At 34.6% G+C, this 57,671-nt stretch carries 56 protein-coding genes (1 of these 56 running past the window's edge); 38 read left to right on the top strand and 18 right to left on the bottom strand.

The genetic code is table 11. The features are described 5' to 3' along the window. From ligA to AA088_RS12910, 5 genes are all read right to left on the bottom strand, one after another. Positions 1-1,044: the 5' portion of an NAD-dependent DNA ligase LigA gene (gene ligA, locus AA088_RS12930; RefSeq protein ID WP_046745442.1), read on the bottom strand. It extends 957 nt beyond the left edge of the window; the window shows 1,044 of its 2,001 coding nt (coding positions 1-1,044); its start codon is at positions 1,042-1,044; its stop codon lies beyond the left edge, outside the window. Positions 1,045-1,118: 74 nt separating this feature from the next. After that, positions 1,119-2,432 (bottom strand): sugar MFS transporter, encoded by a 1,314-nt coding sequence (locus AA088_RS12925; protein WP_046745441.1) that lies wholly within the window; start codon positions 2,430-2,432, stop codon positions 1,119-1,121. Positions 2,433-2,461: 29 nt separating this feature from the next. Further along, positions 2,462-3,469 carry an isoaspartyl peptidase/L-asparaginase family protein gene (locus AA088_RS12920; RefSeq protein WP_046745440.1) on the bottom strand — a complete coding sequence of 336 codons (1,008 nt, stop codon included), beginning with the start codon at positions 3,467-3,469 and terminating at the stop codon, positions 2,462-2,464. Positions 3,470-3,587: 118 nt separating this feature from the next. Continuing rightward, positions 3,588-5,939, bottom strand: a complete 2,352-nt coding sequence (locus AA088_RS12915) for a GH92 family glycosyl hydrolase (protein ID WP_082106741.1) — start codon at positions 5,937-5,939, stop codon at positions 3,588-3,590. Between the two features lie 96 nt (positions 5,940-6,035). After that, the gene (locus AA088_RS12910) at positions 6,036-8,957 is read right to left on the bottom strand and encodes a GH92 family glycosyl hydrolase (protein ID WP_046745439.1); all 2,922 of its coding nucleotides are present in this window, start codon (positions 8,955-8,957) and stop codon (positions 6,036-6,038) included. A 111-nt stretch (positions 8,958-9,068) separates the two neighbouring features. Here AA088_RS12910 and AA088_RS12905 point away from each other — a divergent pair, with 111 nt between their 5' ends. The 15 genes from AA088_RS12905 (at position 9,069) to AA088_RS12830 (ending at position 25,476) form a co-directional block, all read left to right on the top strand. Further along, positions 9,069-11,279 carry a beta-N-acetylhexosaminidase gene (locus AA088_RS12905; protein ID WP_241483412.1) on the top strand — a complete coding sequence of 737 codons (2,211 nt, stop codon included), beginning with the start codon at positions 9,069-9,071 and terminating at the stop codon, positions 11,277-11,279. A 475-nt stretch (positions 11,280-11,754) separates the two neighbouring features. Next, positions 11,755-11,988 (top strand): hypothetical protein, encoded by a 234-nt coding sequence (locus tag AA088_RS12900; RefSeq protein ID WP_046745437.1) that lies wholly within the window; start codon positions 11,755-11,757, stop codon positions 11,986-11,988. A 67-nt stretch (positions 11,989-12,055) separates the two neighbouring features. Continuing rightward, positions 12,056-12,781 carry a hypothetical protein gene (locus AA088_RS12895; RefSeq protein ID WP_046745436.1) on the top strand — a complete coding sequence of 242 codons (726 nt, stop codon included), beginning with the start codon at positions 12,056-12,058 and terminating at the stop codon, positions 12,779-12,781. Position 12,782: 1 nt separating this feature from the next. Next, positions 12,783-13,046 carry a DUF2024 family protein gene (locus AA088_RS12890; RefSeq protein WP_046745435.1) on the top strand — a complete coding sequence of 88 codons (264 nt, stop codon included), beginning with the start codon at positions 12,783-12,785 and terminating at the stop codon, positions 13,044-13,046. 49 nt (positions 13,047-13,095) lie between these two features. Further along, a complete protein-coding gene (locus AA088_RS12885; RefSeq protein WP_046745434.1) occupies positions 13,096-13,707 on the top strand; it encodes a MarR family winged helix-turn-helix transcriptional regulator in 612 nt (203 codons plus the stop codon). A gap of 83 nt (positions 13,708-13,790) precedes the next feature. Further along, on the top strand, positions 13,791-15,221 hold the full coding sequence (locus AA088_RS12880) for an SLC13 family permease (protein WP_046745433.1): 1,431 nt from the start codon (positions 13,791-13,793) through the stop codon (positions 15,219-15,221). Positions 15,222-15,627: 406 nt separating this feature from the next. After that, entirely contained in the window at positions 15,628-16,983 is a 1,356-nt protein-coding gene (locus tag AA088_RS12875) for a DNA cytosine methyltransferase (RefSeq protein WP_046745432.1), read from the top strand. Further along, positions 16,967-18,505 carry an ATP-binding protein gene (locus AA088_RS12870; protein WP_046745431.1) on the top strand — a complete coding sequence of 513 codons (1,539 nt, stop codon included), beginning with the start codon at positions 16,967-16,969 and terminating at the stop codon, positions 18,503-18,505. Before AA088_RS12875 ends, AA088_RS12870 begins: the two co-directional genes overlap by 17 nt. Before the next feature lie 4 nt (positions 18,506-18,509). Further along, a complete protein-coding gene (locus AA088_RS12865; protein ID WP_046745430.1) occupies positions 18,510-20,747 on the top strand; it encodes a Z1 domain-containing protein in 2,238 nt (745 codons plus the stop codon). Then, positions 20,744-21,724 carry a PD-(D/E)XK motif protein gene (locus AA088_RS12860; RefSeq protein WP_046745429.1) on the top strand — a complete coding sequence of 327 codons (981 nt, stop codon included), beginning with the start codon at positions 20,744-20,746 and terminating at the stop codon, positions 21,722-21,724. Before AA088_RS12865 ends, AA088_RS12860 begins: the two co-directional genes overlap by 4 nt. An 882-nt stretch (positions 21,725-22,606) precedes the next feature. Further along, positions 22,607-22,855, top strand: coding sequence for a hypothetical protein (locus AA088_RS12850; protein WP_157547200.1), 249 nt, complete (start codon positions 22,607-22,609; stop codon positions 22,853-22,855). Between the two features lie 166 nt (positions 22,856-23,021). Beyond that, a complete protein-coding gene (locus AA088_RS12845) occupies positions 23,022-23,522 on the top strand; it encodes a hypothetical protein (RefSeq protein WP_046745426.1) in 501 nt (166 codons plus the stop codon). 144 nt (positions 23,523-23,666) lie between these two features. Next, positions 23,667-24,011 (top strand): hypothetical protein, encoded by a 345-nt coding sequence (locus AA088_RS12840; protein ID WP_046745425.1) that lies wholly within the window; start codon positions 23,667-23,669, stop codon positions 24,009-24,011. Next, complete coding sequence (locus tag AA088_RS12835; RefSeq protein ID WP_046745424.1) at positions 23,999-24,688, top strand: hypothetical protein; 690 nt, start codon at positions 23,999-24,001, stop codon at positions 24,686-24,688. The genes AA088_RS12840 and AA088_RS12835 overlap by 13 nt, the downstream gene beginning before the upstream one ends. A 158-nt stretch (positions 24,689-24,846) precedes the next feature. After that, complete coding sequence (locus AA088_RS12830; RefSeq protein ID WP_046745423.1) at positions 24,847-25,476, top strand: hypothetical protein; 630 nt, start codon at positions 24,847-24,849, stop codon at positions 25,474-25,476. A gap of 303 nt (positions 25,477-25,779) precedes the next feature. On the opposite strand, the gene AA088_RS12825 is transcribed toward AA088_RS12830, so the two are convergent. After that, on the bottom strand, positions 25,780-26,445 hold the full coding sequence (locus AA088_RS12825) for a DUF6261 family protein (RefSeq protein ID WP_046745422.1): 666 nt from the start codon (positions 26,443-26,445) through the stop codon (positions 25,780-25,782). Positions 26,446-27,033: 588 nt separating this feature from the next. On the opposite strand from AA088_RS12825, the gene AA088_RS12820 reads away from it, so the two are divergent. The 6 genes from AA088_RS12820 (at position 27,034) to AA088_RS12795 (ending at position 33,210) form a co-directional block, all read left to right on the top strand. Further along, positions 27,034-27,759, top strand: a complete 726-nt coding sequence (locus AA088_RS12820) for a copper homeostasis protein CutC (protein ID WP_046745421.1) — start codon at positions 27,034-27,036, stop codon at positions 27,757-27,759. Beyond that, positions 27,756-28,961 carry a PNGase F N-terminal domain-containing protein gene (locus AA088_RS12815; protein WP_046745420.1) on the top strand — a complete coding sequence of 402 codons (1,206 nt, stop codon included), beginning with the start codon at positions 27,756-27,758 and terminating at the stop codon, positions 28,959-28,961. Before AA088_RS12820 ends, AA088_RS12815 begins: the two co-directional genes overlap by 4 nt. Beyond that, complete coding sequence (locus tag AA088_RS12810; RefSeq protein ID WP_052752892.1) at positions 28,954-31,494, top strand: beta-mannosidase; 2,541 nt, start codon at positions 28,954-28,956, stop codon at positions 31,492-31,494. Before AA088_RS12815 ends, AA088_RS12810 begins: the two co-directional genes overlap by 8 nt. Positions 31,495-31,639: 145 nt before the next feature. Continuing rightward, a complete protein-coding gene (locus AA088_RS12805) occupies positions 31,640-32,134 on the top strand; it encodes a hypothetical protein (RefSeq protein WP_046745418.1) in 495 nt (164 codons plus the stop codon). A gap of 12 nt (positions 32,135-32,146) precedes the next feature. Then, positions 32,147-32,644, top strand: a complete 498-nt coding sequence (locus tag AA088_RS12800) for a hypothetical protein (protein WP_046745417.1) — start codon at positions 32,147-32,149, stop codon at positions 32,642-32,644. Between the two features lie 56 nt (positions 32,645-32,700). Then, on the top strand, positions 32,701-33,210 hold the full coding sequence (locus AA088_RS12795) for a hypothetical protein (protein ID WP_046745416.1): 510 nt from the start codon (positions 32,701-32,703) through the stop codon (positions 33,208-33,210). On the opposite strand, the gene AA088_RS12790 is transcribed toward AA088_RS12795, so the two are convergent. From AA088_RS12790 to AA088_RS12775, 4 genes are all read right to left on the bottom strand, one after another. Beyond that, on the bottom strand, positions 33,211-33,789 hold the full coding sequence (locus AA088_RS12790; protein WP_046745415.1) for an LOG family protein: 579 nt from the start codon (positions 33,787-33,789) through the stop codon (positions 33,211-33,213). It lies immediately after the preceding gene. 48 nt (positions 33,790-33,837) lie between these two features. Next, positions 33,838-34,707, bottom strand: a complete 870-nt coding sequence (gene prmC / locus AA088_RS12785) for a peptide chain release factor N(5)-glutamine methyltransferase (RefSeq protein WP_046745414.1) — start codon at positions 34,705-34,707, stop codon at positions 33,838-33,840. A gap of 47 nt (positions 34,708-34,754) precedes the next feature. Further along, the gene (locus AA088_RS12780; RefSeq protein ID WP_046745413.1) at positions 34,755-35,231 is read right to left on the bottom strand and encodes a GNAT family N-acetyltransferase; all 477 of its coding nucleotides are present in this window, start codon (positions 35,229-35,231) and stop codon (positions 34,755-34,757) included. An 80-nt stretch (positions 35,232-35,311) separates the two neighbouring features. Then, positions 35,312-35,884: a pentapeptide repeat-containing protein gene (locus tag AA088_RS12775; protein WP_046745412.1), complete on the bottom strand. Its 573-nt coding sequence runs from the start codon at positions 35,882-35,884 to the stop codon at positions 35,312-35,314. Positions 35,885-36,074: 190 nt separating this feature from the next. Here AA088_RS12775 and AA088_RS12770 point away from each other — a divergent pair, with 190 nt between their 5' ends. Genes AA088_RS12770 through AA088_RS12745 form a run of 6 tightly spaced genes read left to right on the top strand, consistent with a single transcriptional unit; the run spans position 36,075 to position 40,362 of the window. Next, the gene (locus tag AA088_RS12770) at positions 36,075-36,536 is read left to right on the top strand and encodes an LEA type 2 family protein (protein ID WP_046745411.1); all 462 of its coding nucleotides are present in this window, start codon (positions 36,075-36,077) and stop codon (positions 36,534-36,536) included. Then, on the top strand, positions 36,536-37,582 hold the full coding sequence (gene ribD / locus AA088_RS12765; protein ID WP_046745410.1) for a bifunctional diaminohydroxyphosphoribosylaminopyrimidine deaminase/5-amino-6-(5-phosphoribosylamino)uracil reductase RibD: 1,047 nt from the start codon (positions 36,536-36,538) through the stop codon (positions 37,580-37,582). Before AA088_RS12770 ends, ribD begins: the two co-directional genes overlap by 1 nt. After that, a complete protein-coding gene (locus AA088_RS12760; RefSeq protein ID WP_046745409.1) occupies positions 37,575-38,189 on the top strand; it encodes an HAD family hydrolase in 615 nt (204 codons plus the stop codon). Before ribD ends, AA088_RS12760 begins: the two co-directional genes overlap by 8 nt. Further along, a complete protein-coding gene (locus tag AA088_RS12755; RefSeq protein WP_046745408.1) occupies positions 38,186-39,049 on the top strand; it encodes an EamA family transporter in 864 nt (287 codons plus the stop codon). Before AA088_RS12760 ends, AA088_RS12755 begins: the two co-directional genes overlap by 4 nt. 32 nt (positions 39,050-39,081) lie before the next feature. Next, complete coding sequence (locus AA088_RS12750; RefSeq protein WP_206539844.1) at positions 39,082-39,705, top strand: alpha-ketoglutarate-dependent dioxygenase AlkB; 624 nt, start codon at positions 39,082-39,084, stop codon at positions 39,703-39,705. 39 nt (positions 39,706-39,744) lie between these two features. Next, positions 39,745-40,362, top strand: coding sequence for an IMPACT family protein (locus AA088_RS12745; RefSeq protein ID WP_046745407.1), 618 nt, complete (start codon positions 39,745-39,747; stop codon positions 40,360-40,362). Positions 40,363-40,365: 3 nt separating this feature from the next. Here AA088_RS12745 and AA088_RS12740 read toward each other — a convergent pair whose 3' ends face one another. Both AA088_RS12740 and AA088_RS12735 read right to left on the bottom strand, forming a co-directional pair. Beyond that, positions 40,366-40,698, bottom strand: a complete 333-nt coding sequence (locus tag AA088_RS12740) for a hypothetical protein (RefSeq protein WP_046745406.1) — start codon at positions 40,696-40,698, stop codon at positions 40,366-40,368. Positions 40,699-40,723: 25 nt separating this feature from the next. Continuing rightward, positions 40,724-41,131 carry an acyl-CoA thioesterase gene (locus tag AA088_RS12735; RefSeq protein ID WP_046745405.1) on the bottom strand — a complete coding sequence of 136 codons (408 nt, stop codon included), beginning with the start codon at positions 41,129-41,131 and terminating at the stop codon, positions 40,724-40,726. A 205-nt stretch (positions 41,132-41,336) separates the two neighbouring features. Here AA088_RS12735 and dnaA point away from each other — a divergent pair, with 205 nt between their 5' ends. The 3 genes from dnaA to AA088_RS12720 are packed head-to-tail and all read left to right on the top strand — an operon-like array spanning position 41,337 to position 44,002. Beyond that, entirely contained in the window at positions 41,337-42,764 is a 1,428-nt protein-coding gene (gene dnaA, locus AA088_RS12730; protein WP_046745404.1) for a chromosomal replication initiator protein DnaA, read from the top strand. Positions 42,765-42,773: 9 nt separating this feature from the next. Further along, complete coding sequence (locus tag AA088_RS12725) at positions 42,774-43,238, top strand: low molecular weight protein-tyrosine-phosphatase (RefSeq protein ID WP_046745403.1); 465 nt, start codon at positions 42,774-42,776, stop codon at positions 43,236-43,238. A 50-nt stretch (positions 43,239-43,288) separates the two neighbouring features. Then, entirely contained in the window at positions 43,289-44,002 is a 714-nt protein-coding gene (locus AA088_RS12720) for an SAM-dependent methyltransferase (RefSeq protein ID WP_046745402.1), read from the top strand. Positions 44,003-44,117: 115 nt separating this feature from the next. On the opposite strand, the gene AA088_RS12715 is transcribed toward AA088_RS12720, so the two are convergent. The 5 genes from AA088_RS12715 to dapF form a co-directional block, all read right to left on the bottom strand. Next, entirely contained in the window at positions 44,118-44,756 is a 639-nt protein-coding gene (locus AA088_RS12715; protein WP_046745401.1) for a hypothetical protein, read from the bottom strand. Between the two features lie 109 nt (positions 44,757-44,865). Continuing rightward, positions 44,866-45,774: a DUF2279 domain-containing protein gene (locus AA088_RS12710; RefSeq protein ID WP_046745400.1), complete on the bottom strand. Its 909-nt coding sequence runs from the start codon at positions 45,772-45,774 to the stop codon at positions 44,866-44,868. 9 nt (positions 45,775-45,783) lie between these two features. Continuing rightward, entirely contained in the window at positions 45,784-46,341 is a 558-nt protein-coding gene (locus AA088_RS12705; RefSeq protein ID WP_046745529.1) for an endolytic transglycosylase MltG, read from the bottom strand. Beyond that, a complete protein-coding gene (locus tag AA088_RS12700; protein WP_046745399.1) occupies positions 46,341-46,862 on the bottom strand; it encodes a GNAT family N-acetyltransferase in 522 nt (173 codons plus the stop codon). Before AA088_RS12700 ends, AA088_RS12705 begins: the two co-directional genes overlap by 1 nt. Next, positions 46,856-47,635 (bottom strand): diaminopimelate epimerase, encoded by a 780-nt coding sequence (dapF, locus tag AA088_RS12695; RefSeq protein WP_046745398.1) that lies wholly within the window; start codon positions 47,633-47,635, stop codon positions 46,856-46,858. The genes AA088_RS12700 and dapF overlap by 7 nt, the downstream gene beginning before the upstream one ends. 170 nt (positions 47,636-47,805) lie before the next feature. Between dapF and AA088_RS12690 the strand changes: the two genes are divergently transcribed. From AA088_RS12690 to AA088_RS12655, 8 genes are all read left to right on the top strand, one after another. Further along, entirely contained in the window at positions 47,806-49,221 is a 1,416-nt protein-coding gene (locus AA088_RS12690; protein ID WP_046745397.1) for a trypsin-like peptidase domain-containing protein, read from the top strand. A gap of 185 nt (positions 49,222-49,406) precedes the next feature. Beyond that, positions 49,407-50,855, top strand: a complete 1,449-nt coding sequence (locus tag AA088_RS12685; protein ID WP_046745396.1) for a glyceraldehyde-3-phosphate dehydrogenase — start codon at positions 49,407-49,409, stop codon at positions 50,853-50,855. A 136-nt stretch (positions 50,856-50,991) separates the two neighbouring features. Beyond that, positions 50,992-51,594: a tRNA (guanine-N1)-methyltransferase gene (locus tag AA088_RS12680; RefSeq protein WP_046745395.1), complete on the top strand. Its 603-nt coding sequence runs from the start codon at positions 50,992-50,994 to the stop codon at positions 51,592-51,594. A gap of 8 nt (positions 51,595-51,602) precedes the next feature. Then, positions 51,603-52,280: a tRNA (guanosine(37)-N1)-methyltransferase TrmD gene (gene trmD, locus AA088_RS12675; protein WP_046745394.1), complete on the top strand. Its 678-nt coding sequence runs from the start codon at positions 51,603-51,605 to the stop codon at positions 52,278-52,280. 149 nt (positions 52,281-52,429) lie between these two features. Continuing rightward, the gene (rplS, locus tag AA088_RS12670; protein ID WP_046745393.1) at positions 52,430-52,783 is read left to right on the top strand and encodes a 50S ribosomal protein L19; all 354 of its coding nucleotides are present in this window, start codon (positions 52,430-52,432) and stop codon (positions 52,781-52,783) included. Positions 52,784-53,541: 758 nt separating this feature from the next. Continuing rightward, positions 53,542-55,770 (top strand): NADP-dependent isocitrate dehydrogenase, encoded by a 2,229-nt coding sequence (locus AA088_RS12665; RefSeq protein WP_046745528.1) that lies wholly within the window; start codon positions 53,542-53,544, stop codon positions 55,768-55,770. Positions 55,771-56,050: 280 nt separating this feature from the next. Then, a complete protein-coding gene (gene murQ / locus AA088_RS12660; protein ID WP_046745392.1) occupies positions 56,051-56,872 on the top strand; it encodes an N-acetylmuramic acid 6-phosphate etherase in 822 nt (273 codons plus the stop codon). Continuing rightward, on the top strand, positions 56,853-57,074 hold the full coding sequence (locus tag AA088_RS12655; RefSeq protein ID WP_046745391.1) for a DUF6095 family protein: 222 nt from the start codon (positions 56,853-56,855) through the stop codon (positions 57,072-57,074). Before murQ ends, AA088_RS12655 begins: the two co-directional genes overlap by 20 nt. Here AA088_RS12655 and AA088_RS12650 read toward each other — a convergent pair. Further along, entirely contained in the window at positions 57,071-57,583 is a 513-nt protein-coding gene (locus AA088_RS12650) for a DinB family protein (RefSeq protein ID WP_046745390.1), read from the bottom strand. The genes AA088_RS12655 and AA088_RS12650 overlap by 4 nt on opposite strands. Positions 57,584-57,671: the final 88 nt, after the last annotated feature.

Raw genomic sequence — 57,671 nt, 5'->3', positions numbered from 1 at the left:
AGTAGTTCCTGCCAATAATACAGGTTGTAGATTGGCTACAGGCGTAATAGCGCCAGTACGTCCTACTTGATAGGTAATTTCATTTAAAATGGTTACGGCTTGCTCTGCCTTAAACTTGTATGCCATTGCCCAACGTGGAGCTTTGGATGTATATCCGAGCTCTTCTTGGTACTGTAAACTATTCACTTTGATAACCACACCATCAATTTCGTAAGCAAGTTCGTGGCGATGTTGTTCCCAATGATTTACAAAATCTAGAATTTCATCAACACTTTTGGCAACTTTGGCAACGGTTGGAACTTTAAATCCCCATTCACGTGCTTTTTCCAAACTTTCAAATTGTGTTGTAATAGGTAATTTTTCTCCTTTTAAACTATACAGCAAACACTCTAACGGGCGTTTGGCAACCTCACTACTGTCTTGTAATTTTAAGCTACCTGAAGCAGTATTTCTCGGATTCATATAAGGTTCTTCTCCATTGGCAACACGTTCTTCGTTCATTTTTTTAAATCCGTCTAACGGAAGAATAATTTCTCCTCGAATGTCAAACTTATCAGGGTATTCGCCTTTTAGTTGTAATGGAACCGATTTGATTGTTTTTACATTATTTGTAACCTCATCTCCTTGAAATCCATCGCCACGTGTTACAGCGCGTTTCAAAACACCATTTTCATAAGTCAAACTCATCGACGCACCATCATACTTCAATTCGCATGTATACTCAATCGTATCAACTCCCAAAATTTTATGAATACGCTTTTCCCAATCGAGCAAATCTTCTTTGGAATATGAATTGTCTAGTGAATACATTCGATATTCATGCACAATTGTATCAAAGTTTTTGGTAATTTCTCCTCCAACACGTAATGTAGGCGAATTCGGGTCGTAAAATTCAGGATGGGTTGCTTCCAGTTCTTGCAATTCCTTGAGTTTCATGTCAAACTCATAGTCAGAAATAGTAGCGTTGTCTAATACATAATAATTATAGTTGTGTTCGCGTAATTCATCGCGTAAAGCGTTCAATTTTTCTTGAATATTGCTCATGAAGTTTTAGTGTTATCTAGGTATCCTAACAAAGATAACAAACTATAATTTTGCTGCAATGATATTAGTATAGATTATCCAGTTACAATAGGAGTTTTCCGTTTTATAAATCCATAAAATAAAATATATCCATAACATGCTAAGATTAAGATAAAAGCAAGTTTGAATCCGAAGTTATCTGTTAACAATCCATATAAAGGAGGAATCACTGCACCACCAACAATCATGGTACATAATACTCCTGAAGCCTGAGGTTTCAAATCGTCCAAACCGCCTAGTGCTAAAGTAAAAATTGTTGGGAACATAATTGAATTGAATAGTCCAACAGCCAAAATACTCCACATTGAAATAAATCCTGTAGTATTCATAGAAATAAGCACCATCAACAAAGCGCCCACCGCAAAACCAATTAGCACTTTAGCAGGATCTATAATTTTTGTTAAGTATGCTCCAATAAATCGTCCAATCATTGCGCCAGACCAATAAAAAGTGACAAATGCTCCAACAATCGCCTTTGAGTCTAAGGTAGAAAGATCTGCTCCTACAATCCATTCAGAAATACTTTTCATGGTAGGACTGTTTACAATGGCTTCAGACAGATTCATATCTCTAAAATAATCGGTCAAATAACTTCCTATAGCTACTTCAGCTCCTACATATACAAATATTCCTAAAGCTCCCATGATTAATGAGGGTTTTTGTAAAATGCTCGCATATCCACCTTTCGGAGCTTTGTGCAGTAATTTAGGCAATTGTACAAATACAAAAATCCCTGCCAGCAATAAGGTAAATGCTCCAATAGCAACAAAAGGTAATTGTACATTGGATGCTTCTGCAGCAAAATATACTTCTTTTTCAGCATCGGCTAGTGTAGAGATTTCTTCGCTGGTTTTAATCTTATCACTTAAAATAAACATAGCTCCAATAGCTGGAGCAATAGCTGTTCCTAACGAATTAAATGCTTGCGATAAATTCAATCGACTAGAAGCACCTTCCTCCGAACCTAACGCGGCTACATACGGATTGGCAGCCACTTGTAGTATAGTCATACCACTTGCCAAGATGAATACAGCTAATAAAAAAACAATATATAACCGAGAGGAAGCCGCAGGATAAAATAGTAAACATCCTGTACCCATTATAACCAACCCAAGAATAATTCCTTTTTTGTAACCAATCTTAGAGAGAATAAGTCCCGCAGGAATTGACAATACTAAGTAAGCCCCAAAAAATGCAAATTGAATCAACCCCGACTGAAAGTGTGTAAGTTCAAATACCTCTTTTAGACGTGGAATAAGAGGATCGACCAATACTGTAATGAATCCCCAAAGGAAAAATAAGGTAGTAATGAATATAAAAGCACTTTTGTAGGATTTATTGGTTGCCATATGATATGTGTTTGGTTATTAACTAGTTGTTATTTATTGTAAAAATCTGATTTGTAGTTTTTGTTTTCGTTGTTTTTGTATACAGTATAATTGAACCATTCATGAATGCAATACGCTCCTGTTTCTCCTTTTTTGTTCACAGCAATGTAGCCAACTTGAAAGTCTTTATAGTTAGGACTTTTCTTAACGACGCGTTTTACGGCTTCTTCACAAGCTTCTTGCGGTGATTTCCCTTGTCGCATCAATTCGACAATCAAAAAACTGCCAACTGTTTTTAATACTTCTTCACCCATTCCCGTAGCTGTAGCGCCACCAACTTCATTATCTACAAATAATCCTGAACCAATAATTGCAGAATCTCCCACACGACCTTGCATTTTATATGCCAATCCACTCGTAGTACACGCACCAGAAATATCTCCATTTTTATCAATCGCTAACATCCCAATTGTATCGTGGTTTTCAATATTGATAATCGGTTTGTATTCTGACTTTATTTTCCATTCTTCCCATGCTTTTTTAGAACTTTCTGTCAACAAGTCTTCTGGTGTAAAACCACTTTCTATTGCAAATTGTTTCGCACCATTTCCTGCCAATAGTACATGTGGTGTATTTTCCATTACTTTTCGTGCTACTGCAATAGGATGTTTGATATTTTCTATACAGACAACTGCTCCGTAATTACCATCTTTGTTCATAATACATGCGTCCAACGTTACATTTCCATCTCTATCAGGCAAACCTCCTTTTCCTACAGATTGATTTTTTTCGTCAGCTTCCTCAACCATAACACCTTGTTCAACCGCATCTAACGCAGATTTTCCTTCTTGTAACACTTCCCATGCTTTGGTAGTAGCATTAGGTACATTCCACGTAGCGATTACCATAGGAGTGCTCGGCTCCATATTAGAGTTGGAAGTTGCCGACTTATTTTTTTTCTCTTGCTCTTGTGTATCTGTACAAGCAGCAAAAGCAGTTCCTACCGTAAGTCCCAAACCTGTTAAAGCAGCACTTTGAATAAATTTTCTTCGTTTCATGTTTGTCTGTTTAAAATACTGCTTTTCAAACTTTTCAAAGTAAATGAATAAAATGAAAAACAGTCAATCGTATTTTTACTTCTTTTGATACTTTTTCGTTTTTAGCAAGGAGTTTGAACTAATTTTTTGGTGCTGGTTGATTAGTCATTTCAAAAATAATTTCGCCTCCATTCATCAATTCCTCATGTAAAATATAGTCTCTATCAATTTCTTTTCCATTGATTGTCAGTTTAGAAACATATACATTTTTTTCACTTTGATTGATTGCCTTAATAGTCAACTGTTTTCCGTTTTCTAAATGCAGCGTCGCTTCTTTTACGAGCGGACTTCCCAATGCATATTGATTTGCTCCAGGTGTTACAGGGTAAAATCCTAAACTACTGAATATGTACCATGCGCTCATCTGTCCGGCATCATCATTTCCACACAATCCATCTACTCCAGGGCCATACATTGTACGCATAATCATACGTACACGTTCTTGAGTTTTCTCTGGTTTTCCTGTCCAATTGTATAAATACGGAATGTGATGCCCAGGTTCGTTACCATGTACATAATTCCCTATAATGCCATCTCTAGTAATATCTTCATGCTTCGCGATGTATTTATCGTCCAGTTCCATCGTAAATAATGAATCAAGATGCTGGCTAAATTGCTCTTTTCCTCCCATCATTGAAATCATTTTATCCAAGTCGTGCGGAACATACAAACCATAATTCCATGCATTTCCTTCTATAAAACCTTGTCCGTGCGTATCTAACGGATCAAAATCTTTTCTAAAAGTCCCATCCGCTAGTTTTGGACTCATATAACCAATTTTAGAATTGTATACATTTTCATAATACATGGCACGTTCCATAAACTCGTTTGTCACAGCTTCATTTCTTGCTGCTTTGGCAATTTGTGCAATACACCAATCATCATACGACAGTTCTAACGTTTTTGAAACAGACGAATGACTTTTGTCATCAGGAACATATTTATATTTAATATAATCGCCTAAACCGTCAAAATAAGGAACATTAGCCGTATTTACAGAAGCGGTTAAAGCATGCTCAATATCAAAATCTCCTACATTTTTAACGCTTGCATCTGCAATTACCGACGCCGCATGGTATCCAATCATACACCAGTTTTCGTTGGCGTAATGACTCCAAATAGGCAACATATTATGTACACTTTCATCATGATGCGCCAACATCGATTTAATCATATCATTATTGCGCTCTTGTTGAATTACATTGAATAATGGGTGCAATGCTCTGTACGTATCCCAAAGAGAAAAAATAGTATAGTTTGTAAATCCTTCTGAGGCATGAATATTTTGATCTAACCCTCTATATTTGCCATCTACATCTTCATACAAAATCGGACTCAACATGGTATGATATAAAGCAGTGTAAAATGTCTCCGTGTCCGCATCTGTTAGCAGCGTTGCATCAATTTTAGACAATTCTACATTCCACTTTTTTTTGGTTTCCTCTTTCGTTTTTTTAAAATCCCAATGTGGTATTTCAGTCGTTAAGTTTTTCATAGCTCCTTCTGTACTAACAGCCGATAATGCAAACTTTACGCTGATTTCTTCATTTTCTTGTGTATCAAAGTTAAAATAGGCTCGAATGTTCTCGCCCGCCATTTCTGGAAAGTTTTTTTCTTCTTCAAATCGACGATAAAAACCATTATAGCGTACCGAATCATACTTTTTATGCCCGTAACTTGTAAATGGTTTTGAGAATGTCATCGCAAAAAACACCTTCTTTGTTCGCGCCCAACCACGTGTTTGCCGATATCCTGTAATTAACGTATCATTTTCTACACGGACAAACGTCCATACGTTCTTATCATCATGATGATACACATTATATACAAGATCTAACAAAATATGCGCCTCCTTTGTTTTTGGGAAGGTATACTTATGAAATCCAACACGCTCACTCGCTGTAAGTTCTGCTTTGATATTGTAATCGTCTAACACAACTTTATAATACCCTGGGCTAGCTTCTTCGCTTTTGTGTGAAAATGTGCTATAAAATCCTTTATCTCCTTCCTTAGTTTTTAGCGGATCTAATACGAGTGTTCCCGTAGTGGGCATTACCAAAAAATCTCCTAAATCGGAATGTCCTGTACCGCTAAAATTTGTATGTGCAAATCCTATGATTGTACTGTCTTTATATTGATAACCCGCGCAGTATTCGTATGTTTTAGAGTTGTAACTACCATCTTTTTTAAACATAACTTCCATGTTGGTTTGCGGACTCAGTTGCACCATTCCAAAAGGTGCTGTCGCTCCTGGAAAGGTATGTCCCATTTTGCTCGTTCCGATGAATGGATTTACAAATTGTGTAAAATCCTTCGTAGTTTGAGCAACTGCTTCTTTTTGGGTTTCAATTATTGTTTGATCATTTTTACAGGCATATAAGCTTATAAAAACAATCAGAATCGCACTTGGTATAACGCTTTTTCTTTTCATCTATAGTTTAGATTTCTATTTTTTGAAGTTTTCCTCTCATAAGACAGATTCCTTCTAATTTTAAACATATAAAATAGGGCTGAGTATTAATAAAGCTTACTTTACTTCTATCTCATCCACAAACAACCACGAACGTCCATTATGCTTATATCCCAAATGCCATTCAGGCAATACGCCAAGTTTCTTAGCAACTATTTTTACATAACGTGCGCTATACCCTTTCATGTCAAACTGTACATTTTTAATATGCGAACCTTCTTTGGGTTGCACCACATGAAACGTTTGGGTTGGTAACGATTTATAGAATCGGTTTGGGTTGTCACTTACGTAGCACTCAACTGCTGTTGGCAAAAAGATCCAACTCTTTTGGTCTTCCAAGAAGTTTACTTGAATTGTGTTAATCGGTTTTACCTTACCCAAATCTACCACTGCAATTACATCGGTATCAAAATATCCTTGCCATGTACCTGTACGAAAATCTTCCGTTCCTAAAATTCCATCAATCAACGCATTTTGACCGCCTGCATTGTATTGGTTTGCGTATTCTGTTTGCAAATCAATCTTCACATTCGGATCAATCTTAAAAAATTCTGTAATCATCGTGGTACTTTGTTTGCCATTCTTCTCAGCAAATACATGTAATTTTAAAGGCTCACTGATTGTAAACGGTTGCGTATATTCTATTGTTTCACTACCTAGAGAATAGAAAATTTTTGCCTCCTTGTCAACCGAACCTAGGGTAACTTGAGTTTCTCCTTTAAAGGCAATATCGCCTTTTGCAATAAATGGAGGCGGTACGATTTTGTGTTCTGTAATTTCCGTTACGGGAATGTGTTCATCCTTGGTTCCCCAATCGGTTGGTGTATTGGTCATTTCAAATACTAAACTTCCTCCATTCATGATTGCTTCATGAGTTATATAGCTTTTTGGATGATTTTCACCGTTTAATTTGGCTGATTTGATGTATTTATTTTCTGAAGAAACATTCTCTGCTACAATGGTAAACGTATTTCCATTTTCTAAATGGATTGTTGCTTTGCCAAATAACGGCGTTCCAATAATATATTCATTACTTGCTGGTGTAACCGAGTAAAATCCTAAACTACTCAACACATACCATGCGCTCATTTGCCCACAATCTTCATTCCCCGAAACTCCGTCAGGTTCGTTTTTATATAATGTTGTCAAAATTTCATGCACATATTCCTGTGTTTTCGAAGGCTTATTGATGAAATTGTACAAATACGCCATGTGATGACTCGGTTCGTTTCCGTGCGCATATTGTCCAATTAATCCAGTAATATCCGCTTGGTTACGTCCTGAAGTTTCCTGTTTTGCTGTAAATAGCTTGTCCAATTGTGCTTCTAACTGGTCTTTTCCGCCAAGCAATTCGATAAATCCAGACACATCTTGTGGCACGTAAAAACTATATTGCCAAGAATTAGCTTCTGTATAGTTAAAGTTTACTTCATACGGATCAAACGGAGCAAACCATGTATTGCGAAAACGCCCACGCATGAATTGTGTTTCAGGATCAAATACATTCTTATAAAATTGCGCTCGTTTGGTAAACTGTTCATAATCGTCGGTTTTTCCGAGCGCTTTTGCCATTTGCGCAATTGTCCAATCATCATAGGCATATTCTAAGGTTTTAGACACAGACTCTGATTCTTTTTCTACAGGAATGTACCCTAATTTTTTATAGTAATTCAACCCGAGTTTGTCACGTGTAGCACTGTGTTTCATCGCTTCAAAAGCTTTTTCTATATCATAGTCTCGGATGCCTTTTAAATAGGCATCTGCAATGACAGGAACCGCATGATAACCAATCATACAACCTGTATAATTTGCCGACAAATCCCAGATTGGCATAATACCACCAGATTCATACTTTTTAATGAATGTTTTGATAAAATCGTTTGTGCGTTCTTGTTCAATAATAGTATATAACGGATGCGCTGCTCGATAGGTATCCCACAAAGAGAAAACTGTGTAATGTGTGTGCTCAACAGATTCATGGATCTTTAAATCCATATCTCGATAACGCCCATCTACGTCTTGGTACAAGTTTGGAGCAATCATGGTGTGATATAAAGCTGTGTAAAAATTCGTTTTATAATCTTCATCCTCACTTTCAATAACAATCTTTCCTAGTTGTTGTTCCCATGTATCTTGCACGATCTTCTTCACTTCTTCAAACGACTTCGCTCCTATTTCTTGTTCTAAGTTTTTCTTAGCTCCTGCTACATCTACCGCCGAAATTCCAATCTTTACGTATACAGGCTCGTTGTTCGGGTTCTCAATTTCCAATCCTGCAATGGTTTTTGCTTCATTCTGCGTAAGCATTGTATCTTTCAACGGATGTGACAATTTTATATAGTAAAACAATTGCTGATTTGTTGCCCATGCTTTGGAGTGGCGATGTCCCAAAATTTCTGTAGCAGATTCAACTTTGATTTCCCCTGAAAGTAGTTCGTCTCGATGCTCCAAATCAAGCATAATTACCTGATTGTCTGCGGAAGGAAATGTGTATTTATGTATACCGCTTCGTTCTGAGACCGTTAGCTCTACTTGAATATTTGTACTATCTAACAACACTTTATAAAAACCTGCTTCGGCTACTTCATTATCATGCGAAAAATGTGCACGGTAGCCTTTTTTTCCATCAGCACCATTGTGAAAATTTACTTCAGTTGTCGGCATCAATAAAATATCTCCATAATCGGAAACACCTGTTCCACTTAAATGTGTGTGTGAAAAACCGTATATATACTCGTCTGAATAATGATAGCCCGAACAGCCATCCCATCCATCCAAGCGCGTATCAGGACTCAGTTGCATCATGCCAAAAGGCATCGTAGCGCCTGGATACGTATGTCCATGTCCTCCCGTTCCAATGAAAGGATTTACATAATTAATGAGTGCAGTATCTTTTTGAGCAATGTGTACTTTTTCATCATTCTTACAGCTAAAAAATAGAAAAATGACAATAAAATAGAGGTTGTGTTGAAGTTTCATTAAATAGATTGCTAAATTTATGGCAACTAATATACTAAAATGAGTCGCAATATTTTTTTTAAAGTCGCAATTTTCCTTTGTTTAATTTCTTGTTCAAAACCGCAATCACCAGTGAAGCCACATATCATTCCTATTCCGAGTCAATTAGACATTCATGAAGGTGTTTTTGTATTGCATAAAAATGTGTCATTGTATGCAGATGCAGACTTAATCGCTGTGGCAGAATTCTTCAATGACTATCTAAAAGAAAAACTAGGATATACGTTGCTACTTCAAAACAAACAAGACGTACAAACCATCCAATTTATACAGGACGATGCTATTGAAAATGATGAAGGTTACCAGTTAATTGTTTCCGCAAAAAAGATACAAATCAAAGCCAAAACAGCACAAGGCGCGTTCTACGGAATGCAAACCTTCCGACAATTGCTACCTGCTGTTGTAGAAAGTGACGAACTACAGATACAAAATATACAAATTACCGATGCGCCGCGTTTTGGATATCGTGGAATGCATTTGGACGTATCAAGGCACTTCTTTTCAGTCGATTTCATCAAAAAATACATTGATTTATTGTCACAACTTAAAATGAATACATTTCATTGGCATTTGACAGACGATCAAGGTTGGCGTATTGAAATAAAACGCTATCCAAAATTACAAAAAGTCGCTGCGTATCGTAATGAAACACTCATCGGACACTACAACGACATACCTCAACAATTTGATGGCAAAAAATATGGTGGTTACTATACACAAGAGGAAGTCAAAGATATTGTCAACTATGCTTCGGAACGATTCATTACCGTACTTCCTGAAATTGAAATGCCAGGACATGCGCAAGCGGCGATTGCTGCGTATCCAGAACTCGGTTGTACAGGAGAAGTTATTAATGTGGCCACCAAATGGGGCGTTTTTGAAGATATTTATTGTCCGAAAGAAACAACTTTTACCTTCCTTGAAAATGTATTGGATGAAGTAATGCCATTATTTCCTTCCAAATATATTCATATTGGTGGTGATGAAGCTCCTAAAACACGTTGGAAAGCCTGTGAGCATTGTCAAAAGTTAATCGAAAAAGAAAACTTACACGACGAACACGAGTTGCAAAGTTATTTCATCACCCGAATGGAAAAATACATAAATAGTAAAGGCAAACAGATTATTGGTTGGGACGAAATTCTCGAAGGCGGATTGGCTCCAAATGCTACCGTTATGTCTTGGCGTGGTACTAATGGCGCTGTTGAAGCGGCAAAATCGGGACACAACGTAATCCTAACACCAACTTCACATTGTTACTTTGATTATTACCAATCGGACAACGAAAGCGAACCGTTGGCAATTGGCGGCTACTTACCGTTGGAAAAAGTATATAGCTTTGAACCAATTCCTGCTGAACTATCCAAAGAAGAAGCCAAATACGTGTTAGGTGCGCAAGGAAATCTATGGACAGAATATATCTCCTCATCTGAAAAAGCAGCGTATATGGCATTCCCTAGAGCCATTGCCATGTCAGAAGTTACGTGGTCGAATCCAAGAAAACGTGATTACCAAGACTTTGCCTATCGCTTATCACATTTTCATAAACAGCTGGACGCACAACACGTAAACTATGCCAATCATTTGTATGAAATTGAAGGCAACGTGACGACACGAGACAAACAATTGGTGTTTGATTTACAAACTGTGATTCGTGATAAGACCATTCGCTATACGACTGATGGTACATCTCCCACAGGAAATTCCAAAATTTATGATAACTATCTCCCAATTGAAGGTTCTATCATACTCAACGCAGCCGTATTTGATGACACGCAAAAACTTGGTCGCGATTTTACTTTGGTATACAACGATCACAAAGCGGTTGGTGCTAAAATTAGTTTAGCACCACAACCACATACATCCTATCCAGGTAGCGGCAAAGAAGGGCTCATCAACGGCGTTTCGGGAAATGAAACACGGTATGGCGATAAAGAATGGCTGGGCTTTTGGGGTAAAGATGTGACTATTACGATAGAATTTGACGAACCTACAAAAATCAACACCATTTCCACACGTTTTTACAATGCCAACGGACAATGGATTTATGCGCCAACAGAAATTGGTATCAGTTTTATCAATGATGAAGACGGTAGAACGCTCAATCAAATCAGTCCAATTCAACAAAAAGACGAAACACTGATTCCGCATACCTTTCAACTCAACGGCGTCATGACTAAAAAGATTGAAATTTTTATTCCAAACTACGGTAGCATTCCAGAAGGCAAACAAGGCGCAGGAAATAAAGCATGGACATTTGTGGATGAGATAGTCGTTAAATAGATATTTGAAAATATTTTTTCTGAGTATTGAAAGTTTAATTTCTTAAAAAATAAGAGAAATTCTTCATTCAATTACCTTAATTAATGAATTTAAACTAGTAGATTTTGATACCTCGATATAGTACTAAGTTCTAGTACATACAATATCTCATCATATCGTATTTCATACAATGTGAGTAAGGATAAAAAACGGAATAAAGATTGGCGATAAAGCTAATATTGCTAAAAGAAATCACTCAGTTATTGCTCCTAATAAAGTTTTAAGTGACTTACTAGCTAACAATTTTTACAAAATCTCTTAAAAATAAAATCTCTAAAATAGACTTCAAAATATTAAATATCAACCAATTACAACTCAACATGTTTTTAGAAGTTAAATTTAATTAATAGAAAATTTCAAATTTAATTTTAAAAGTTAGGATTCCTTACTATATTTGCATTGCAATAATGCATAAAACTTTTAAAACTATTTAAAAATGAGTAAATCAATTTTTTATCACGCTGGTTGTCCAGTATGTGTAAGTGCAGAACAAGAAATCATAGCCTTAATCGGAACCAAAAATGTTGAAATTGTACATCTTGGAGAAGACCGTACCAGAATAGCTGAAGCAGAAAAAGCTGGTGTCAATTCTGTCCCTGCTTTAGTAACACCAAATGGAAATGCACTACATATCAATTTTGGAGCATCTTTAGAAGATGTAAAAGGTTAAATTTTTTATTAAATAAAGTTAGGATTCCTAATTTAAAAATAAACTCATGACTTTTAAAATCAAAAAAATGAAATCAATTATCTTTTTCTTAACAACAATTATTATTCTGGGAACAACTGAGTCCTATACACAAGAAAGTTCACACAAAATCGATGACTTTACAATAAAACAAGTCCGAGTCACAACTAAAAAGGATTTAGGTATCACTATTTGGGAAATTGACGTTAATGGAACGGCAGGAAATACAACACCAACAAAAATAGGACAATTGGATGGTGCACCCGTATTGGGATATGTATTTCCTACTACCTTACAACCAACTGATGTGGGGTTTGGACAAACCAACGGCATAGTAGCCCTTGCATTGACCTCACATCCTGATTTTGATGACACTCCGCTTTGGGATGAGAACAACGACCAAATTTTTAACAACGATGGACTTGTTTGGCATCCGCATTGGGTCATATTAATCAAAGATGAAAGAGTTCCTGGAGGGCTATCAGTTAAGCAGTTTAAAAAAGCTGACAAAACTGTGGTATTACCACCAACTAATCCTAATATGCCAATGTATATGGATTCTCCAGGTTATCCTGTTACTACAAGACAAAACACAATCAATGTAGTAGTACCAAATTATAGGATGAATAATCAATCAAATTTCCAATATGATGGCGTTACTGCATTCATGAAAGTAAACACAAGTAATGAAAACTTGCCTATGCTTGGTGTATATGAAATATATAGTATAGCTAGTGGAAACTTATCACTACCATATACCGTAAAAAAAGAATAATATGAAAGTAGCTGTTTGGGACACGTATGTTCAGAGAGAAGATGGTAAAATAATGCATTTTGATATTCTAGTACCAAGTGAAACAACCAATCAATACACTGTATTTGAATTTGGCAAACACTATGTAAAGTCAAAACCGTTTCGCTCCAATCAATTATCCACAAAAGAATGCAAATTCTGTCATATTGAACAAGCAACAGAAGAGGTAATCGCATCTATCAAAAAGGTAGGTTTTCACATAATTGAAATGGAAAATTGCAATTAATTTAATTAGGATTACTAACTTAGTCCCGTTGATTAACGGGACTTTTTTTATGGATAACAGTATATTTAACCCCACACAACAAGAACAAGATATTTCTAGTAAAATAGTTGCTGGTTTAGAACGAATCTCAGAAGTATTCAAAGTGTTGTTATGGGAAAAAGCGAAATTAGTTGGATTGAGCCCAATCCAAATTCAAATATTGATTTTTATTGCTTTTCATAAACGTGAGCTTTGCAATGTAAGTCACCTAGCTAAAGAGTTCAATGTCACAAAACCTACTATTAGCGATGCAATTAGAGCTTTGAATAGAAAAGGAATGATTTCCAAAGACTTTTCATCTTCAGACAATAGGAGTTACACGTTACAATTGACAGAATCAGGCAAAAAAATGGTTACTCAAACTAACGATTTTGCAATGCCACTAAAAAAACAAATCGACAATTTCAATGAGAGCGAATTAACAGGTCTGCTAAATACACTTAGTAATTTAATTTACAAACTCAATTACAACGGAGTTTTAACTGTACAGCGTACTTGCTACGGTTGCAAATATTATCAAAAGAATAAGGAAACGAATTATTGTAACCTACTTCAAAAAATTTTAATGACAACCGAAATTCGATTGGATTGTCCAGAGTATGAAGAAAAAGCAAATGGGTAAGAATCGATAAGAGGAATAGTGGCTTTAAGAAATTTTATTTTTCCTATTTTGCAATCCTAAACATCCTAAAGAATTGTCAACACATGAAGAAAAAAATCATGCTAGTCTTAGGTCCTGCACTGTGTTTACTGTTTTTCTTAGCACCTTTTGAACTCATTAATCCTGCGGCGGACAAAGTAATTGGAGTAGCTTTATGGATGATTGTATGGTGGATTACCGAAACAGTGTCAATCTCTGTAACAGCTTTAATTCCGTTAACGTTCTTTCCGCTATTGGGCATCATGCCTATCAAAGAAGTGGCAGTAAATTATGGGCATCCGATCATCTTTCTATTTTTTGGAGGATTCGTCCTAGCACTCGCCTTAGAAAAAGTAAATCTGCACCGACGTGTGGCGTTGGGCATCATCAAACTCACAGGTACAAGTCCCAATAAAATCATTCTCGGATTTATGCTAGCAACTGCTTTTCTAAGCATGTGGATTAGTAATACCGCTACAACCGTTGTCATGCTGCCTATCGCCTATTCTGTGATTGAATTATTAATTGATGATGCGGACGGTTTTACTAAAAACGATCGAAATTTTGCACTCAGTATCATGTTAGGAATTGCCTATGCCGCCAATGTAGGTGGAATTTCAACATTAATCGGCACGCCTCCTAATATTGTATTGGCAGGATTTATGGAAAACGAATACAATTACAGCATTTCCTTTGTCAAATGGATGATGGTTGGAATTCCGTTTGCCATTATCATGCTGTTTTTTATCTATTATGTTTTAACAAAATTCCTATACCCAAACCATTTGGCTTCCTTTGAAGAATCAAAAACACTCATTGATCGTGAAATGGATAAACTGGGAAAAATTAACAAATCCGAAATCATTGTTATGCTTATATTCATCATAGCGATTGCGTTTTGGATTGGAAAAAATTACCTCAACAGTCTATTCCCAAACCTAAACCTTTCCGATACCACAATTAGTTTGGTGGCAGCATTTGCATGTTTTATAGCGACGCATCAAAATCGTCAAATTCTAGATTGGGAAGATACCAAACGACTTCCGTGGGGAATTTTACTCTTATTTGGTGGTGGACTCGCCCTAGCAAGCAGTCTGTCAGAAGTTGGTATCATTGACTTGATAGGAACTGCTGTGAGCAATCATACCACTTTAAGTATTCTTATCGTTTGCAGCATTCTCATCACTGTAATGCTATTTATGACAGAATTGATGAGCAACGTAGCGTTAATTGCCATTTTTGCGCCGATGGTAGCAGGTGTTGCCATAGGTTTAAACGTAGATTTATTACACATTCTCATTCCAGTAACCATGGCATCTAGTTGTGCCTTTATGTTGCCCATGTCTACACCGCCAAATGCCATTGTATTTGCAAGTGGTTATGTAAAAGTAGCGCAAATGGCACGTGCAGGTTTTGTTCTAAACCTTATCTCTATTGCGCTATTGATTCTGTTCTTTCAATTTGTGATTCCGTTGGTTTTTAGCTTTCCGAATTAGCAATAAAGAAAAACTATCTTCTTAGCTAATACTCTCAAAAACAGTTAGGCTGGATAGTATCATCTAATAATACGCTCCTAAAATATTTTATCCCGCTTTACGGGAAACCTCATTGTGCATATGTAGGTTTTGTGTTACATTTATAAAAAATAATAGGACGTTTATAATAAAATGGTTCCTGTTATTTTCTAAATTTAGTATGATAACAGGAATTCCTGTTATACATATGTTGTGCGTCAGTGTAAAAAGCCGACCCGCAAATGGCACATTTGGTTTTTGCCGACACACGAGCCAACGCTCCAAAAACCAAAAGAGCCATTTTTTGCCAACGCACGGACAAACAGAGAAGATTAAAAACATAAATTGCGAATTTTGAAAAAGCAATATTTAGGACAGAAAATATAGAATGAGATTTATAGATTTATTCGCGGGACTTGGAGGCTTTCATAAGGCGTTACACGAACTTGGCCACGAGTGTGTATTTGCAAGTGAACTCGACCCTGTATTAAGAGATACCTACAAAAAGAATTGGGGTAAAGACATTAACATTCACGGAGACATTAGGAAAATTGTAAAAGACAATATTGACTTAATTCCTGACCACGACATATTATGTGCAGGTTTCCCTTGTCAGCCATTTTCAAAAGCGGGTAAACAACTTGGACGAGAGGACGACAGAGGAACGCTGTTTGACGAAATTGTAAAAATTCTTGAGGCTCGAAAACCCAAATATTTCATTTTAGAGAATGTTCGATTCATTGCCAAGCACAATAACGAAGAAACTTGGAAAGCAATGAAAGTTGAGTTTGAGAGACTAGGATATCAAGTTGACCATAAAGACTATTCCCCTCACGACTTTGGTATTCCGCAGCATAGACAAAGAATATTTATTGTTGGCTCGTTAGGAATAAATGCACTCGACCATTTTAGTTTTGACAAGGTAGACAAATACAAAAAAAATGTTGTTGAACTTGAAAATTTCATTGAGCAGAATCCAGTTAGTGCAAAACAACTACCTAAATCAAATCAAGATTGCATTCGACTTTGGCAAGACTTAATTGATGCTTTACCAAAAGAGGTAAAAATCCCAGGTTTTCCAATTTGGGGAATGGAATTCGGAGCAGACTATCCATTTGAAGAACAATATCCTCATTTACTTTCTGCAAAAGAATTAGGTGAATACAAAGGAAATTTTGGGATTTCATTAAAAGGAATGACCAAGGAAGAACAATTAGCAAATCTACCAAGCTACGCAAGAGTTGAAGATGAGTTTCCCGATTGGAAACAGAGATATATTAGACAGAACAGACAATTTTACAAAGACAACAAAAAGTTCATAAAAGAAGCCGTTAAGCAAATTGCAAAGTTGCCATCTCAAAGTTGGCAGAAATTAGAATGGAATGTTGGCGACAGCAAACGAATAATAAATAATTATCTATTGCAATTTAGACCATCAGGCATAAGAATTAAAAAGCCTGATTTTTTCCCTTCTTTAGTTTGTACGAACACTCAAATTCCAATTATTGGTTGGGAAAACAGATACATTACCAAAAAAGAAGGATTGAAACTTCAGTCTTTAACAGGATTGAAACTTCCTGAAAATGACAATGCAGCTTTCAAAGCATTAGGAAACGCTGTAAATGCCAAAATTGTAAAGCTCATTGCTACTCAGCTTTTGGTTGAAGAAAAGAAACTGAATGGAGTTGCGAAGCAACTCCAAGCGTCTAATTCATTATCCAAATCCTATGAGCCAGCAAAGTAAAGTTAGTATTCGTCCACAAGTTACTATGCTCTCTGTTCTCAAGCACATTGAATATGAGACTTGGTTTGCATTGGCTGAATTCATTGATAATGCAGTTGACAGTTACCTAAAAAACATAAAGGTTTTAAAACAAATTGAAGGTGATGATTTTGTTCTTGAAGTAAGAGTTGAAATAAACGAACCTGAAAATAGAATCACCATAAGAGATAATGCAGGAGGAATTGGAGAAGCTGATTATTCAAGAGCATTTCGAGCTGCGGAAGTTCCTCCTGATAATTCAGGTCTTTCTGAATTTGGAATGGGTATGAAATCAGCAGCTTGTTGGTTTGCTGACAATTGGTGTGTTACATCCACAGCATTGGGAGAAACGCAGGTGAAGAAGGTTTCCTTCGATATGAAAAAGATTTTTGAGGACAAGTTAGAGGAGTTGGATGTTGAAATTAAATCTTGCGAAAAAAACCATCATTTCACAATCGTAGAATTGTTTGATGTAAATAGAATGCCGAGAAGAAAAGGTGTAGGAAAAGTAAAAGACCATTTACGAAGTATTTACAGAGAATTTATCCGTAAAGGCGTTTTAAAGCTAACCTTGAACAATGAAGAATTAAAATTTGAAGACCCAAAAATCCTTAATGTTCCTCAATATGACAAACCAGATGATGACCCTATTCTGTGGCGAAAGGAAATTGATTTTGAATTAGAAGAAGGTTTAAGTGTTCACGGTTTTGTTGCAATCAGAGAAAAGGCATCTACATCAGAAGCAGGTTTTGCATTATTTCGCAGAGGCAGAGTAATTGAAGGCAGTTTTGATAATGGCTTTAGACCTGATTTTATTTTCGGAGCTCCAAACAGTTATCGCTATCAAAGAGTTTTTGGAGAACTTCACTTAGACGGATTTAGTGTAAACTTTACAAAAAAAGGAATCCAATGGGATGAAAACCTAGAGATTTTTCTCAGACTACTTAAAGATGATATTAGCTCTAAAGACTTTCCATTACTGCAACAAGCAGAACAATATCGAGTAAGAGCGACTGAAAAAGAATATAAAGCAGCTGTAAAAGCACTTGATGAAACGGTGAATGACTTTCAGAAGAAAGCACCGCAAGCAGTTGCCGAAGTAGTAAATTCAATTTCTGTAGCAGAACCCGAAGAAAAGGTAGAATTAACCAAAACCGAAAAAACGCTTCATAGAGAATTTGACATTCGCTTTAATAAAGTTGATTGGAAAGTGTCAATTGAACTTTCATATGACCCTTCACTAACAGAGTTAATTGAAGTAGGCGATAGTTTTATTAAAGAAAAAGTTAGCAATTCATCTGTTCGTCAAATTGGGATAAGACTTTCTTTAACACATCCTTTTATGGTTGAATTTGCAGGAGCCGACACTAACAAAATTGAGCCTGTTCTCAGAATTGCGGCAGCTTTAGGACTTTCTGAAATCATTGCAAAGGACAGCTACAAAAATCAAGGAGAAGTTCGGAGAAATTTTAATGAGCTAATATCCAATCTCTCAAAACAATAAAGATATGACAGAAATAATCGAAATACAGAATCAAAACCAAAATGGAGATTGGCAACCATTTGTAGGTGATGAAACTACTGAACTTTTGCGAAGTAAAGGTTTTACTAATTCTAATAGAAGTTTAAATCAAAGTGGCGAAAGAATATTGGATGAAACATACAGAATTATGCAGGTGTGTGGTAATCCTAATGACCAAACCAATAATGAAACAGGAATTGTAATTGGTTATGTCCAAAGTGGAAAAACCCTTTCTTTCACTACTCTGACTGCATTAGCTAGAGATAACAACTATCAGATTGTAATCGTAATTGCAGGTGTTTCAACTAATCTCGTAAATCAGTCAACACAACGATTAGCGGACGATTTAAGGTTAAACACTCGCTTTGACAGAAAGTGGACATTACTCCAAAACCCTAACAGCAACCAAGAAGCTGAAACAATTGAAACAACACTTGCTCAATGGGCTGACCCAACTTTCCCAATAGAAAGGTGTAGAACATTGCTTATAACAGTGATGAAGAACACATCTCACTTGAATAACTTAGTTAATATTCTTGCGGGACAAAACCTTACAGGTGTTCCAACCTTGATAATTGATGATGAAGGAGACCAAGCAAGTCTAAACACTAGAGCAAGATGGGCAGCACGACAAAATATTGATATAGAAAGTTTAACCGAAAATCAAGTTTCTACTATTTACCGTAGAATAAACGCACTTCGCAATGTTTTCCCACATCACACATTTCTACAATACACCGCCACACCACAGGCAAATCTATTCATAAATATAATGGATAGACTTTCTCCTAATTTCATAAAACTATTAACTCCCGGACCTGATTACACAGGAGGAATTGATTTTTTCAGAAATAATCCAAACCTTATCTTGGAGATACCACCAAATGAAATTCCTACTCCAACAAATCCGCTTTTTGAAATTCCAGAGAGTTTGAAAAGTGCTTTACGCATTTTCTTTTTGGGTGTAGTTGCAGGAGAAATGCAAAATAATCACAGGAATAGGACAATGCTTGTCCATCCTTCAAGACTGCAAGGAGACCATAACGAATTTACAAATTGGATAAGAAATACTTGTAATAGTTGGCAGAGGTTACTTTCAGGCAATGATGCTGAAGACAGAAGAGAACTAATTGACGAGTTCAGAACTTCATATAATCAATTACAAATGACTGTTTCTGATTTGCCTAGTTTTGAAACGCTGACAGGAAACGATTTGATTCACGCTCTGCGATACACCCAAATTGTTGAAGTCAATTCTAGAAATGGAGTAACACCGCAAATTCCTTGGAATGATTTCTACTCTTGGATTTTAGTGGGCGGACAATCAATGGATAGAGGCTTTACGGTTGAAGGTTTGACCGTAACTTATATGCCGAGAAATATTGGTACAGGAAACGTTGATACAATTCAACAGAGAGCAAGGTTTTTTGGATATAAAAGAGGTTACTTAGGCTATTGTAGAGTATTCTTAGACCAAGTAACTATTGATGCTTATAATTTTATCGTAGAGCACGAAGAAGATGTAAGAAATAGACTTTTAGAATTCCATTTGAATGATAGACACCTAAACGATTTAGACAGAGTGGCAGTGCTTAATCAAATGTTAAACCTAACTAGACGAAACATCATCTATGACGATTTAGATAGAGATACATTTGGCAATGATTGGTTTAGAATTAACGCACCACACGACACAGATGAATTGATTGAAGCCAATAGAAATGCCCTTTTAACTTTCCTACAATCAAGAGCAGGATTGTTTAACCAAGATGAGGGACATCCAAATAGAACTGAAGAACAAAAACATTTAGTTGCAAGAATTACGATTCAAGAATGTTTGGAGCATTTGCTTAACAATCTTCGTTATACAAGAGAAAGTGATTCAGCAACATACTCAAGCCTTAGAGGAATTTTAAAAGGATATATTGAGGAACATTCAGACGAAGAATGTTTGGTTTACTTGATGAGTACAAATTCTTATGAAAATTGGACACCAAGAACTCGTAGATTAAATCGAAATGATGAAATACAACAGCTATTTCAAGGTCGTAACCCGAGAACAGGAGAAGTAATTTACCCAGGTGATTCAGAAATTAAGGATGAAAATCTTTTGACAATTCAAATTCACCTTTTGAATTTGAGAGATACCGATTTTCAAAACGTGCCAACCATAGCAATTTGGATTCCTGAACATATGGGAGCTGATTTAATAAGGCAAGTATGAATTTAATTGACCTATACGATTCTCTGAGCTTGCCTGAAAATGACAGCAAGGTTTTCAATGCAATTCCAATCCCCGAATACCCAAATTTTCGAGTGGCAATTGACTTTGAAGGGAATGCAGTTTTATTGCTTTCTGTATCTAAGAGAATTAAGGATTTAAGCCTGAAGAATTTTCGCCTCAAATATTTGCAACTTGAACAAAACCTTGAATGTAAAATTTATGAGAATGATTCCTTCAAATTTCAAACATTTACTGTTATTACATTCCGTTGCAGCGACAGAAACTTGCAAGAATACTTTCTTAGAATATCTGAATCTCTCGTAAAAACAGTTGGACAAAATCCAACTCAACCACAAGTAATTGATTCGCTCAAAAAGTTTGTTGAAGTATTTAAAACCTTGACAGATTCTCCAACAAATACAGTAAACGGTCTTTGGGCTGAGTTATTTTTAATTGAAAATTCAACCAATCCAAAAGAACTCATAAATTATTGGCATAACATACCAGAGGAGAAATTTGATTTTAACGCAGGAACAGAAAGAATTGAAGTTAAGAGCAGTTCGAACTTTGAGAGAAAACATATTTTCTCAGCGGAACAGTTAAACCCTCCGTCTGATACACAAGTTTTAATTGCTTCGGTTTTTTTAAAACAACACAATTCAGGGAATAGCATTCAGTATTTAATTGACAGAATTTCTGAGAAGATTGATTACGACTTTGATACAGTTGAAAAGCTAAACACAATTGTTTTTAGAACGCTTGGAAGTTCTTTGGAACATTCCATTGGCGTAAAATTCGATTATGACATTGCTCAACAGTCTTTACGTTTTTACAGACATCAAGACATTGACAAAATAGAGGAAGTTCATATTCCAAACAATGTTTCAGAAGTGAAATATAAATCTGACTTGACAAGTATCAAGGCAATAGAATTAAATAAACTAAAAGAAAGAAAAGGACTATTCAATGCTTTATAACAAAATAGAAATAAAACCAACGCTTCACACCCACACACATTGCCAAGTCGCACCAGCCGACCCGCAAGCCAAAACTTGGCAAAGAGTGTGTCTGCCCTACCGCACGACCAAAACGACCGAAAAACAGACGGACGAAAAAGAACACCGAACGCACAACATCACCTATACGCAAGCAGGGGTTTCGTGCTTCGTAGGAAAGGAAAGTGGTAAATTTGAAGTTCAGTTCTTCGTAGAAAGTTCAGTGGTAAAAATCCCTGCCTGCGTATAGCTGAGAACCGTTATATATAATTCCAAAAGAGAATTGGAGACATCCGTTTGAAAAAGGAAATATTGGAAAGATTTTATCTAGTTTTTCTTTAAAATCAGCAGATTTTAGTCCAAGTTTTTAGCAGTTACACTGTGAAAGAGCGTTCTTTCAAACATTGTCAATGTACTCAAAAACTTGATTTAAGGTAGTGGATTTATTTGATAAAATCAACTCCTAATTAGAAAACGATAAAGTCTAAAGTTACAAATGAAAAAAAAGGCACGCCTTATACAAATATAAAGTGCATCTTTTTTTACAATTTCAAACGGATGTCTATAGGCTATTTTAGCTCTTTTTAGAACTCCTTTTTTATGGCTTGAATTTAAGTTGTACTTTAGTTAAAGTAAGAACGCAAAAAAACATATATATAACAACAGAATACACTTGCATTAAAACGCAGCTTATTCTAATCGTTGTACGCAAGTTGACAACAAATCGCAAAAAATCCAACTGAATTAAAATAGATAGAGTGAAAAATATGCTAATTTTGAAAAAACTGACTAAAAAAATTCTCTAATCGAAGTTCAAATATTAAAAATGTAATGGGTATAATTTTAAAAACCAAAAAACACTATTTGACTAGATTTCCGTTATGGCTAGGTGTAATTATATTTTTAACACTTTCTTCCTTTATAATTGGATTTATTGGAGCCTATTTAACCGAATTAATAACAAATGAACCTTGTCACGAAGGAAACTGCTTTTGGGGAGTAATTCCTTGGTTAGGAATATTTATAACACTACCAATTGGCGGAATCGGACTTATAATTTATTTAGTTATTATAATTATTGATTCTATTAAATTAATGAAAAATGGAAAATAAAACCTGCGTACAACAATGTATAACCGCAATTACGGCGGATTCGACTACGTCCGAATCCACTCGGAATTGCTAAAGCCTGTGCTAAACCGAAAAGTAGTAACTTAAAACCCGTAACTGACGGTTATACGAGACCGTTATTTGCAATTTTAACACTCAAACTTAAACAATGAAGAATATTATCTACTTAATTTTATTAGTCCCAATTTTTATTTTTGGTCAATCTAAATCTGAAAAAATAATTGATGATTTTAAGAAAATGAGCAGAGAAAAAGGGATTTATGTTCAATCTCCTGGAGGAGAACCTGAACCTGTATTTCAATTTTGTGAAAAAGAAAAAAAGAAAATCCTAAAACTTGATAAATTAATTAATGACGAGGAACTTGAGTCTTTAAAATCAAGTGATAACGGAACAATTAAATTTATTGGTTATTTAATAAGCGCCAAAAGAAACAATAATAAAAATTATGTTTTAAACTTATTAAATAGCGTAACTGAGGAAAAGAAGATTTACATGGCTTGGGGCTGTGAAAGGAATGAATCCTCATTTTCATACCAAATGTATTTACTACGAGTTTTATCTGTAAAAAATAGTCTTTTTGAACCAAAATATAATATGACAAATGCTGACCTGAATGGATTATTGGAAAAAATAAAAAACAGCAAATAAAAACGTGTATAATTCATTGCTTCTGATTTTCCTTTCGGAAAATCCTCGCGCTGAATTATTGCCTTTGCTTTTTTATTAAATTAGTTGCTGAAACACGCAACGAAATCATACACAAACCGTTAGGCACAATCTGAACGCAACTTTATGAAATACACATTTTATATCTTATTTCTTGTAATTATCTTGAGTTGTTCTAGAACCAAAGAATTCAATTCAAAAAATTATTTTGAACATATCAATAATGCTGAACTTGCCATTTGTGATGAAAACTATGAAAAAGCTATAAGCGAATATAAAACTGCTTTTGATGCAATAGAAAAACCATTTGGGAAAGATGTTTTTAATTTGGCATTATTGAGTCAACTATTGAATAACTTCGAAAAGAGAGATAAATACCTTCAAGAAATAATAAACAACTCAAATGAATTAGATTTTGTGAAATCCGTTTTTGTAAGTAAATATATGACTGAGCAAGAATGGATAAATTAGTATATAAAAGAGAAATAAAATACAACCAAAAATTAAGAACTGAATTTAATGAAATTCACGCTAGGGACCAGTTGTTTAGACCAATGTATGAGACTCACGATGATACAATCAATTCGATTAGAAAAATAAACTTAAAACGAATATTGGAACTAACCGACTCAGACGGTTTTCCATCTCAAGTAGAATTAGGATATGACAATTATTTAAGACAACAACCTCACTATATTATTTTGCATCATACAGCTCAAAGGAGAAGTTATGACAAAACTGTTATCGATTTGGAACCAATTTTAAAATCAGCTGTAAAAAGTGGAAGATTTGACCCAGAACAAGCGATTTTCTATTTGAACTTTCAAAATGATATGGAGAAAGGTAGTTTTGAAGTTTATTCATCTTGGCAATACAAACATCCAATATTACCTGACAGCTTAAATAATAAAATTTGGTTTCCAAAACTTACTAAAGAACAAATATCAAAAGTAAATGAAAAACGAAAAGAATGGTATGCAAATTCAATATCTGATATTGTTAGAAAAACTGAATTTCTGAATAAAAGTGATTTGCCTTTTGTTTTTACTTCGGTAAGAAAATCAATTGCAAATTTACACGATGATTTTGATAAAGAAACTGCTTTAAAACAATATAACGGAATGACAAGCTATATGATTGAAAAATAAAAGACTGTGCCTAACAACGTGTATAGTTCATTGCGGCTGAATTCCTAATCGGAATTCATTGCAATTTGCTATCTTTCGGTTACGGCGGAAAATCCTTGCGGATTTTCACACAACAAACCATATACAAACGCGTTAGTCAACATTTGAGAAAATCACTAATGAAAAAAAAAATTATAGTCATAATCTTATCAATCCCAGTTTTGACATTTGCACAAAATAAAGTGAAATTGAGAGATTTGACTTTTTCTATCCCAACTGAATTTAATTATTTTACTGAACAAGACAGAAAGCTAGATTATGAGAACTTTCACGAAATAGGAAAAATATTTACTGATTCGACTGATTTGGAGAAGTTCCCTAAAATCCAATATCAGTATTATGAAATGCCTGAATTTGGTCTTGAAAGTTCTGAAAAAGTTCTTACAAGCCTAAATCATATAATGACGAAAGATATAAAAGCCGACACACTAATTATTAAAAAATCGGAAAATTACTCATTAGCCAAATATTCAATAATGGGAAAATCGTTGTATGAAATAAAAAGTTTGGGTAAAGAAGGTTGGATAAATATTCAATATTTCGATTTACCAAATAATGACAGTAAAAGCTTTAAAGCAGCAAAAGAAATGATTAGTTCAATTAAGCATAAACAAAAATATGAATCGGAATATGATAGCCATATGAAAAAATCGGGTGAACTTTCAAAAAGAGCATTGATTTTTTTGGCAATTGGATTATTATTTTTTCTTATCCCTAAACTGATTAAAAAATTAAAAAACGTTGTCTAGCAATGGCTATAAGTAATTGCTTGTTCTCGCCTACTTCTGAAAATCCTCGAGGATTTTCAGCCCTTTTAAGAATATCTTTCTTTTAAGTTTTACTATTGAACTCTAAAATTTAGAGTTCTTACAATCAAGATACATCCTAAATGAAAATATTTGTCGGATGGTTGGTTGTTGTATTTTGATTGACTCTTAGATTTGTCATTACGAGGCGTAGCCGAAACACTCGTATTGAGCACAGTCGAAATACTTGTATTGAGCGCAGTCGAAATACTTGTATTGAGCGCAGTCGAAATAATCTCATAAAAACTACCCTTTCTCTGAACGCTTCTTCCGCCGTGTCTTGACTACTTGATTGTATTGTCGAACCAATTCGTGAATTTCGACATGCAACTTTTGATGATCGTCATGCGTGTTCAGAGTGACGAAAGCTTCCAATCGTTCCACCAATGTGCGATACACAGCCGTGGCACCGTCACGTAAACTCGTAAAAGTCGGTATGTCATTGGTAGCAATTTCGGAAACACGTGCTACATACAATTGGCCAAATTCTCTATTCACGGTTTCCAACGCCTGTACCCAATCTGACAAATGCAGCATGGTAACTGCCTCTTGCAGTTGTGTATCGGTTTGCCACTGCTCCATCATATTGGCAATCAACGCAGTTTCCTGCTGATACGGCATTCTGTGTACATTCTTTCCGTAAGTCTCAAAGTGAAATAGCAAACTTTTAGCAGCTTCTTTCTTAATCGAATCTATATGATACGTATATCCTTTCAACACATACCGAATCCCCTTATACAAATCATCACGTTGAGCATCCAATGCTTGTAAAGCGGCTGTTTGCACTGGTTCTTGCTCCACTTCAAAAGCCAAAACTAAATTTGCTACCTGCGAAGCCATCGCAGCACGTTCGGCTGTCAACCCTAAAGCAGCCACATCGTACTGATTGATTAACTTGACGATATCTTTCATAAATTGTAGAAACTCACTACTGCGATAATCCTTTAAAATTGGTCTTGAAAACGAGCTCATTTACAGTATTGGTAATAATTTTACTAAATATAGCATGTTTATTAGGAATTATCACATAAAACATGTGCGGAATTAAAAATACACTATTGTTATAATAATTCCGCACTTGCGGAATCATGACTTCAAAACTATTTTAACATTTCCGTACTTACGGAATCACAATTTCAAAACTGTTTTTAGCATTCCGCACGTACGGAACCTAAATTACAAAACTGTTTCTAGCGTTCCGCAACGTACAAAAGCACCTCGCAATCGTACAACACGCGTCCGTATATAATCAAAAACAACAAACACAATCACTCGAATGCTAAAAATTAGATTAATAATTGAAAGATTCAGCGCATTCAAAACAATTTAGAAATGATATATTTGGTACTTTGACAAGCTCAGCACCTTTTTTTGGAGTTCCCAATCCTTGTTTGCTACACTCAGTATTCAAAATTTGGAAGTAAATTCAAAAGTGAAATCGAGCTCAAATACGTAGTTTTACATTTAAAATGTAGAATTCAACATTTATAATTTCAAAGAATGATTTTAGAAATCTGTGCCAACTCGTACGAATCTGCTATGAATGCTTCAATAGCAGGGGCGCACCGTATTGAATTGTGTTCCGAACTGGCTGTGGGCGGTGTAACTCCTTCATATGGGGTACTGAAAAAGGTTATGAACGAAGTATCAATTCCTGTTCATGTACTAATTCGTCCGCGAAGTGGCGACTTTACCTATTCAAAGGTAGAATTTGAAATCATGAAGCAAGATATTGAATTGTGTAAGGAATTGGGGTGTGCAGGCATTGTGTCTGGCGTGCTTAAGCAAGATCAAACAATTGATGCCGAACGTACCAAAGAACTGATTGAATTGGCAAAGCCCTTGTCGTTTACCTTTCATCGGGCGTTTGATTGGGTGCCAAATCCGAAAGAAACCATTCTCGAACTAGCCATTTTAGGTGTAAATCGTGTATTGACTTCAGGACAGGCAAAATCTGCTGAAAAAGGAATATTATTATTACAAGAATTAAAAGATTTAGTCGAAAACGAGCTTATTATCATGCCTGGCGGCGGTATCAATCCTAGCAATGTGTATCTTTTTAAAGAAAGTGATTTTACCGAAATTCACGCTTCCGCCACAAGTATTCATCAAACCATCAACGAACCCAAAATTAGCATGCATAGTGCTACGTTGTTCAATGAAACTCGTATTGCAACATCCAATAAAGAAAAAATCAAACAACTGGTAGCACGTATCCTTTCATGAAAAATTTCACGTACATATCTATTTTTTTATATCTCATGTGTACTGCTTGTGCAGATAAAGAATTAAAAACTATTGGAGATACTTCTATCGTAGTATTTGAGGATGAACATCTTCATTTTGACATGGCTTTTAAAGAAAATCCTAGTACCCAAAACGACATTTTACGATTAGATGCGGGACGTGTATTAGTCAAAAAGATAAAAGTCCCTACTTATGAAAAACAAGCAACTGTCACTGTTGACATGACACTCACGTCCAATGGTGACCCTTGGGATAAATCGGGTTCACTATTTGTCATTCCCAAAACTTCCAATCTTAGTTTGATTGACTTTGAAACAGGGAAATTTAATCTGGATAGTCTTAAAGTAATGTATCCAATGGTAACCTACTATGAAAAGGATCGCTTACAATATCAACCTACTGTTGAATTGCTTCGTTTTATGACTCCTTTTGGTGTGGGACATTTTACCAATGACGAACGTGTAAAAAGCAGAAAACCTGTGTACATCCCAAAGTGGGAAACAAACGTTTCTTGGTCACAAAACATCACACATTTGCTGCCGTTGCTAGAAGACGAAATTTATGTAGGTGTTTTTATTGATACATGGACAAAAGAAGGATACAAACTTACAGCGACACTTCACTTTGACGAAAGTGAGATTCCGCTACATGAAAAAAAACAATCAACTGTACTTCCATTACTAAATACAACAAAATATGCTTCTGGTCAAAAGTTGTATGACGAGTTTTCCCGATCTGATTTGCAAGTAGAATTTGAATTACCTAAACAAGCCACCAATGTCCGACTGTATTATATGACCACAGGTCATGGTGGGCATGCTACGGGAGACGAATTTGTTCAGAAAGAAAATATAATTCGTTTAAATGATACCGTTATTAAATCATTTATTCCTTGGCGTGACGATTGTGCTAGTTTTAGACGCTTCAACCCTACTTCGGGCACTTGGAAAGCCAATGAATTTTATGACGATGTAGACGATTGTGAAAAAATTGCCTCTTCTGATCTATCTCGCTCTAATTGGTGTCCAGGAAGCGACGTTGCTCCTATACGTATTCCATTAAAAAATATCTCAACAGGAAAACATACAGTATCTATAAGCATTCCCGAAGCTCAAGAAGCTAAAGAAGGAGAAATGAATTATTGGATGGTTTCCGCATATATTGTTTACGATCATGAATAAATATTTTTATCTAGCTTGTATATGGTTATTCATAAGTTGCTCAAAAGATGACCGACCTACAACGTTACATCTTCACGAGAATTGGCAATTCAAACAAGACACAGATACTACTTGGTTGACAGCTTCGGTGCCAGGAAATGTATATTCAGATTTATTAACTCATAAAAAAATTCCGAACCCGTTTGTAGCTTCCAATGAATTGATTGTACAATGGGTTCCAAAGAAAAACTGGGAATACCAAACTACATTTGCTCTTAAAGAAGAAACACGAAATAAAGACCATATAGAAATTACATTTGAAGGCTTGGATACGTATGCAACTATCTACCTTAACGATTCTTTGCTTGGACAAACAAATAATGCGTTTCGCACTTGGACATTTACTATTAAAAATCGGGTAAAAGAACAAAACACCCTACGCATAGCTTTTGAAAAAACCAGTACACATGAAACTCCCGAAGCAGCAAAACTTGATTATGTATTGCCTCCTGGACCGCGTGTATTTACACGAAAAGCACAATTTCAATACGGTTGGGATTGGGGTCCTACCCTAAACACTTCAGGAATTTGGAAACCTGTAAAAATTACTTCATGGAATACCATGAAACTTGAAGATGTATATTTCTCTCAGAAAAAAATAACCGATTCACTAGCTGTCCTTTCCGTAGCATATACCATTACTGCTGATAGAGCTATTGAAGAAACTACCTTTGAAGTAAAAACCGAAAATACCACTCAGCGTGTTATTGCAGCCGTTCAAGAAGGTACGCATACGTATACTACAGAAGTAGAGATTAAAAATCCGAAACGATGGTGGACGCATAATTTGGGCGAGCCGTATTTATATACGTTTGATATTACACTGAAAGAAGGAAACGACCTCAAGGCACAACAACAAGCTAAAATTGGGTTGCGAACCATTGAATTAATTCGTAAAAAAGATGCGCAAGGAGAAACCTTTTATTTTGAACTAAATGGGGTTCCTGTTTTTATGAAAGGAGCTAATTACATTCCACAACACAGCTTGCAAGATAAAGTAACAAACACGCATTACGAGAACTTGTTAAATGATGTTGTAGATGCTAACATGAACATGCTACGTGTTTGGGGTGGCGGGATTTATGAACGTGATATTTTTTATGAATTGTGTGATGAAAAAGGAATTCTTGTGTGGCAAGATTTTATGTTTGCATGTGCCATGTATCCTGGCGATACAGATTTTCTAAAAAATATACAACACGAAGCTGAACATCAAGTTACACGACTGCGCAACCATGCATCACTAGCGCTTTGGTGTGGGAATAATGAAAACCGTGAAGCGTGGCATCGTTGGGGCTGGCAAACCGATAAAACCGAACCGCAAAAAAAAGAAATATGGGATAGCTATTTAGCTGTATTTGACAGCATTTTACCCAATACAGTCAAAAACTTCGACTCTGAAATTTCCTATTGGGAAAGTTCTCCCGAATATGGACGAGGAAATCCTTTATTTCAATTTGAAGGAGATGCACATGATTGGGGTGTTTGGCACGATGCCTTACCATTTGAACGTTTTGAAGAAAAAGTCCCTCGTTTTATGAGTGAGTTTGGGTTTCAATCGTTCCCTTCGTATGAAGCCATTCGGTACTTTACAGAAGAAGACTCCATCAGCATTAATCATGATAGTTACATCACACATCAAAAACATCCAAGAGGATTCAAGTTGATACGTGAGTATATGGAACGTGATTATCCTGTACCCACTTCAGGTGATGATTATGTATATATGAGTCAGTTAACACAAGCCAAAGGAATGACGATGGGGATGGAAGCACAACGTAGAGCCATGCCGTATTGCATGGGAAGTTTATATTGGCAATTAAACGATTGCTGGCCAGTGGTTTCATGGTCGAGCATTGACTTTTTTGGCAATTGGAAAGCACTACATTACAAAGCAAAACGTTCCTTTGAAGATGTACTAATCTCTTCCGTGGTAGAAAATGATACCATCCAAACGTATATTGTTTCTGATAAATTACAACCAATAGAAGGTGATTTTTTTCTCAACTTTATAGATTTTAACGGAACTAACATTCACAACGTACAACAAAAAGTAACAATACCAGCTAATTCGAGTACGTTAATTGCTCGCACACCTGTTTCTAATAGTAAAGCCCATCCAAGCGAGTACGTGATGAAAGCTGTTTTTACTTCGCCTCAACTCAGTACAGATGCTGCAAGTACTAACTCAAATTGGAGTTTAACGTCATTGTTTTATGTAGCCAAACCTAAAGAGTTGAATTTACCTAAAGAAGATATCTCTACAAAAGTTACTAAAATTGAAGGAGGCTTTTCCATTGAAATTTCCTCTAAAACGCTACAAAAAGACGTGTTTTTCTATACCAAAACCAAAGGCCATTTTTCAGATAATTTCTTTGATGTATTGCCAAATGAAACCATGACCATTACTTTTGAAACTGATGCCGATACTATAGACGATTTGGCATTTAAAACCTTGAATGGAATTCGAGAAAAAACGATACCAACCTTGTAATTTATAACACTAGTAGGTGTTCTCGAAAAAAAGATGAATCACTTTATAGAGGTTTTGTTTATTGCGTGTTTAACGATTTACAAGTGTTTGAAACTTAAGTTCCTAATTAAAGCTGTATTTTAGCAGTTCATTAGACGCCTGATTTATGAAAAAAGCGATTTTTATTTTTATTCTAACTTGTATCATTTCCTGTACTTCTAAAAAGCCTACAACAGTACAATTGGTTGGTAAACATACATTTGAACTGTTACAAAACATGGAGACCATTTCTCAAGAAGAATTTAATAAATACTTTATTTCGTTAGAAGAATTACGTGAGTTTGTAAAAGATACTGTTGTTGCAGAAACCTTTCGAAATGCTATTATGAAGGTTTCACCAGAAACACATAACACACGTTTGGAGTTATCGTACCAAATGATTAAAGAAACTGGAGAAACGTATGCGATTGATTGGAACGCTATTGAGTTCAAAGAGTACATGTATCAAACGAAGCTACATGAAGGTTTTAATTTTCATGATGGGTACGTTGTGTTTACTCATAATAAAAAAGAATATGTAGCAAACATTATTTCTCTTATGTATGATGGCAAACAACGATTGTTTAACTTTTCCAACTTTGAACCTGTTCAAAAACCATAATTTTTTAGCTTAATGAAACAGATTTATAGCTTTATCATTAGTTTAAGCATTTTTAGTATTTGCTGTTCGTGTGACTCCGCATATGTTTCGCATCCCAATGTGGGGAAACATGTTTTTGAAACGATACAGACACTAGATACTTTGCCTGCTGAAAAATTTCGTTCGCTTTTTATATCGTATGAAGAACTTTTAAAAATGATTCAAAATACAAAAGAAGGCGAAAAACTCATTCCGCAACTTGCAGAAATATCCGCAGAGCAATACTATCAAGACATTGATAGCATCTACTCTTTTTTGAAACAAGATGCTAAAGATAATTCCATTGGTTGGAAAAATACAGCGTTTGAAAAGTACGATTACAAAACGACTCGAAACCGAAGTATGACCTTAAATCACGGTACTATACATTTTTTACACAACAAAAAACAATTTGAACTAGAAGTTTACTGGATTACAGACCTTACAGTATCAGGCTTACTAGGTGTAGGAGGATTGCAAGCAACAGAGTAAACTGTTTGTGATAACACCTTTATTCACAAAATAACGAAGCTAAAAACAAACAACTCATGAAAAAACTATTCTTCTTTTATGTATTAGTCATTGTAACATTTACAACATATAGTCAAAATCTAACGCTTAGTGAAAAAGCAGAAGATGTTGGTAAAAATGCGATGCCTATCTTAAAACAGCTAGACCATATTTCTGATAAAGAATTCATCCATAGTTTTATAACCATTGAGAAACTAAAAGAGTTTGTTTCAAAAAAGTTAGATTCTACTAATAATGAAGTGACACAACAAGTACAACAAATGGATATTGAAAAATATCGTAAAAAAGTAGTTGATGAACTTGATGAATTAAAAGAAAAAGGAAAAGAGTACGGAATTATTTGGAACGCAATTGAATATGTTGATTTTTCTTATAATGATCAAACAAGTGGTCCTATAAAAGGGCTAACAGGCAAGCTACTATTTAAGCATAAAGAAATAGTATATCGTTCAAAATTGGAAGCAATTGTTATCGACGAGAAGTACGCTCTTATTATTTTAAGAAACATACAAAAAGAAGAAAAATAATTATTCCTTACTATCTATCCACTTTGGTGTTACTTTTGGAACAAATGCTCGCATACGCTCCAACAAAGTTTCTATATGTTGCTCAATGATTAACATACGATAGTTTTCTTCTTTAAGTAACTGTTTTTGCATCATAGTTTGCATCATCGAAATCAAATCGTCATAATATCCATTGCTATTTAAGATTGCTACGGGATGAGGCATTTTTCCTAATTGCAAAGCCGTAATAACCTCAAAGAGTTCTTCCATGGTGCCAAATCCGCCTGGAAGCGCAATAAATCCTTCTGCGAGTTCAATCATTTTTAGCTTGCGCTCAACCATAGTTTCCGTAGTATATAGTTGAGTTAAATTGGTATGTACCACTTCCTTTCGCTTAAGAAAGTGTGGAATTACACCAATTACGTTTCCTCCATATTCTAAGACTGCGTTGGCTACTGTTCCCATAATTCCAATTTGAGAACCACCATAAATCATTGTAATATTTTCTTTAGCGAGTGCTATTCCTAAGGCATGCGCGTCTGCTACAATCTTTTTGTCATTACCAAGACTACTTCCGCAATAAATAGCGATACTTTTCATTCGTTCTAAAAATTTTAGACGATCAAACTTTTATATGGTCCAATCGCTTTATTTGGTACAGTGCATCATCCGATCAACACCAAAAATATCTTGTCGCAAAACAATATTTCGAAATTGCTTTGCTGCTAACAATTGAGACATTTCGTTTCCTAAATATTGGTTGATTTCAAAGTATAAACTACCATGTAACGTCAAGTGCTTTTGAGCAAGATTAGCAATTTTATCATAAAAAACTAAAGGATTCTCATCTGAAACAAATAATGCAGTATCTGGTTCGTATGCCAAAACATTCTTTCGCATACTAGCTTTTTCAAGATTCCTTACATATGGCGGGTTAGATACAATAATGTCAAATAACATATCTTCCTCAAACACATTCAAATCATTCAATGACAAAACATCTGCTTTCTCAAAATTGATAATTATGGTATTCGTTTTTGCATTGTTTTTGGCTACTTTTAGCGCTTCCGCAGAAATGTCAATAGCATACACAGAAGCATTGGGCAAATGTTTTTTTAATGCGATGGGTATACAACCGCTTCCTGTCCCAATATCGAGAATACGTAGCGTTTCTCGTTGAGGATTTTTAGAAACCTCCTCCAATATCCATTGTACCAGCTCTTCGGTTTCAGGACGTGGAATCAATGTATGTTCATTTACATGGAATTCTAACCCAAAAAAATGTGCTTTTCCTAATATGTGTTGTATTGGTTTTTCAAGTTTGAGTTCGCTCAACGCTGCAAACATAGATGTTTCATGTTCTTTATTAATTACATACTCTGGATCTATCACCAACGCAAAACGATCAACATCAAAATAGGCTTCTGTAAGCATAAAGAAAAAACTATTTACCTCATCTGTACCGTACAGTTTGTCTAACTCTTCGTGAAAAATATCTTGTATATCTTTTAGTCTCAAATATTTTGGGTATTAGCGTGCTATATTATTAATGAACATACACTTATTTACAACGTTTTTAGCATCCAAATATCACAAGAATAGTGTCCTGTATTTCCTAAAGGCTTTTCCAAGTGCTCAAAACCAAACGACTCATATATATGGATTGCCGCTTTAAATTGCGGAGTTGTTTCAATATAACATTGACTATACCCAAATTCTTTTGCAGCATCTAGGCATTTTGCAAATAATTGTTTTCCATACCCTTTTCCTCTGATTTTGGCTAAAAAATACATTTTTTGCAACTCACATACATTATCAGTATTGTTATGAAGCTTTTTGATTCCTGCTCCTCCAACCACTTCTCCATTTTCTTCAATAACATAATAAATTTCTCGTGCTCCCTGGTACGCTTCATACATCGCATCTGTTTCTGGATCTTCGTACGCAGTTCCTGTAGTGGGGACTCCAAACTCTGTAATAGCCTTACGGATACAAGTAGCAACCGCTGCGTTGTCGTCGGGTTGTATTTTCCTAATCGTCATACCTAATTCTTTTTTCTCGTTAATTATCAGTCAAAATTTTGAGTGCAAAGACAGACCATTTTTATACTTTGCTTTGCAAATTAGCTAATTTTTATATCGTATTTAGTCAATAAACCATGTATTTCTTTTCGTGAGAAAGCGGCTTTTTTAATTGAGTTTGTACCAGGATCAATAGTGTAATCAAATGCTGAAGACAAATCTGCTTTTTGAAGATTCGTATGATCAAAAATAGCGCCTTTCAAATCACAATTGTCAAAAATAGATTTCTCTACATTAGCTGCCGTAAAGTCTACATTTCGCATATTACAATTCTTGAATGTTGTTTGCGGCATGGATAGTTCTACAAAAGAAGCCAATTCTAGCTGAGTTTCTACAAATTCAACAGAAAACATAAACGCATTACACAAACTAAAATCAACGCCCAACAATTTACAACTGTCAAAAATGACTTCATTAAAAGAACTGCTTTTTACTTTTGCATTCGTCATATCACAAGTATCAAAAGTACATTCTATAAAAGTGGTTACAGCCATATCTACCTCCGTAAATTTACAATTTACGAAAGTACAGTGATCATATTCTCCTTTTGGAAATGCCTGTTGCGTATAATCAATTTGTGTGAAAGTTTGATCTTGATAGAATTCTTGACTCATTTTATATGCGCTTCAGATAGAAATTATGTAGTTTTGCGATGCCGTGAAGATACTGATTTTGGATGAAATTTGAAGTCTAAATACTATCTTTGAAAAACAGTTCTCTGCAAGAGAAAGATTCGTTTTATATGACTCGCTTAATTTTTAACCGATAACTGCATAATACACTAATTTTTTTCACTAACAACACATGAAAAAACTATTCATAATTCCTCTATTGCTATTGATTATAAGTTGTAGCGTGCGCGAAAAACCATTGTTTGTTAAAGTAGATAACATGCACGTAGTTTCTTCTGACTTAAATCGCGTTGTGCTTACGGCAGATGCTTTTTTCATTAACCCAAATGATGTAGGCGGAAGTTTGGAAAGTAAACATATAGATATCATTATCAACGATATGGTTGTGGCAAAAATGAGCTCAGAAGTGTTTGATGTACCTGCTCGAAAAGAATTTAGCATTCCGTTAAAAGTAGAAATCCCTACTAAAGAAATTTTTAAGAAAAATGCGCAAGATGTTCTTGGTGGATTGCTGACTAGTTTACTTTCTAAAAAGATAAATGTTCAATATAAAGGAATTATTACCTACCATACATTAGGTTTTTCCTATGATTATGAAATAGAAAAATCACAAGAAATAACAATCAAAATTTGATGACAACAACACATGAAACCTATATGAAACGTTGTTTGCAATTGGCTGCCAACGGACTTCCTGCGGCAATGCCCAACCCATCTGTAGGTGCTGTAATTGTACACAATCATGTGATTATTGGTGAAGGTTATACAAGTGCTTATGGAGGACATCATGCGGAAGTCAATGCCATTCGTTCTGTAAAAGACAAATCGTTGCTAAAAGAAGCTACGATATATGTTTCACTTGAACCCTGTAGTCATTTTGGTAAAACACCGCCATGTAGCGACCTCATCATTGAGCATCAAATTCCTAAAGTCGTGATTGGTACTATAGATCCGTTTGCCAAAGTTGCTGGAAAAGGGATTGCTAAGCTTCAAAATTCTGGTTGTGAAGTAACTTTAGGTGTTTTGGAATCTGAATGTATTGCTTCCAATAAGCGTTTTTTTACGTTTCACCAACACAAGCGCCCATACATCATTTTAAAGTGGGCAATGTCACAAGATGGTTTTATTGATAAGATACGTACAAAAAAAGATCCGGTGCAACCCAATTGGATTACCAATACGTATTCGCGCCAACTTGTACACAAATGGCGTAGTGAAGAAGCAGCTATTTTGGTAGGTACGCATACTGCAATTACAGACAATCCTAAATTAAATACACGTGATTGGTATGGCGATAACCCTGTACGAGTTGTACTAGACAAAAGTTTGCGTATTCCACAAAACTATTCCCTTTTTGATGAATCAATAAAAACTATCGTATTGACAGCACAAAAAGTTTCTTCTAAAGAAAACCTTGTATTTGAAACGATTGATTTTTCAAAAAATGTAGCTCAACAAGTTTGCAATGTATTATATCGTCACGAATTACAATCTGTCATTATTGAAGGGGGCAAACAAACCTTACAAACTTTTATTGATGCAAACTTGTGGGATGAAGCGCGTGTTTTTACAGGGAATGTCTGGTTTGAAAATGGCATAAAAGCGCCTGATTTTCACCCAAAAACAAGTACTAAGACCTCCATTATAGAGGACACTTTACAAATTTTTCACAATGATTAAAAATATTATTTTCGATTACGGTGATATTTTCATCAATTTAGATAAAACTGCAACTGCTCGTGAATTGCATAAATTAGGAATCAATGATTTTACGCCAGAAATGATTGTTAAAAATCAAGCATACGAAAAAGGATTAATTTCAACAGATGCTTTTGTCCATTTTTATCATGAACTCTTTCCTAAAACTTCTAAAAACGAATTAATAGATGCTTGGAATGCTATTTTGCTAGATTTTCCCCGACATCGGTTGGAATTCATTCAAAAACTAGCCAACAACAAAAACTATCGGTTGTTTTTGTTAAGTAATACAAATGACTTACATATTTCGTGGATACAACAAGATTGGGGAATAGAATTGTATGAAGAGTTTAAAAAGAATTTTGAACAGTTTTATTTGTCACACGAAATTCAATTACGCAAACCTGATACTGAAATTTATGAGTTTGTACTATCTAAAAATGATTTAAAAGCTACGGAAACTCTATTTATTGACGACACACAAGAAAACACAGATGCTGCCAAAACTCTAGGAATCCATGTGTGGAATTTGAATCCCGAAAAAGAAGATATTGTAGATTTATTTACCCACAAAAAAGTATTGTTTTGATTTATCTTGCGTTAAGTATTGTCATTTCTAGCTCGTTGTTTGTCATTTTTAAACTTTTTGACAAGTACCAAATCCATACATTTCAAGCAATTATTGTTAATTATTTCACTGCTTTTTGCTGTGGTTTTTTCTTTTACAGTAACGGGATAACTCTTGGAGACATTGTACAACGTTCATGGATACCTGGAGCTATTGGTTTAGGATTTTTATTTATCTCAATATTTATGGTCATGGCTACTACCGCACAACGCAACGGACTTTCTGTAGCATCTGTAGCAAGTAAAATGTCGGTAATTATTCCTGTAATTTTTGCCGTAATTGTATATCAAGAACATTTAAGTTTCCTCAAAATCATGGGAATCTTATTAGCTTTATTAGCAGTATACCTTACAACTGTCAAAAAGGATAACGCTTCTTTTGATCGAAAAAAAATAGTGTTTCCCGTACTTCTATTTCTAGGTTCTGGAATTATTGATACAACCATAAAATATATTGAAACCAAATACCTAGCAGAAGGGGAAGTTCCTGTATTTTCTGCCGCAGTTTTTGGTTGTGCATGTATCGTCGGAATTATTGTAGCTACATTTCGAGGAGATATAAAGATTAACGGTAAAACAATTTTAGGAGGTATCGCGTTGGGAATACCTAACTTCTACTCGATTATATTTTTATTAAAGGCTTTACGTCCTGAAAATTTAGGAGACAGTTCTACTGTATTTCCAATCAACAATGTTGCGATCGTTATGTTGTCTACCATAATAGGAATCATTATTTTTAAGGAAAAACTTATAGTAAAGAATTGGATTGGAATAGGCATCGCTATTATTAGTATTATCATGATTTCTGCATCGGTTCAATAATATACCGTATTTTAAAACATTTTGATACCTACATGAAAACACCAATCAAATTACCCTTACATTGTACTGCTGAATATGTTGAAGCATTTGTGAGTAGCGAAAAAGCTAAAAATCTTTATGCGGAACTCATTTCCGTTTATGACATCACTTCTCAAAAAATTCCTTTTCTTTCAGAAGAAGATACAGTACAAAATAATACAGGGAAAATTATGTTCATGGACGAGCATTTATATAAAAAAAATGCATTCCCTGAATTCATTTGGGGAAAAACAGCAGTTTGGTCAACAGCATTAATTGCTATCAAGAAAAAAGTAGAAACATATACAGGTCTTTCTTTTAGTGTGTGCGTATGTATATTTTATCCCGATGGAACTTCTGGAGTAGCCTATCATTCAGACCATGCCGCTTTTGGGGATACTACCGTAATCCCTTCTATAAGTATTGGAGAAGAACGCAATTTTCTTTTAAGAGAAAAAGAAACTATGAAAGTATATGATATACTTTTAAAAGAAGGTAGCATGTTAATTATGGGTAAGCATTGTCAAGAACGCTACGAACATAGTTTGCCAACCAATGTACAATACACTAAAGGAAGAATCAACCTAACATTTAGGCAATATGGCTTTAATGAAAATTCTCTTCCTCATAATAGTTGAGCACATTTTTTGTAAAAACTAATAGAAACACAAAACACTTTGGAGATAAAAGACACATATAAAACTATCGTAAAACCCTCAGAAGAAGTAGTATTTAAAGATAGAAATAGCAAATTTTATGGCTATGCATATCCTGTTACTTCAGAAGAGGAAATCAAAGAACATATTGAAGCATTAAAAAAAAGTCATCATACGGCACGTCATTGGTGTTATGCTTGGCAATTAGGAAAAAGTGAACCTTTTCGTTTTCGTGCCAATGACGATGGCGAACCTTCTAATAGTGCTGGAATGCCTATTTACGGGCAAATTCAATCTTTTGATGTTACAAACATTCTCATTGTTGTGGTTCGTTATTTTGGAGGAACCAAATTGGGTGTTGGTGGACTAATTAACGCATATCGTACTGGTGCGCAGCTTGCTCTAGAAGCTGCTGAAATTGTTGAACAGACAATTAATATTGACTATTTGCTCATCTTTGATTATAAAAACATGAACAAAGTGATGCGTGTCATCAAAGAACGAAACCTCAACATTACAGCACAACAACTGGAAATGGATTGTCGCATTACAATCTCTGTAAGAAAGAACGAAGCTGTACAGATTTTTGAATTGTTTGAGACCATGTATGAAATTAAAATCAAAAAAATCGAAGCATAAACTTTATTCTTCGTCACTACCAATCAAAGCAATTTCATTTTTAAGAGGGAACTGTTGTGTAACACGTTTCATAATAGTGTGTCGATCTTGTGCCCAAGCCGGATACTCATACCAAACATCTTTGGTTCTAAATAAAGGTTCAAAAGTTCCAATGTTAATATGTGCTTCTATTTCTATCTCATTCCACTTCCCATTTATCTTCTCTGCATAAATAATCTTTTTATGACTTTCTTTTCGAACTTTCCACCCTTGCGAATTGTGTTGGAAATAGTTTTTGATTCTTTCCAGAAAAACTAGTACGAGAAAAAGAATAAATAATGTTGTATAGATTAACATACTTTTTTTTGTTTTTTTAATGGCCTTACCAATCTAATTTGTCAAACTTTTTCAATAAATATTCTGGACAGCGAGTTGGACGATTTGTTTCCATATTAATAAATGCCAAAACAGTATTTCCCAAGGTAATTATCTCGTTATTTTCATTGCGAATTTCGTAGTCAAATTCAATCTTTACAGAAGGCATTTTTTTAAGTGTAGTTTTAATGGTCAACACATCGTCATAATATGCCGATTTTCGATAATTAAGTTGCAAAGATATAACAGGAAGCATAATGCCTTCTTCTTCCATTTTTTTGTATGACACACCCAATGCGCGTAACCACTCAACTCGTCCCATTTCTAGGAATTGCACGTAGTTTCCGTGATATACGACTCCCATTTGATCGGTTTCTCCATACCGAATTCGCGTTTGTATTTCGTGACTTTTCAAGCTATTATTTATATATTAAGTAATGTTAATGTATTGTAAAGAAATTGTTTCCAATCATGCGAAAAAAAATTAAGAAATTCAATAGCGTTCTAATTTTTTTTTTACTTTTTTTTTCACATATTTGTTCACGCTTAAAGACAAAAGGAGAAAACCCCGAATTTTCTTTTTTTTCCTAACCTAAAAAATAACAATTTAACAGTAATAAATGAGTGTAACTGCGCAATCAGTATGGGATAACTGTCTGTCTTTTATTAAGGACAACATTCAACCACAAGCTTACAAAACTTGGTTTGAGCCTATAAAGCCAGTAAAGTTAACGAATAAAGCGTTAAGCATTCAAGTTCCTAGCAAATTTTTTTACGAATGGCTAGAAGAACACTACGTAAAATTGTTAAAAGTAGCTTTAGTAAAAGAGTTAGGAAATACAGCTCGATTGGTATACATTATTAAGATGGAAAATACCTATGGAAATAAAAAACCATTTACGGAAAAAATTCCAAGTGCCAATCGCAGTAATGTAAAAGCACAAGAAGTTGATGTTCCTATTAAGAACAAAAGTCCTGAGCTTAAAAATCCTTTTATCATTCCTGGCATTCGAAATGTAAAAATCGAATCGCAACTGAATCCAAATTACAATTTTGACAATTTTTTAGAAGGAGATTCTAACCGTTTGGCTCGTTCTGCAGGAATGGCAGTTGCAAACAAACCTGGTGGCACTTCTTTCAATCCATTATTGATTTTTGGTGGTGTTGGATTAGGAAAAACGCACATCGCACACGCAATTGGTGTTGAAATTAAAGACAAGTATCCTGAAAAAACAGTTTTATATATTTCTGCAGAAAAGTTTACACAACAATATATTGAATCTGTTAAGAAAAATACACGCAATGATTTTATTCACTTTTATCAGTTGATTGATGTGTTGATTATTGACGACGTGCAATTTTTTTCAGGAAAATCGGGAACTCAAGATGTATTTTTCCATATTTTCAACCATTTGCATCAAAACGGAAAACAGGTTATTTTGACTTCTGACAAAGCTCCTGTTGACATGCAAGATATAGAACAACGTTTATTATCTCGCTTTAAATGGGGATTATCCGCAGAATTACAAACTCCAGATTTTGAAACACGCGTTTCTATTTTAAAAAACAAATTGTATCGTGATGGTGTTGAAATGCCTAACGACATTGTAGAATATGTTGCTAAAAACATAAAAACCAATGTTCGCGAATTGGAAGGCGCTATTATTTCTCTAATTGCACAATCTTCTTTCAATAAAAAAGAAGTCACTATTGAGCTTGCAAAACAAGTTGTTGAAAAGTTTGTAAAAAATACCAAGCGAGAAGTTTCCATTGATTATATTCAAAAAGTGGTTTCTGATTACTTCCAAATGGATGTGACTACATTACAGTCAAAAACTCGCAAACGTCATATTGTACAAGCTAGACAATTAGCCATGTTTTTTGCAAAGAAATTTACAAAAGCATCATTAGCAAGTATCGGTTCTCAAATTGGAAAACGTGATCACGCAACAGTTTTACACGCTTGCAAAACTGTTGACAATTTATCTTCTACCGATAAACAGTTTAGAAAATATGTAGAGGATCTTACAAAGAAACTTTCTTTATAAAAATTACTCATGAAGACTAAAATTTTAATGGTTTGCTTAGGAAATATTTGTCGTTCTCCTTTGGCAGAAGGAATTTTAGCTTCTAAGCTTGACCCAAAAAAGTATATTGTAGATTCTGCCGGTACTGCAGGATATCACGTTGGCGAACTTCCTGACAGACGTTCTATTGCTACTGCAAAACTGCATGGTATAGACATTACGTATCAACGTTGTAGAAAGTTTACCAAAGCTGATTTTCATTCCTTTGACTATATTTTTGCAATGGATCAGTCAAACTATGAAAATATTCTTGCTTTAGCGCAAACAAACGAAGATCGCAAAAAAGTTCAATTGATTTTGAATCAAATTTCTCCAAATTCGAATGCAGAAGTTCCAGATCCGTATTATGGAGGCAATCAAGGTTTTGAAAATGTTTATCAAATGCTCGATGAAGCCTGCACTATTTTTGCGAAGCGACTTTCACAAGAATCATAAAGATTTTTTCCTATATTTTTTTTAGTTTTACACGCATAACTCCAACTCTTATGCAAGCTACTTTAGGCACCTTATATTTAATTCCTACTACTTTAGGCGACAACGAACCGCTAGAAGTATTACCCTTATCCGTAAAAAAAATTATAGAAATAACCGATCATTTTATTGTTGAAAATGAAAAAACGGCACGCCGTTTCATAAAAAAAATTACTCCAAAAAAACCACAACCATCTTTGCAATTATTTTTACTAAACAAATACACGAAAGATGAAGAGCTACCCGCATTTTTGGAAGCCATTTTTCAAGGTAAAAATGTAGGTCTTTTATCAGAGGCAGGTTGCCCTGGTGTTGCAGATCCTGGTGCTGCTGTAGTAAAGATTGCACACGAAAAAAACATTAAAGTTGTTCCGCTTGTGGGGCCTTCTTCAATATTAATGGCAATGATGGCTTCTGGAATGAATGGACAAAATTTTGCTTTTAACGGATACCTACCTATTGACAGCCAAGAGCGCAAACGCACCATAAAGCAATTGGAGAAACGCGCATATGATTTTCAACAATCACAAGCCTTTATTGAAACTCCGTATAGAAACGACAAATTACTTTCAGATTTGTTAACTACTCTTTCAGGGCAAACACGTTTATGTATTGCTTCCGACATTACACTTCCTTCAGAGTATATTCGCACTTTAACAATTAATGAATGGAAAAAAGTTTCGATAAATTTACACAAACGTCCTACTATTTTTATTATAGACCGTTAACAAATAACTAAGGTTTACTAAATTTTGAAACTCTTTTATATTTAGAAACAACAATAAAAAAGCCTCAGCATGTAATATACTGAGGCTTTATAATGTTAACCAAACCCAGAGTGATTTATACTCTTGCTTTTTTATTGGCTTTAATTGAAGAAACATCATATCCTGCAAATCGCTTCATATAATATCTCACTGTAGAGCCATATGCGTCAGAGAATCCTTGAGATCCACCACTACGCAAATACTTTTTTACGCTTCCTGGTCCTGCTAAATGTGCAGCTGCCAAAATTCCTGATTCTGTCACAACTACACCATTTATAGTTTTACCAACTGAGCGTTGAATGTCTTTTCTAAGAATCCACTTATTTCTAGAGGCATTAGCTTCAAAGGCTTTTTCTTGTAATTTAGGATTATTTAAGAATTCTTTAGGATTATACACTCCTATTAATTCTAATGTTCCCTTTCCAAATTGGTACTTTCCAAGATAACCTAACGTATTAACCACGAAATAATTCCCTTGAGATTCTTTAAACGCTATCGCTTCTTTAAAGCCCAAATATTTTCTTCCTGTAAAAGGAATTGGCGCTTCTTCGCTTAGCGTTACATCTGCAGGAAGCACTGTAACTAACTGCGATGTTTTGATTGTAAATTTACTCGTATTTTTAAGAACGCTGGCTTCTTTTTTAGAAGTGAAACCCAAACTTACAAATGTTAAAACAGCTATTAAAATTGTACATTTTATTGCTCTTTTTCCCATAAAATTTGTTTTCTTTAAGACTCACAAACTCAATGAGTTCCGCTTAAAATTTCAGCGTGCAAATATACGAACATTTTTTAGAATACCAAACTTAATTGTTAAAGTACTGTTAAAAGTAGATTGGATGAAACCTTAACTTTCCTAAGGTATTGATTTCCAAAGTTGGAGCAGGAATTTTAATAAAATTAATCACTTCAAACACACTTTTTAAGAATTTGGATTTTGTTTGAATTTTTGTTAAATCAACGTCAATACTGAAATAAAACTGCCTATATCGCTGCTGATTTGGCAAAATTTCACGTTGTTTTTGTGATGTTCCAGCTACCATTCCTTCGGCTCCATATCCAAAAGCAATATTGAACCATCTAGGAATTTTTTGTTGTTTAAAGAATGAATGCACGTTTGCACTTAACCAATAAGTTTGTCCATTGTAGTCTTTTAATACTTCTTCCAACAATCCATCTCCTAGTTTATTAGGTCTTAGTTCTGCAAATTGTGTTTGATGAAAAGAATACTTTAATGTCACTCGTTGCTCATTCCATACTAATTCTTGTCCTACATACAAACCTGTTCCTAGTCCATTTGCCAAAACATCTCCCCATGAGGCTCCCCATTCTGCCGAAAAGCCATCCATTACTTCCATCGCCGTTAAGAATCCAAAACCAAGTGTTGCACCATAAATTAATTGATCTCTTTTAGAAACTCCACTCCACCGAAGCACTTTAACTCCTACATGACCAACGTAGTATGAAGTAAACACATGCCCAGCCTTGTCCATTTGCAACCATTCATTATTGTCATTGATAAATTGAAACGACGAGCGGGGAAAATCTGCGTACCATATTCTATCAAGACTAATCAGAGTCGCCGTAGCCAAAGATGCTTCTGTAATAGCAACAAAGTTTCTTCGCGGCTTATGCAAAGTGTCGGAAACCGTCCAAAAACTCGGCGGTGTTAATTGTGCAGTAGCTGTATTTACAATGCAAATAATAAAAAAGAGTCGCAGTATTCTTTTCATAAACCACCATTATTTTTCTCGTACGTGTTCCTCAAACATAAAGTCCCTAAATTCTGTGGCAGACATATTCCAGACCATCGTATATGTTCCTGGTTTGAATAATTGAGGAAAGGTAATCTCTTTTTCTTTTAAGAAAAGCGTATCATTCATTATTTGCGTTAATTCTTCTGCAGAAGCTTGTATTTGTAATGAAACTTGTTGTGACAATAAAGAAATATTTTCAGAATTAGGAATGGTGACTTTTATAGGAGTGCTTTTATCTAGTAATGTGTTGACAATGTCGTTACTATTCATATCTTTTTTTAAAATATACATTCCTCCTTTTACCTGTTTTATATATCCTTTTTTTGTCGCTAAAATCTCAAACGCCTCAATATCATTCACTAAAGGTAACAGTTCTTCTTTTACTCGATTAAAATCTGCATTAGATGGAATATATACATACGCCGTTTCATTTGTAAAACTAGTAACAGGCTTAAATATAGTTTGTGTAATATGATACATCATGTAGAATCCAATCGCAATCCCAACAATTAAAATTCCAATTAATATTTTACGTATATACATTATTTAAATTTTTGATATAGGATTTCATTTTTAAATACTCCATTGACATAATTCCAATCTCGCTTCAGTCCAATTTTTTGAAAGTTCATATTTTCAAACAGCGTGATACTTGCAGTATTATCTTCTCCTACATTGGCAAATATTTGATGTACATCTAAATATTTGAATGCATAATTACATACCAATTGCAAGGCTTCTTTCCCATATCCTTTATTTCGCAAAGCAGGGTTTTGAATTAACAAGCCTACACCCACACGTTTATTTTTAGGATCAAATTCAAATAAATCGATAAGACCGATTTTTTCTTTTTGCTTGTTTACCATTACCAAGCGTACCTGTTTCGCTTCGTATATATCTTGATGTGCATTTTCTAAATATTGCATAATCAAAAACCTAGAATAAGGTGTTTGAGTTGCACTTATTTCCCAAATTGATTCATTGTTTTCGATTTCATAGATAAAATCGAGATCTTCAGGTTCTAATGCTCTCAAATCTAGTTTTTCGCCTGTAAGTGTTAGCATACAATTTCTCCTTTAAATACTTGAGTTGCTTTTCCTTTTAAAAATACATTTGTATACTTTCCTTGATTTTTTATAAAAGAAACTTGCAGCGTTCCGCCTTCAACTAACAATGTAATATCATTAGCATTGGTTTGCTGCAAAGAATGCATTGCTATTGCAACAGCCGTAACTCCAGTTCCACAAGAAAGAGTTTCATCTTCTACTCCTCGTTCATAGGTTCGTACTCTAAATTCAGTATTTGAAAGCTTTTTCACAAAATTCACATTAGCTCCTTCATCATAATATGGAGCTCCATATCGAATAGCTGCTCCTTCTGCTTTTATGTCAAATTGACCTATATTTTCTTTAAATATCACATGGTGAGGCGAACCTGTATCTAAAAATACATGATTGGAATGCTCCTCAACTTGTTCGACATCTTTCATTTGCAAATTGACCACGTCTTCTTTTATGGTAGCATAGTGTTTTCCATCAATCGCACTGAAAGTGGTTTCTCCAACTATTACACCCAGAAAATTCGCAAAAGCAACAATACAACGACCTCCATTTCCACACATGGTACTTTCGTTTCCATCTGCATTGTAATACACCATTTTAAAATCATAAGTAGCATCATGCTCAAGAAGAATCAAGCCGTCAGCTCCTATGCCAAATTTTCTGTCGCACAAATGATGTACAAGTTTGGTATCATTTTTGGGAAATATATGTTGTCGATTGTCAATAAGAACAAAATCATTTCCTGTTCCTTGATATTTATAAAAAGATAAAATCATGTATAGGTTTTATGGCGACAAAAATACAAATAAAGTATTGATTTTTTACGATGTTAAAGTGTCGTTAAAGTTAAAATACCGCTACAATAAATATGTAATTTTAAGTGTTAAATACTGACTAAGACATCGCTAGAGAATCTTCTAACAATTAAAATTAAACAAGATATACAATGAAAAAATTTGCAAGTTTACTATTAGTTTCTATTCTTGGAGGCGTTATTAGTATTGGGGCTTATAAATTTTTCTCAGAATCCCCTGAAAAAGTTGAACAAGCTTCCGTATTACAACAACCGACGTATGTTCCTACTAATTTTGTGAATTCTCCAACCTCTAATGCTGCTAACGCTGGTGTTGATTTTACGTATGCAGCAGAAAAGACTGTACATGCGGTTGTACACGTTAAAAATAAGATTACTACTGTAGCTCCTAGAAGTATTTGGGATTTATATAATGGTACTAGAAGACCACAAACACAAATTGGAACTGGTTCTGGTGTGATTATTACACCAGATGGATATATTGTTACAAACAATCACGTTATTAAAGGATCTAATGAAATTCAAGTTACATTGAATAATAACAAAAATTATACTGCACAAATTATTGGTACAGATCCTAGCATGGATATCGCTTTATTGAAAATTGAAGCTGATGAAGAATTACCTTACATTTCTTTTGGCGACTCTGACAATGCCAAAATTGGAGAATGGGTATTGGCTGTTGGAAATCCTTTTAACTTAACTTCTACAGTTACCGCAGGTATCATCAGTGCCAAAGGTAGAGATTTAAATGAAGGAGACCGATTGAGTCAATCATTTATCCAAACTGACGCAGCCGTAAATCCAGGAAACTCTGGTGGTGCATTAGTTAATACGCAGGGCGAATTAATTGGAATCAATACAGCAATCACCTCTCAAACAGGATCTTATATTGGATATTCTTTTGCCGTTCCAAGCAACATTGCTCAAAAAATTGTAAACGATTTGCTAGAATTTGGAAATGTACAGAAAGGACTTCTTGGAGTTTCTGGAGGATCCTTAAATGCTGTTGCTGCAGAAAAATTAAATATTGATGAAACCGAAGGATTTTATGTTAGCAAAGTCTTCGACAATTCGGGTGCTTTTGATGCTGGTATAGAGTCTGGTGATATCATCAAAAAATTGGATGGTGTAAAAATTTCAAGTTTTTCAGACTTGTCTGGTTACTTAAACTCAAAACGCCCTGGAGATGTTGTCAATGTAACTGTATTACGTGACGGAGATTATGAAACATTGCCTGTAACACTCAAAAAAGAAGAAATTGCTTCTAGTGTACGTTTAATGAATATGCAATTGGAAAACTTAAATAAAGAAGAAACCGATAAGTTTGACATTACATATGGATTAAAAGTAACGAATAACGACAACAAACAATTATATCAAGAACTAGGTATTACGCCAGGTTATATTTTAGTTGAAGTAAATGGAAAAAAAGTGAAATCTGCTCAAGAATTGAAAAACTTTATCAATACATATGGCGAAGATCAAATTAGAGTATTAGGGTTTCTTAATCCTAAGGGACAATACGAGCGTTTTATCTTCCGATAAAATCGCCATCCATATATAGTTGAAAAGCGAGACACAGATAATGTGCCTCGCTTTTTTAATTTGTATACGAGCCAACTACGTTCAAAACCTACTTGAAAAACTTTTTATTTTTTTATTTACGAAAACGTTTGAAATTGTATACTTTTGCGCAAAATTTGTAAACACAACTACACAAATATAACACTATGAGTTTTAATGAAACTTACGAAAAGGAACTCACTTTTCAAGCTGATAGAAGACGAGCGACTGTTGAATTTATCAAGAATGTTAGCGATTTATGGTATGACAAATCTATTGAGTTGGTACTTTTTAGAAATCAACTTATTGATAGAAATGTAAGTGAAATATTGAATCTTCACGAATATGCTGGTCAATTTGTACAAAAGCCGATTTCAATTTTCGATACTGTTGAAATTGCCCAAGCTATCTCTAAAATTGATCTCCCTCCTTCTAAAATTGATATTGGAAAACTAACATACGAATATCATTTAGAAGATAATCAGCATGCCAATGCTACATCATTTGTGGTTGATAAATTAAAAGATGCTAAAAATTCTTCAGAAATTACTCCGAAAGATGTTGTTTTATATGGCTTTGGACGTATTGGTCGTTTGTTAGCTAGAGAATTAATGGTACGTACTGGACGAGGGAATCAGCTGCGTTTGCGTGCTATTGTGACACGTGGAAAAGTTGATCAAACTGTATTGGAGAAAAGAGCCTCTTTATTACGCAATGATTCTGTTCACGGAGACTTTCCAGGAACAGTTGGTGTTGATGCAGAGAACTCGGCATTGATTATCAATGGAACTACTGTACACATTATTTCGGCTAATGGTCCTGAAGAAATTGATTACACAACTTATGGCATTAAAGATGCATTAATCATAGATAATACAGGAGCTTTTCGCGATAAAGAAGCTTTAGAAAGACATTTAGTTCCAAAAGGAGCCGATAAAGTTTTATTAACAGCACCAGGAAAAGGCGTTCCTAATATTGTATATGGCGTTAATCATAAAGACCATCATCCTGATGAAGTAGATGTATGGTCGGCAGCATCTTGTACTACAAATGCTATTACCCCTATCTTAAAAGCAGTTGAAGATTCTTTTGGACTGGTTCATGGACATTTAGAAACCATTCATGCTTACACAAACGATCAGAATTTGGTAGATAACATGCACAATAAATACCGTCGTGGTAGAGCTGCTGCTCTAAACATGGTTATCACTGAGACTGGCGCTGGAAAAGCAGTATCGAAAGCATTGCCTTCATTAGAAGGAAAATTAACTTCCAATGCAATTCGTGTTCCTGTACCAAATGGTTCATTAGCCATTTTGAACTTAGAAATCGAAAACAAAACTTCTTTAGATGGTGTCAATACGATTCTTAAAAAGTATGCATTAGAAGGTGATTTAGTAGAGCAAATCAAATACGAACTAAATGACGAACTAGTATCTTCTGATATTGTTGGTTCTTCTGCGCCATCAATTTTTGATAGCAAAGCAACAATTGTGAGTGAAAATGGAAAAAATATCATTCTTTACGTTTGGTACGATAATGAATATGGATATTCTCACCAAGTAATGCGTTTGGCAAAATACATTTCAAAAGTACGACGTTTTACATATTATTAATGGTAAGTAAAATAGATAAAAAAAGGAGTCTCTTACGGGAGACTCTTTTTTTATTTAGAAATCTACTCCAAAATCATACAATAAATAAAAATATCTTCGTTTATTTGAAAACTGATTTTTTTAACTAGAAAAGACGATGAAAGTGAAACATTTATTCTTAGCAATTACGCTTTGTATTTCAGTCCTTGCCAATGCACAAAATGTAGCTAGAAACGCTAATTTACATTTAAAACAAGGACCCATTGACGAACAATTTGAGTTCATTTTAGAAAATTCCAACAAATACCAAGACTACAAAGTTGTAAAACGTGATTGGATTGAAAAATTACAAAAAAATGTAGCCGACTCTATCCAATCTATCAACAAGGAATTTAATGAAGAAGTAGCCAAAGTAGCTGCTCAACAAAGTGAGATTGAACAACTCAAGACAGATTTAGCCAGCATCCAACAAAAAATGGAAGACTTAAATACTGAAAAAGACAGTATTTCTCTTCTTGGTATACAATTAAGCAAAGGAAGCTACCAAACACTCATGTGGGGAATTATTGGTGTTTTATTACTTTTATGGTTATTTTTTACCTATAAATTTAAAACTAGCAATACTATCACTAAAGAAGCCAAAGCTAAACTCGCAGAAACAGAATACGAATTTGAAGAACATCGAAAGCGTGCTCTTGAACGAGAACAACAAGTACGAAGAAAACTACAAGACGAGATTAATAAAAACAAAAATAATTAAGTAATAGCATGCGTATCGACATTATTTCTGTAGTTCCAGACTTATTGAAAAGCCCTTTTGAAGCTTCAATTTTAAAAAGAGCCATTGATAAAGGTATTGTAGAAATACATCTACACAATTTACGTGAATATGCTACAGATAGTTACAAATCAGTTGATGACTATCAATTCGGTGGAGGTGCAGGAATGGTAATGACTATTGGCCCAATAGATCGCTGTCTTTCTGATTTGAAATCGCAACGCACATATGATGAAGTCATTTATATGACACCTGACGGACAAACGTTAAACCAAGGAATCGCAAATGAGTTATCCTTAAAAGGAAATATCATCATTCTATGTGGGCATTATAAAGGTGTAGATCAACGCGTCCGTGATCACTTCATTACAAGAGAAATTTCTATTGGAGATTATGTACTTTCTGGTGGAGAATTGGGAGCTGCTGTACTTTGTGATGCCGTCATTCGCTTAATTCCTGGCGTTTTAGGAAATGAAACATCTGCTTTAACTGATTCATTTCAAGATAATTTACTAGCTCCTCCAGTTTACACTCGACCAGCCATTTATAATGATTGGGAAGTTCCTGAAGTATTATTATCTGGGAATTTTCCGAAAATAGAAGCTTGGCGAGAAGAACAAGCATACGAACGTACCAAAAAATTGCGTCCTGATTTATTAAAAGATTAAAATCTTTTTTCTTGCATTATTTTTTAGATATAAAACGCAAAAACAATTGCACATTCACAATAATTATTTATTTTTGCACTCAATTTTGAATTAACCTCTGGCGATAGACGTGAATGTTGGTTTAAATTAATTCTTTTAAAAAGTTTAAAATGGAAGCTTTAATTAAATTTGTACAAGACGAATTTGTAACAAAAAAAGATTTTCCTGAGTTCGCAGCAGGAGATACTATTACAGTTTATTACGAAATCCGTGAAGGAGAAAAAACACGTACTCAGTTCTTTAGAGGAGTTGTGATTCAACGTAGAGGTTCAGGTTCATCTGAAACATTTACTATTAGAAAAATGTCTGGAACCGTTGGTGTTGAGCGTATCTTCCCAATTAACTTACCAGCATTACAAAGAATCGAAGTTAACAAAAGAGGTAAAGTTCGTAGAGCTCGTATCTTCTACTTTAGAGGTCTTACAGGTAAAAAAGCTAGAATCAAAGAAAAAAGACATAACTAATTTCTTTGCTACAAGATACCATAGAAAAGTCCTGCAAAATTGCAGGACTTTTTTTGTTTTCAACAATTGTTAATAAACTAAGTTCATATCTTGTTGATTTTTAAATCTTTATATTTCTTGTTTTTTAAAAAACTTATACTACATTTATAAAACAAATAACGAAAAGAGTGAATGCAAATTGACTCATTGAAGTGTTTGAAAGAACGTTCTAAATAGTTGTTATTCTAGTAAGTTTTTCAAAAATGATTTTTTGGGTACAAATAATCATTGAGAAAAATGTTTGCAAGTTTTTGATTGTGATGTAAATTACACGATAAAAGTATTTGAAAACGCTGAAACTTATTAGTATTGCTAAGATGCTAATAAAGTGTTATGTATTCAATTTCTGTTAAGAAAAAAATACATAAAAGGGCATATCACGAAAGTCGATTTGCACAAGTAGGTATATTAGAAAACAACTTGAAATAAGTTTTATACAGGGTAAAATGCCAAATAACGATGAACTTATTTCAACACCAGAAATGCTGGTTTATTTAATTTTTTAATATGTATATATTGAATAATTGAATAGAGCACATTTCAAGAAAGCCATGTCAAGGTAAGAAATTACAATGATATGGCTTTTGTTTTGCATTAAATTTAGAATAAGAATAGTTACTAGCCTGTGAATCATTACTAAAATAGTCTTTCATTTTGTATATTTGCCATTCGAAAAAAATTCATCAAACTATACACCTAATATTTATCTACAAATACATATGGCAAAATCAACTAAGATTATCTATACAAAAACAGACGAAGCACCAGCATTAGCAACACATTCATTATTACCAATCGTAAAAGCTTTTACTACGTCAACAGGTATTGACGTTGAAACCAAAGATATTTCTTTAGCAGGAAGAGTTTTAGCTAATTTTCCTGAATATTTAACTCCTGAGCAACGTGTAAATGACGCATTGACAGAGTTAGGAGAATTAGCAAAAAAACCAGAAGCAAATATTATCAAACTTCCAAATATTAGTGCTTCAGTTCCTCAGTTGAAAGCCACTATTACCGAATTACAAGCCAAAGGATATGCTATTCCAAATTATCCAGAAGAGCCAGAAACAGCAGAAGAAAAGGAAATTCTTGCTAAGTATAATAAAGTAAAAGGTTCTGCTGTAAACCCAGTATTACGTGAAGGAAACTCTGATCGTAGAGCTCCTAAAGCAGTAAAAAACTATGCAAAGAAAAATCCGCATAGTATGGGTGCATGGACATCTGACTCGCAAACGCATGTAGCAACTATGAACTCTGGAGATTTTAGGTCTAATGAAAAGTCAGTTACAATTCCCGCAGCGACTTCTGTTTCTATAGAACATACAAACACACAAGGTGTAAAAACGACTCTAAAATCGAATATCGAATTATTAGAAGGTGAAATTATTGACGCCACTATAATGAGCAAAAAGGCGTTACTAGCTTTCTTACAAAGAGAAATTGCTGACACCAAAGAAAAAGGATTGCTGTTCTCATTACACATGAAAGCAACCATGATGAAAGTGAGTGATCCAATTATTTTTGGACACGCAGTTCGCACCTACTTTGCAGACTTATTTGAAAAACATCAAGCCACTTTTGAAAAAATTGGTGTAGATGTCAATAATGGTTTTGGAAACTTGTTAAATAATCTGGAAGAACTTTCTCCTGAAAAGAAAGAAGAAATTGTAGGAGATATTGCCTTGGCTATGGAAAATGGCCCCGATATCGCTATGGTTGATTCAGACAAAGGAATTACCAACTTACATGTACCAAGTGATGTAATTATTGATGCTTCAATGCCAGCAATGATTCGAAATTCTGGAAAAATGTGGAATGCTGAAGGAAATACACAGGACACAAAAGCAGTGATTCCAGATAGTAGTTATGCTGCATTATACCAAACAACTATTGATTTCTGTAAAGAACACGGAGCGTTTGATCCTACAACCATGGGAACTGTTCCTAACGTAGGTTTGATGGCGCAAAAAGCAGAAGAATATGGTTCACACGACAAAACGTTTGAAATTTCAGAAAACGGAACGGTACGCATTGTAGACGCTAATGGAAATACACTTATTGAACATACAGTTGATGCTGGCGATATTTGGAGAATGTGTCAAGTAAAAGATGCGCCAATTCAAGATTGGGTAAAACTTGCTGTGAACAGAGCTACTGCTACAGGGTGGCCTGCTGTTTTTTGGTTAGATAAAGAAAGAGCGCACGATGCCGAACTTATTAAAAAAGTTGAGCTTTATTTAAAAGATCACGATACTCAAAATCTGGAAATCCATATTTTACCTTTAGCTGAAGCAACTCAATTCACTTTAGAACGCCTTAAAAAAGGAGAAGATACTATTTCTGTTACAGGAAATGTATTACGTGATTACTTAACAGATTTGTTTCCAATTTTAGAATTAGGGACTAGTGCTAAAATGTTGTCAATCGTTCCTTTAATGAATGGCGGTGGTTTATTTGAAACTGGTGCTGGTGGATCGGCTCCAAAACACGTTCAGCAATTCAACGAAGAAGGACATTTACGTTGGGATTCTTTAGGTGAGTTCTTAGCTTTAGCAGTTTCTTTAGAACATTTAGGAACTAATTACGACAATAAAAAAGCTCTTGTATTAGCAGAAACTTTAGATGATGCTACAGATGCATTTTTAGAGAATAAAAAATCTCCTTCTCGAAAAGTAAATGAGCTAGATAATCGCGGAAGTCACTTCTACTTAGCTCTTTATTGGGCGCAAGCATTAGCGAATCAAGACAAGGATACAGAGCTAAAAGCTCGCTTCTCGCCTATTGCTGCTCAATTAGCAGAGAATGAAGAAAAAATTGTTAAAGAATTAAACGATGCGCAAGGAAAACCTGTAGATATTGGAGGTTATTATATGCCTAGTGAAGAATTGACTTCTAGAGCAATGCGTCCAAGTGAGACTTTCAATACTATATTAAATGGTATTTCATAAGCATTTTTTTATATCATATAATAGTAAAAAAGCTTCTTCATCATCGTAAGAAGCTTTTTTTATGAATGAAAATTTTTAAAAGCATAAGTTTCAATTATTGGAATTATTTAAGAAGCTTTGAGTTTTTTATTTATTACTAACCTATATTTATAAAATTTCAATACAGTTTTTAGCTATTAAAGTTTTAGCAAGTTAGATTAGATTCTTTGTTATATGAACAGGAAAATTCACTAACACAGAAAAGCATTCTGTTTCTACATAAAATAATGTATTTTTGACTATGCAATTTACAAAAACAACAGAACAAGACTCTAAGTATGATCATTTAGATAAAATGAGCATTAACGAACTTCTGACTAATATAAATAATGAAGATAAAACAGTTCCTTTTGCTGTTGAAAAAGCCATTCCTGCTATTGAGAATTTGATCCATGAAATCGTTCAACGTATGAAAAATGGCGGTCGTTTATTCTATATTGGTGCAGGCACTAGTGGAAGATTAGGTATCGTTGATGCTTCAGAATGTCCTCCAACTTTTGGTGTGCCTCACGAATGGGTTGTTGGACTTATTGCTGGCGGTGATACAGCTATTCGAAAAGCTGTAGAATTTGCCGAAGACGATACCAATCAAGGCTGGTTAGATTTACAAGAGCACAAAGTTTCTACCAATGATACTGTGATTGGAATTGCCGCATCTGGAACTACTCCGTATGTAATAGGCGCACTTAAAAAGTGTAATGAAAAAAATATTCTAACAGGCTGTATAACCTGTAATCAAGGAAGTCCGTTATCTAAAGTTTCTGTTCATCCTATAGAAATAATTGTAGGCGCAGAGTTTGTTACCGGTAGTTCTCGAATGAAAGCTGGCACTGCCCAAAAACTAGCATTAAACATGATTTCTACCGCTACAATGATTCAATTAGGAAAAGTAAAAGGAAACAAAATGGTTGACATGCAGTTGAGCAATCATAAGTTGGTAGAAAGAGGTGTTAAAATGATTATGTCTGAACTTGCTGTTTCCCAAGAAACCGCCCAACGATTATTAAAAAAATACAATAATGTTCGCAAAGCTATAGAGAATTATGACAAAAAAAACAGATAAAGAACTTCTTTCTAAAGGACTCAGATTTATGTTTGGATCGTTATTATGCATGTTTGCAGGTCCTACAGTAATACATTCAGCATTTAAAAATCAACAACATCCTTTATATATGCCTGTACTTATTATTGGTTTATTAATTGCTGCAGCTGCTATTTTTTTGGCTTTTAAAGGAATTCGAAAAATAATGGATTCTATATTTTAGCTAGTTGCTTTCCTAACAGAATTTGGAGTTGTAGGATTATATCCAAATTCAGCATCTTTAATTTCAATTCCTAGTTGATCTAGAATATAACCAATTATAGCATAATGATGTATCGTATGCCCATTTGCTTGAGCCAGTAAAGCTCCTAAAGTATATTGTAAAGTAATTGAACCTTTCCCTAAGTTATCTTCAACTTTAATTAACGTGTTTAAATCTACAAATCTTAATGTCTTTAATTTTTCACTAATCGAATCAATACAAACCAAAGCCTCACTGCAATTATTTTCAACTTTTTGATCCCTTTCTCTAGCGGTCAAGTTTACATATTTTCGATCAAAACCATTAAATATACAATTATAAAAGTCTAATACATGTCTCAAATGCGAACCTACACTGGAATAGTAAGGTCCTACTTCATTACAACAATAAGATTCATCATCAATTTCAGATAATAAGATTTTGGCTTTCTGTAGAGTATAAAGGAAAGAATCAACAATAAAGGTATTCATAGGAAAATTTTACAATTATAATATAATAAAATTATTAGTACTAAAAAATTCCAAAAACTTACATTTAGTATACAAAAAAACCCTTATC

It is taken from the genome of Kordia zhangzhouensis (genome assembly GCF_001005305.1).
GTDB lineage: Bacteria > Bacteroidota > Bacteroidia > Flavobacteriales > Flavobacteriaceae > Kordia > Kordia zhangzhouensis.
Note: the sequence above shows the minus strand (reverse complement) of the source record. Positions and strands in the feature narration are given on the sequence as shown.

Bases quoted from the DNA above. Each gene is read 5' to 3' on its own strand.
- AA088_RS12925 (WP_046745441.1), bottom strand. From the start codon at position 2,432: ATGGCAACCAATAAATCCTACAAAAGTGCTTTTATATTCATTACTACC.
- AA088_RS12920 (WP_046745440.1), bottom strand. From the start codon at position 3,469: ATGAAACGAAGAAAATTTATTCAAAGTGCTGCTTTAACAGGTTTGGGA.
- AA088_RS12915 (WP_082106741.1), bottom strand. From the start codon at position 5,939: ATGAAAAGAAAAAGCGTTATACCAAGTGCGATTCTGATTGTTTTTATA.
- AA088_RS12910 (WP_046745439.1), bottom strand. From the start codon at position 8,957: ATGAAACTTCAACACAACCTCTATTTTATTGTCATTTTTCTATTTTTT.
- AA088_RS12900 (WP_046745437.1), top strand. From the start codon at position 11,755: ATGAGTAAATCAATTTTTTATCACGCTGGTTGTCCAGTATGTGTAAGT.
- AA088_RS12895 (WP_046745436.1), top strand. From the start codon at position 12,056: ATGAAATCAATTATCTTTTTCTTAACAACAATTATTATTCTGGGAACA.
- AA088_RS12890 (WP_046745435.1), top strand. From the start codon at position 12,783: ATGAAAGTAGCTGTTTGGGACACGTATGTTCAGAGAGAAGATGGTAAA.
- AA088_RS12885 (WP_046745434.1), top strand. From the start codon at position 13,096: ATGGATAACAGTATATTTAACCCCACACAACAAGAACAAGATATTTCT.
- AA088_RS12880 (WP_046745433.1), top strand. From the start codon at position 13,791: ATGAAGAAAAAAATCATGCTAGTCTTAGGTCCTGCACTGTGTTTACTG.
- AA088_RS12875 (WP_046745432.1), top strand. From the start codon at position 15,628: ATGAGATTTATAGATTTATTCGCGGGACTTGGAGGCTTTCATAAGGCG.
- AA088_RS12870 (WP_046745431.1), top strand. From the start codon at position 16,967: ATGAGCCAGCAAAGTAAAGTTAGTATTCGTCCACAAGTTACTATGCTC.
- AA088_RS12865 (WP_046745430.1), top strand. From the start codon at position 18,510: ATGACAGAAATAATCGAAATACAGAATCAAAACCAAAATGGAGATTGG.
- AA088_RS12860 (WP_046745429.1), top strand. From the start codon at position 20,744: ATGAATTTAATTGACCTATACGATTCTCTGAGCTTGCCTGAAAATGAC.
- AA088_RS12845 (WP_046745426.1), top strand. From the start codon at position 23,022: ATGAAGAATATTATCTACTTAATTTTATTAGTCCCAATTTTTATTTTT.
- AA088_RS12840 (WP_046745425.1), top strand. From the start codon at position 23,667: ATGAAATACACATTTTATATCTTATTTCTTGTAATTATCTTGAGTTGT.
- AA088_RS12835 (WP_046745424.1), top strand. From the start codon at position 23,999: ATGGATAAATTAGTATATAAAAGAGAAATAAAATACAACCAAAAATTA.
- AA088_RS12830 (WP_046745423.1), top strand. From the start codon at position 24,847: ATGAAAAAAAAAATTATAGTCATAATCTTATCAATCCCAGTTTTGACA.
- AA088_RS12825 (WP_046745422.1), bottom strand. From the start codon at position 26,445: ATGAAAGATATCGTCAAGTTAATCAATCAGTACGATGTGGCTGCTTTA.
- AA088_RS12820 (WP_046745421.1), top strand. From the start codon at position 27,034: ATGATTTTAGAAATCTGTGCCAACTCGTACGAATCTGCTATGAATGCT.
- AA088_RS12815 (WP_046745420.1), top strand. From the start codon at position 27,756: ATGAAAAATTTCACGTACATATCTATTTTTTTATATCTCATGTGTACT.
- AA088_RS12810 (WP_052752892.1), top strand. From the start codon at position 28,954: ATGAATAAATATTTTTATCTAGCTTGTATATGGTTATTCATAAGTTGC.
- AA088_RS12805 (WP_046745418.1), top strand. From the start codon at position 31,640: ATGAAAAAAGCGATTTTTATTTTTATTCTAACTTGTATCATTTCCTGT.
- AA088_RS12800 (WP_046745417.1), top strand. From the start codon at position 32,147: ATGAAACAGATTTATAGCTTTATCATTAGTTTAAGCATTTTTAGTATT.
- AA088_RS12795 (WP_046745416.1), top strand. From the start codon at position 32,701: ATGAAAAAACTATTCTTCTTTTATGTATTAGTCATTGTAACATTTACA.
- AA088_RS12790 (WP_046745415.1), bottom strand. From the start codon at position 33,789: ATGAAAAGTATCGCTATTTATTGCGGAAGTAGTCTTGGTAATGACAAA.
- AA088_RS12780 (WP_046745413.1), bottom strand. From the start codon at position 35,231: ATGACGATTAGGAAAATACAACCCGACGACAACGCAGCGGTTGCTACT.
- AA088_RS12775 (WP_046745412.1), bottom strand. From the start codon at position 35,884: ATGAGTCAAGAATTCTATCAAGATCAAACTTTCACACAAATTGATTAT.
- AA088_RS12770 (WP_046745411.1), top strand. From the start codon at position 36,075: ATGAAAAAACTATTCATAATTCCTCTATTGCTATTGATTATAAGTTGT.
- ribD (WP_046745410.1), top strand. From the start codon at position 36,536: ATGACAACAACACATGAAACCTATATGAAACGTTGTTTGCAATTGGCT.
- AA088_RS12760 (WP_046745409.1), top strand. From the start codon at position 37,575: ATGATTAAAAATATTATTTTCGATTACGGTGATATTTTCATCAATTTA.
- AA088_RS12750 (WP_206539844.1), top strand. From the start codon at position 39,082: ATGAAAACACCAATCAAATTACCCTTACATTGTACTGCTGAATATGTT.
- AA088_RS12740 (WP_046745406.1), bottom strand. From the start codon at position 40,698: ATGTTAATCTATACAACATTATTTATTCTTTTTCTCGTACTAGTTTTT.
- dnaA (WP_046745404.1), top strand. From the start codon at position 41,337: ATGAGTGTAACTGCGCAATCAGTATGGGATAACTGTCTGTCTTTTATT.
- AA088_RS12725 (WP_046745403.1), top strand. From the start codon at position 42,774: ATGAAGACTAAAATTTTAATGGTTTGCTTAGGAAATATTTGTCGTTCT.
- AA088_RS12720 (WP_046745402.1), top strand. From the start codon at position 43,289: ATGCAAGCTACTTTAGGCACCTTATATTTAATTCCTACTACTTTAGGC.
- AA088_RS12715 (WP_046745401.1), bottom strand. From the start codon at position 44,756: ATGGGAAAAAGAGCAATAAAATGTACAATTTTAATAGCTGTTTTAACA.
- AA088_RS12710 (WP_046745400.1), bottom strand. From the start codon at position 45,774: ATGAAAAGAATACTGCGACTCTTTTTTATTATTTGCATTGTAAATACA.
- AA088_RS12705 (WP_046745529.1), bottom strand. From the start codon at position 46,341: ATGTATATACGTAAAATATTAATTGGAATTTTAATTGTTGGGATTGCG.
- AA088_RS12700 (WP_046745399.1), bottom strand. From the start codon at position 46,862: ATGCTAACACTTACAGGCGAAAAACTAGATTTGAGAGCATTAGAACCT.
- dapF (WP_046745398.1), bottom strand. From the start codon at position 47,635: ATGATTTTATCTTTTTATAAATATCAAGGAACAGGAAATGATTTTGTT.
- AA088_RS12690 (WP_046745397.1), top strand. From the start codon at position 47,806: ATGAAAAAATTTGCAAGTTTACTATTAGTTTCTATTCTTGGAGGCGTT.
- AA088_RS12685 (WP_046745396.1), top strand. From the start codon at position 49,407: ATGAGTTTTAATGAAACTTACGAAAAGGAACTCACTTTTCAAGCTGAT.
- AA088_RS12680 (WP_046745395.1), top strand. From the start codon at position 50,992: ATGAAAGTGAAACATTTATTCTTAGCAATTACGCTTTGTATTTCAGTC.
- trmD (WP_046745394.1), top strand. From the start codon at position 51,603: ATGCGTATCGACATTATTTCTGTAGTTCCAGACTTATTGAAAAGCCCT.
- rplS (WP_046745393.1), top strand. From the start codon at position 52,430: ATGGAAGCTTTAATTAAATTTGTACAAGACGAATTTGTAACAAAAAAA.
- AA088_RS12665 (WP_046745528.1), top strand. From the start codon at position 53,542: ATGGCAAAATCAACTAAGATTATCTATACAAAAACAGACGAAGCACCA.
- murQ (WP_046745392.1), top strand. From the start codon at position 56,051: ATGCAATTTACAAAAACAACAGAACAAGACTCTAAGTATGATCATTTA.
- AA088_RS12655 (WP_046745391.1), top strand. From the start codon at position 56,853: ATGACAAAAAAAACAGATAAAGAACTTCTTTCTAAAGGACTCAGATTT.
- AA088_RS12650 (WP_046745390.1), bottom strand. From the start codon at position 57,583: ATGAATACCTTTATTGTTGATTCTTTCCTTTATACTCTACAGAAAGCC.